The organism is Streptomyces sp. NPDC017993, assembly GCF_044328065.1.
Classification (GTDB): domain Bacteria; phylum Actinomycetota; class Actinomycetes; order Streptomycetales; family Streptomycetaceae; genus Streptomyces.
Genome location: NZ_JBIRGO010000012.1, coordinates 227,910 through 275,785 on the forward strand (window position 1 = coordinate 227,910; position 47,876 = coordinate 275,785).

Genomic DNA, 47,876 nt, shown 5'->3' on the forward strand with positions numbered 1-47,876 from the left:
AAGTCCGGCATCAGCCGCGGGTGCGGGTAGCTGGACAGGCCGTTCGGAGCCTTCGACTTCTCCTGGCGGAAGGCGTCCAGCTGCGGCTCGGAGAGCCGGTCCAGAAGGAACGCGCGGGCGTACACACCGGGCGAGGCGTGGCCCTGGAAGAAGATCTGGTCGCCGCCGTCGCCCTCGTCCTTGCCCCGGAAGAAGTGGTTGAAGCCCACGTCGTACAGCGAGGCGGAGGAGGCGAACGTGGCGATGTGACCGCCGACGCCGATGCCGGGGCGCTGGGCCCGGGAGACCATGACGGCGGCGTTCCACCGGGTCGCGTTCAGGACCTTGCGCTCGATCTCCTCGTTGCCGGGGAAGAACGGCTCGTCCTTGGTCGCGATGGTGTTGACGTAGTCCGTGCTGCGCATCTCGGGCACGGCCACGCGCTTCTCGCGGGCGCGCTCGATCAGGCGGAGCATGAGGTAGCGGGCACGTTCCCGGCCTCGCTCATCGACGGCTGCGTCGAGCGAGTCGAGCCATTCCTGGGTCTCTTCGGGATCGAAGTCCGGGACCTGGCTGGGAAGGCCGCCAATGATGATCGGGTTTCGATCGGATCCGGAAGCCACGCTGTTCCTTCGTGTTCGGGTCGTGTCGTGCTCTGCACCCGATTGATGCTGCGCACGCGGACGATTGCTGTCTCTACCTTGGTGTCGCGCCGTCTTCCATCGTGTACCGAGTCACTGGGATACGTCACCTCTACCGATGGGTAACCACCCTCTGAGAGATGGGCGCGGAAAAGGCCGATTTCTCAGGTCGGCCAAATCGCAACCATACGCCCATGTCGAATGTGCTTCGCGTACGGCAGTGCGGCTCCCGAACGCGGGTCCGGTCGGCCTCCGGCACCCCCCGAAGGGCCCAGTCGCGCGCGACTACCCCACAAACCCGGCAGAACGCTGTGGTGTGAATCACTTCAGGCTGTCCCGGTGGGGTCGTGGTTGCGGCGAGACGCGTCCAATCGTCACCGTTTCGACGGTCTCGACCGTCGGGTACTTGCGCGATCCGCCCGGCCCGTGTGGACTACGCCCAATGCTCCGCGCACGCGCGGGGTTCAAAAGCATTTTCCGAAACATGACAGGAGGCAATCCGTGAGCGCGACCGCGGACCACGCGGAGGAGCGGACCAACCCTGCCGCCAGGCTGGGGTTCGAGCCCGGACAGGTGGTCCAGGAGATCGGCTACGACGATGACGTCGAGCAGGAACTCCGAGAAGGCATTGAGGCCGTGATTGGCCAGGAAATCGTCGATGAGGACTACGACGACGTCGCTGACGTCGTCCTGCTGTGGTTCCGTGACGAAGACGGCGACCTCACGGACGCGCTGGTGGACGCCATCGGGCTGATCGAGGAAGGCGGCATGATCTGGCTGCTGACCCCGAAGACCGGCCGCGAGGGCTACGTCGAGCCGAGCGACATCAATGAGGCCGCGCAGACCGCGGGTCTGTCCCAGACCAAGAGCATCAACGCGGGCAAGGACTGGACCGGCAGCCGACTGGTCACGCCCAAGGGGGCGAAGTCCGGCAAGCGCTGATCCGTACCACCTCGACGTTCCACACCGAGCCCCCTCCGGCCTGTTCCGGAGGGGGCTCGGCCCCGTTCCGGAGGGGTTTTCCGGCCTGTCAGGCCCTGCGCGTAGGGTTGGGCGAGTCCTGTTGCGAGTGAGCGGAAGGGAAGCACCCCATGGCGATCGAGGTCGGCACGAAGGCTCCGGATTTCGAGCTGAAGAACCAGCACGGCGAGCTGGTCAAGCTCTCCGACTTCCGCGGCGAGAAGGCCGTCGTCCTCCTCTTCTACCCCTTCGCCTTCACCGGTGTGTGCACCGGTGAGCTGTGCGCGCTGCGCGACGAGCTGCCGCGGTTCGCCAACGACGACGTCCAGCTGCTTGCCGTCTCCAACGACTCCCCCTTCTCGCTGCGCGTCTTCGCCGAGCAGGAGGGCCTGGAGTACCCGCTGCTGTCGGACTTCTGGCCGCACGGCGAGACCTCGCGGGCGTACGGCGTCTTCGACGAGGACAAGGGTTGCGCGGTGCGCGGCACCTTCATCATCGACAAGGAGGGCGTGGTGCGCTGGACGGTTGTCAACGGCCTGCCCGACGCCCGCGACATCAAGGACTACATCACCGCGCTCGACGCCCTCTGAGCCGGCGCGGCGGCGGCCTGCGCCCCCTCGGACCGGCATCCGTGTGCAACCGCGTGCGATATCTGCAATCGGTGGGAACCGGTCACTAGGATCAATTCGTTGATCTGATGCCATGCACGATGGGGGCGCAAATCTTTACGTACCCCTCGAATCTATGGGAGGACTCGTGGGAGTCAGCCTCAGCAAGGGCGGCAACGTCTCGCTGACGAAGGAAGCCCCCAATCTGACCGCCGTCCTCGTCGGTCTGGGCTGGGACGCGCGTACGACCACCGGTACCGACTTCGACCTGGACGCCAGTGCCCTGCTGGCGAACGATCAGGGCAAGGTCGGCAGCGACCAGAACTTCGTCTTCTTCAACAACCTGAAGAGCCCCGACGGTTCGGTCGAGCACACCGGCGACAACACCACCGGTGAGGGCGAGGGCGACGACGAGGCCATCAAGGTGAACCTCGCCGGGGTGCCGGCCGATGTCCACAAGATCGTGTTCCCGGTGTCGATCTACGACGCCGAGAACCGCCAGCAGAGCTTCGGCCAGGTGCGCAACGCCTACATCCGCGTGCTCAACCAGGCCGACGGCAACGAGCTGGCGCGCTACGACCTCAGCGAGGACGCCTCCACCGAGACCGCCATGGTCTTCGGCGAGCTGTACCGCAACGGCGCGGAGTGGGTCGGTCAGGGCTACGCCTCGGGCCTGCGCGGTATCGCGCAGGACTTCGGCGTCAACGTCTGATCGAGCACCACTGACGCGTCCGGCGCCGTACGCCCCACCAGGGGAGTGCGGCGCCGCACGCGCTTGCAAGGGACGCGGGCCGTGCGTGGGCACGGCCCGCACCGACACCGGGGAGGAACGAAAGTATGGGCGTCACACTTGCCAAGGGGGGCAATGTCTCCCTGTCCAAGGCCGCTCCGAATCTCACGCAGATCATGGTCGGCCTCGGCTGGGACGCGCGCTCCACGACGGGCGCGCCCTTCGATCTCGACGCCAGCGCGCTGCTGTGCGGATCGGGTCGGGTGCTGGGGGACGAGTACTTCGTCTTCTACAACAACCTCAAGAGCCCCGAAGGCTCCGTCGAGCACACCGGTGACAACCTCACCGGTGAAGGGGAGGGCGACGACGAGTCGATCCTCGTGGACCTTCCCCAGGTTCCCGAGGCGGTCGACAAGATCGTCTTTCCGGTCTCGATCCACGACGCCGAATTGCGCGGACAGAGCTTCGGGCAGGTCAGCAACGCTTTCATCCGCGTCGTCAACCAGGCCGACGGCAGCGAACTCGCGCGGTACGACCTCAGCGAGGACGCCTCCAGCGAAACGGCAATGATCTTCGGCGAGCTGTACCGCTACAGCGGCGAGTGGAAGTTCAGGGCGGTGGGCCAGGGGTACGCGTCGGGACTGCGAGGCATCGCTCTAGACTTCGGGGTCAACGTTTCGTAAAGTCGCCGCGCGCTGCGCGCGGGGGACCCCAAACAGCGAAGGATTGGGTAGGCAGTGCTCCTGAAAACCTTTGGCTGGTCGTTCGCCGTCACGGTGCTCGGCCTGGCTCTGGCCGGCGTGCTCTGGGGGTGGCGGGGGCTCGCGATTGTCGGGATCCTCTCCATCCTGGAGATCTCGCTCTCGTTCGACAACGCCGTCATCAACGCCGGCATCCTGCGCAAGATGAATGCCTTCTGGCAGAAGATCTTCCTGACCATCGGCATCCTCATCGCGGTGTTCGGCATGCGACTGGTCTTCCCGGTCGTCATCGTCGCGATCACCGCGAAACTGGGGCCGATCGAGGCGGTCAATCTCGCCATCAACGACAAGGCGCACTACGAGGAGCTGGTCACCAGCGCCCACCCGGCCATCGCGGCCTTCGGCGGTATCTTCCTGCTGATGATCTTCCTCGACTTCATCTTCGAGGAGCGCGACTACAAGTGGCTGGCGTGGCTGGAGAAGCCGCTGGGCAAGCTGGGCAAGCTCGACACGCTGTCCGTCATCATCGCCCTGGTCGCCCTGCTGGTGAGCGCCATGACGTTTGCCACCGACGTCCCGCACGGCGGCGGTGACAAGAGCGCCACGGTCCTGCTGTCCGGTGTCGCCGGCCTCATCACCTACCTCGTCGTCGGCGGTATCTCCGGCTTCTTCGAGGACAAGCTGGAGGAGGAAGAGGAAGCCGAGGAGGCGGCAGCGGCCAAGAAGGGTGGGACCGGTGCAGCGGTCGGCCTGGCCGGCAAGGCCGCGTTCTTCATGTTCCTCTACCTCGAGGTCATCGACGCGTCCTTCTCCTTCGACGGTGTCATCGGCGCGTTCGCCATCACCAACGACATCTTCGAGATGGCGCTGGGTCTGGGCATCGGCGCGATGTACATCCGTTCGTTGACGGTCTACCTCGTCCGCCAGGGGACCCTGGATGACTACGTCTACCTGGAGCACGGCGCGCACTACGCGATCGGTGCGCTGGCCGTCATCCTCCTCGTCACGATCAGGTACGAGATCAACGAGGTCATCACCGGCCTGGTCGGCCTGGTGCTGATCGGCGCGTCCTTCTGGTCCTCGGTGGTGCGCAACAAGCGCGAGGGCAAACCGGGGGACACACCGGGGGAGAAGACGGAAGTCACCTCCGGAGTGTGATTACGCGGCGCTGATTGAGGAACGCTCTCTGCGGGGCGGTCACCGGGGTGCAGACCTCGGGGCCGCCCCGCGGCAGTAGGGGCCGAGCTATGGGGTGGGGCAAGGTGTCGTTCCTGGAGAACTGGTGGCGCGGTGGCGCGCCGAAGTACGACAACGGCGGAGCGTCGTATGTCGTCGAGCTGACGAAACGCAATCCGGTCGTCTCCCTGACCAAACAGGGGGCGGCCAGCGGGCATCTGCGGGTCAATCTGCACTGGCAGATGCGGACATCGGACCTCGGCGAGCGCAGCGGGGGACGCGCGGGCGGCTTATGGCGGAATCCGGGCAAGTTGTTCAAGCCCGAGATCGTGCAGGCCCAGGGCCCGGCCGTGGTCAAGATCGACCTGGATCTGGCCTGCCTGTACGAACTCAAGGACGGCACCAAGGGTGTGGTGCAGCCGTTGGGCAACTTCCTCGGCGATCTCAACGCGGCGCCCTATGTGCAGCTCAGCGGCGACGACCGGTTCGGCTCCCCGTCCGGCGAGACGCTGTACATCAACATGGACCACCGCGACGAGATCAAACGGCTGCTGATCTTCGTCTACATCTATGACGGAACGCCCGCGTTCGACCGTACGCATGCCGTCGTGACGCTCTACCCGAGCACCGGGCCCCGGATGGAGATCAGGCTCGACGAGCGGGCCCCGCAGGCCCGTTCCTGCGCCATCTTCATGCTGGAGAACAACAAGGGCGAGCTGACCGTGCGGCGCGAGGTCAAGTACGTCTACGGCTTCCAGGCGGAGTTGGACCGGCTGTACGGCTGGGGGCTCCAGTGGGGCCGGGGTTACAAGTCGAAGGTCTGAGGACGTGTGCCCCGAAGCGCTCCTCCGGGGCTTCCCTCGGGGTGGTGCGCGACGTGCCCCCGGCGGCGCCGGCAAGCCGGCCGGTGGGCCCGGACAAAGCGCCGCCCCGGGGGCTCGTGGCCGGCCCGGGACGACTGTTGCACGGGTACCCCCGCTAGCGGCGTTGGAACTGCGGCCCCTGGGGAGGCAGGACGAACGACGGGTCCGGCACGAAGGGCTGCGGCGCCGGATGGCCGTAGGTCGCTCCACCCGGGTACGGCTGCTGCGGCGGAGGCGGGGGCTGCTGCGGATAGCCGTACGCGGACTGCTGCGGCTGGTACTGCGGCTGCGCGGGCGGCGACCCCGGATAGCCGTACCCGGACTGGGCGGGGGGTTGGGCCGGTGGCGGCGGGAAGTTCTGCGGGTAGCCGTAGCCGCCGGTGGGCTGCGGCGGAGAGACCTGCGCCGCGGTGGCGGGCGGAGCGGCGGAGACCGGATCCGCCGCCGGGTCGGCCATGTGTTGGGTGACCGCGTCCGGACCAGGCGCCGGATACGACTGCGCGTCCGCCGCGACGGGCGGGCTGACGGCCTCCTCGGGCCAGGCGCTCGGCGGCGGCGACGAGGGGCCGGTGGGAGCGCCCTGGGAGGGGATGCCGGCCGGGCCGTCGGATCCGCCGCGCGCGGGTCCGTGAGCGGCCGGCTGCTCGGTGCCAGCGGCGGGGTCCTGGCCGGGAGCCACCGCGACCGTCGCGTCCGGGTCCGCCTCCGCCGTCACCGGGCCCGTACGTCCGGAGGCGGGGTCGCCCTCCACCGAGATCCCGAACTCGGTCGCCAGACCGACCAGTCCGGTCTCGTAGCCCTGGCCCAGTGCGCGGAACTTCCAGCTGTCCGCGCGCCGGTAGAGCTCCCCGCAGATCAGCGCCGTCTCATCGCCCGTCTCGGGCACCACGTCGAACACCGCGAGCGGCTCCCCGTCAGTTGCTGCGGCGTCATACAGCAGCACCCGGAGATCCGGCACCAGCGAGAACGCGCCACCGTCCGACGAGGCGGTGAGCACCACCCGGTCCACTGCCGCGTCGAGGGTGGCCAGATCCGCCTCGATGGTGTCCGTCAGGCTATCGGCGAGACGGGTCTTGGGCAGATGCCGGACCAGTCCGCTCGGATGCCGCGGCTGGTTGTAGAAGATGAAGTCCTCGTCGGAGCGCACGCTTCCCTCGGGCCCCACCAAGAGGGCCGAGGCATCGACATCCGGGACGCCGGCGCCGGGTGTCCAGCGCAGGACGGCCCGTACGGCCGTGGCGTCGAGGGGTACGTTCGACCCTTTCAACATCGCGTGCGTCATGCCGCAATCCTGCCTTCCCGGAGGTCGCAGGGACAACGCGGGGGCCTGACCGGCGCGCCAGGGCCGCGCGCACCGGCCCCCTGGCGCCTCGCGGTTGCCGGGGTCGTGGACATCTGGGCGACTTGGGCGGGTTACGAGATTTTCACGCACGGGGGAACTAATGGCACCCCGGCACACGTACGATTACCGGCTGGATCCAGACAGCGAGACGCAGTGGGCGTGACCGGGTCCCGCCTGTATACGGGGAGTTGTATGCGTCATTTCGGGCATCTTGCGCCGGACACCCGCAAGACACTGTTCCACCAGGAGCCTGTGGAGTTCACTCCTGACTCCCCGGCCCGCACTCTCGCGGCCGCCCTTGGCGCGACGCTCTACAGCCCTGCCACCCGGCCGCGTCTGGCTGCCGACGTCCTCAAGCAGGCCGGGCACGGTGTGCGGTCCATGGTCCTGTGCCTGGAGGACTCCATAGGGGACGGCGATGTGCAGGCCGGCGAGGCCAATCTCGTCCGGCAGTTCGCCGCGCTCGACGAGGAGGCGGCCTCAGGCGCCGACCTCCCGCTGCTGTTCATACGGGTCCGCACGCCCGGTCAGATACCGGATCTGGTGCGCCGGATGGGCCCGGCCGTGCGGTGGTTGTCCGGGTTCGTTCTGCCGAAGTTCACCGAAGAGCGCGGCGTGCCGTTCCTGGAGGCGCTGGCCGCGGCCGAGTCGGCGTGCGGCCGGCGGCTGTTCGCGATGCCGGTCCTCGAATCCCCGCAGCTGCTGCATCTGGAGACCCGCGCGCAGACCCTGCAAGGCATTGCCAGGACCGTCGGCGCCCACCGCGACCGGGTCCTGGCCCTGCGGCTCGGTGTCACGGACTTCTGCTCCGCCTACGGCCTGCGCAGGGCGCCGGACATGACCGCGTACGACGTCCACATCGTCGCCTCGGTGATCTCCGACGTGGTGAATGTGCTCGGGCGGGCGGACGGCACGGGCTTCACCATCACCGGCCCGGTGTGGGAGTACTTCCGCCTGCACGAGCGCATGTTCAAGCCACAATTGCGCCGCAGTCCGTTCCTCGGCCGGGCCGAGGAATTGCGTACGGCGCTGATCGAGCACGACATGGACGGCCTGCTGCGCGAGATCGAGCTGGACCGCGCCAACGGGCTGCAGGGCAAGACCTGCATCCACCCCTCGCACGTCGCGCCGGTCCACGCCCTCTCGGTCGTCAGCCACGAGGAGTTCAGCGACGCCGGGGACATCCTGCGGCCCGAGCGGTGCGACGGCGGAGTCCTGCGCTCCGCCTACACGAACAAGATGAACGAGGTGAAGCCGCACCGCGCCTGGGCGGAGCGGACCCTGCTGCGGGCGGAGGCCTTCGGCGTGGCGCGGGAGGGCGTCGGCTTCGTGGAGCTGCTGACCGCAAGCCTCCCCTAGGACGTGGCCGGCATGGCGGGGAACAGGCCGCGGAAGGCGGCGAGCGACATGATGGAGGAGACGAAGCGCGTGGTGTGGACAGGAGAGTGGGTCGCTGAGCGGCTCGGAGTCTCGCTGAACGGCGGGGACGAGCTGCCGGAGCTGCTGGGGCTCGCCTTGCGGCGCAATCCCAAGCGGGCCCATCTGCTCGTGTCGAACGTACTGGGCAAACACGTCCCGCAGCGTCCGGGGGCCGTCCACGGCGCCGGCTTCGGGCTGGGGCGCCGGGTGCGCGAGTTGCTGGGCGAGGAGGCCGCCGCCCGCTCCGTCGTCCTGGGGTACGCCGAGACCGCCACCGGGCTGGGGCACTCCGTCGCCGATGGTCTGGCCCTCGCGCCGTATCTGCACTCCACCCGCCGGCCGGTGGCGGGCGTCGAGCCGGTGGGCGGCTTCGAGGAGGAGCACAGCCACGCGACGTCCCACCTGCTGCTTCCGGAGGACCCGGCTCTCCTCGCCGGGGACGGCCCGCTGGTCCTCGTCGACGACGAGTTCTCGACCGGCAGGACGGTGCTGAACACCATCAAGTCGCTGCACGCGCGCTTCCCGCGCGAGCGGTATGTCGTGGTCGCCCTCGTCGACATGCGCTCCGACGAGGACCGCAGCCGGCTGGAGAAGTTCGCGGCGGAACTGGGCGCCCGCGTCGACCTCGTGGCCCTGGCCGCGGGCGGCGTGCGGCTTCCGGTGGACGTCCTGGAGCGCGGGCAGGAACTCGTGGCCGCCCATGAGGCCGGCGCGGCACAGGGGGCGGGGGCCTCGGGTGCGGCAACCGCGAACGGATCCGCCTCCGCGCCCGGTGAGAGGGCGGCAGCGGACGTCGCTGCGGCCCTCGGCCGTCGGGCTCCCGCTTCACGCGCCGTACGGGTCGACCTCGCCTGGCCCGCCGGGCTGCCGGACGGCGGCAGGCACGGCTTCACCCCGGCACACCGCGAGCGGCTGGAGGCCGCGCTGCCGGCCATGGGCGCCCGGCTCGCGGCGGAGCTGGATGGCGCCCGGCGCATTCTCGTCCTCGGCAACGAGGAGCTGATGTACGCGCCGCTGCGGATCGCCGAGGCACTGGACGCGCGGGTCGGCGGTGACGCGGCCGGAGTACGGCCCCGGGCCGGGGCCGACGGGACCGCCGAGGTCGCCGAGACGCCGTCCGGCGGCGCGTCGGTCTTCTTCTCGACCACCACCCGCTCCCCGGTGCTCGCCGTCGACGATCCCGGCTACGCGATACGCACCCGCCTGTCCTTCCCCGCCCATGACCGGCCCGCCGACGGCCCGGGGGAGCGGTACGCGTACAACGTGGCGGCCGGCGCCGACCAGGACCGCGGCTTCGACGCCATCGTGGCCGTCGTGGACTCCTGCGGCGACGGCCCCGAACTGCACACCACTGGCGGCCTGCTGGACCGCCTCGCCGAGCACACCGACCGACTGCTCCTCGCCGTCATCCCCTCGTACGCCCCGCGGACCACGTCTCCGTCGGGGCCGCTCCGCGGGACGGTCGGCGCGGCAGACCCGGCTGACCCGGCCGACCCGACAGAAACGCCCGCCACCTCGGGTTCAGCCGAAACGGCGGCACGCGAGACCTCCGCACCCCACCCGACCTCCGCACCCCGCCCTCCGCGACGACAGGCTCCTTCCATGCCGCTGCCCGAGCCGCTGCGCGGCCCCGCCTTCTCCTCGTACGCCCCCGAGGAGGTCGGCTGGCTGCTCCAGGACCTCTCCGACGTCACGCTGGAAGCGCCCACGGAGGAGCGCGAGGAGGCCATCCAGCGCGGCGGCGCCCACTACGCCGAGTCGCTGCCCGTCGAATACCAGCCGAGCGAGCAGTACCAGGCCCTCTTCCACAGCGCCCTGGGGACCTCCGCCCGTCGGATCGCGCGGGCGGTCGGCGCCGTCACCGACACGGTGCTCGCCGAGCGGCAGCGCCCCGAGGCCCCCCGGGCGCGGCCGGTACTCGTCTCGCTGGCACGCGCCGGAACCCCCGTCGGGGTGCTGATGCGCCGCTGGGCGCAGCACGCGCACGGCCTGGACCTGCCGCACTACGCCGTATCGATCGTGCGCGGCAGGGGCATCGACACCACCGCACTGCGCTGGCTGGCCGCGCACCACGACCCGGCGGACATCGTCTTCGTGGACGGCTGGACCGGCAAGGGCGCCATCACCCGCGAACTCGCCCAGGCGCTGGAGGACTTCCCGGGCTTCGACCCGCGGATCGCCGTCCTCGCCGACCCGGGCGGCTGCGTCGAGACCTACGGCACCCGCGACGACTTCCTCATCCCGTCGGCCTGCCTCAACTCCACCGTCTCCGGACTCATATCGCGCACCGTGCTGCGCGACGACCTGGTCGGCCCGGACGACTTCCACGGCGCCAAGTTCTACCGGGAGCTGGCCGGCACCGACGTGTCGCGCGACTTCCTGGACGCGATCGGCGCGCACTTCGACGACGTCGCCGAGGAAGTCGCCGCGGACGTACGGGAGCTGGCCGCCGCCGACCGGGCACCCACCTGGGCCGGCTGGGCCGCCGTCGAACGGATCAGCGCCGCCCACGGCATCAACGACGTCAACCTCGTCAAGCCCGGCGTCGGCGAGACCACACGCGTGCTGCTGCGCCGGGTCCCCTGGAAGATCCTCGCCAAGCGGGGCGCCGGCGCCGACCTCGACCATGTGCGCCTGCTGGCCGAGCAGCGCGGCGTGCCCGTCGAAGAGGTCGACGAACTCCCGTACAGCTGCGTGGGGTTGATCCATCCACGGTTCACCCGCGGGGCGACAGGCGCCGACGGCAAGGCGGTGGCCTCCTCATGAGCGTGATCGTCGCGAGCGACCTCGACCGCACCCTGATCTATTCGGCTGCCGCGCTGGCCCTGGACATGCCCGACGCCCAGGCCCCACGGCTGCTGTGCGTCGAGGTCTACGAGAACAAGCCACTGTCCTTCATGACGGAGACGGCGGCGGCACTGCTCGCCGAACTGGCCGGCAGCACCACCTTCGTGCCGACCACCACCCGCACCCGCGAACAGTACGGCCGTATCCATCTCCCCGGCCCGCCACCGGAGTTCGCCATCTGCGCCAACGGCGGGCACCTGCTCGTGCGGGGCGAGTCGGACCAGGACTGGCGGCGGACCGTCGCGGAGCGGCTCGCATCGCACTGCGCACCCCTCGACGAGGTCCGTGCCCACCTCGTCCGCACCGCGGAACCGGCCTGGCTGCTCAAGGAACGCGTGGCGGAAGACCTCTTCGCCTACCTCGTCGTGGAGCGGTCCCTGCTCCCGGAGACATGGGTCAAGGACCTCACCGGCTGGGCCGAGGAGCGCGGTTGGACGGTCTCCCTGCAGGGCCGCAAGATCTACGCCGTGCCGAAGCCGCTGACCAAGAGCGCCGCCGTGGCGGAGGTGGCGCGCCGCACGGGGGCGTCCGAGGTCCTCGGGGCCGGCGACTCCCTGCTCGACGCCGATCTGCTGCTCGCCGCGGACCGCGGCTGGCGGCCCGGCCACGGCGAGTTGGCGGACTCCGGCTGGCAGGCGCCACACGTCACCGCACTCCAGGAGCGCGGGGCCGCGGCGGGCGAGGAGATCGTACGGGCATTCCTCCGCGGCGCGGCGGGGGTGGAGGGCGGCGCCTGACGCGGGCATGCGACGCGACGGCGGGTTGGGCAGGGGCTGCCCCCCCCGGGCCGGAGAGTCGGCCTACCGACTCGTGGCGACGGAGGAGTTGGCCCGATGACGCGTCGCGGCGGAGAGGCGCAGCGGGGCTCGGCTACGCTCGCCGAGGCGGTTGGCTGAGCCGTCCGGGAGCCGGCCGACCCCGTTGTCCGGCATCGAAGGAGAGTCAGTGACCGAGTCCAAGAGCACGCCGATCACCGCGCAGATGTATGACTACGTCCTCGCCCACAACCCGCCGCTTGACCCCGATCAGCGGGCACTCGTGGAGACCACCCACCGGGAGTTCCCCGAGTCGGCGGGCATGCAGTCGGCGGAGGAGCAGGGGCCGCTGCTCGCGTTCCTGGTGCGGCTGATCGGGGCCCGGCGGGTCGTCGAGGTCGGGACGTTCACCGGGTTCTCCGCCCTGTCCATGGCCCGGGCGCTGCCCGCGGACGGCACGTTGATCGCTTGCGATGTGTCCGAGGAGTGGACGGCATACGGCCGCGAGGCATGGGCCAAGGCCGGCGTCGCCGACCGCATCGACCTGCGGATCGCGCCCGCGCTGGAGACTCTCAAGGCCCTGCCGGCGGAGCCGCACATCGATCTCGCCTACCTCGACGCGGACAAGGGCGGCTATATCGCGTACTGGGAGGAACTGGTGCCGCGGCTGCGGCCCGGCGGCCTGATCGTCGCGGACAACGTCCTCTTCCACGGCGGCGTCGTCGACCCCGAGGCGACCGGTTCGGCCCGGGCCATCAAGGAGTTCAACGACCATGTCGTGGCCGACGAGCGGATGGAGGCGGTCATGCTCACCGTCGCGGACGGCGTGACGCTGGCGCGCAAGCGCTGAGCGTCGGCTGCCGGCCCTCGCGCCCCGGGGCGGCCGCCTTGGCATGACTGCCCCGGGACGGACGCCCCGGGGACGTTGCCCGGGGAGCGCGACTAGCCGCAGCAGCCGCCTCCGCAGCAGCCGCCGCCCCCGCCACCACCGCTCGGGGCGGGAGCGGACGCGGAGCCGCCGACGGCGACCGCTGAGAGGAGCTTGACGGTGTCCTCGTGGCCGTCGGGGCAGACGGCCGGGGCGGAGGACTCTGCCATGGGACGGTTCAGCTCGAAGGTGGACCCGCAGGGGCGGCACCGGTACTCGTAACGAGGCATGGCCACAGATTAGCCGCGGCGTCGCTCAGCGCACGACGGTGCCCGGCGGCGCGCCCAGCATGCTCAGCTCCGCCCGGGTGGGCGCGCCCTCCCAGTCACCGGGGGAGGCCACCGCGAACGCGCCGGTGGTCACGGCTCGCTCCAGGCGCCCGGTCGGCGCCTCGCCGTCGAGCAGCGCCGAGAGGTAGCCGGCGACGAAGGCATCGCCCGCCCCGACGGAGTCGACGGCACGTACGGATTTCGCGGGCCGGTCCAGGCTGCCGTCCGGGGTGAAGGCTCTCGCTCCGTCCGCGCCGAGTTTGACGACGACCTCATCGACGCCGAGGTCCAGCAGCTGTCGCGCCTGAGCGGCGACAGGATCGGTAGCGGGGTCGGTAAGGGGACCTGTCCCGGTTCCGGTCCCGGTCCTGGCGCTCGTCCCCCCGGCCTCCGTTCCCGCCGCATCGGTGGCCGGCGGCAGGCACAGGGGAAGCTCGTCGTCGGAGGCGATCAGGACGTCCACGTACGGGATCCAGGTGCGCAGGACACGGGACGCCTCGTCCGCGGTCCACAGGCGGGCGCGGTAGTTGACGTCGAGGCAGACCAGGGTGCCCGACCGCTGCGCGGACCGGAGGGCGAGGAGGGCCGCTGAGCGGGCGGTGGCGCTCAGCGCCGGAGTGATCCCGGTCAGGTGCAGGACCCGGGGCGGTGCGGCGGAGAAGGCGCGTTCCACAGCGCCTTCCGTCAGCCGTGAGCCTGCCGACCCCGCCCGGTAGTAGTGCACCCGGGTGACCTCGGGAAGCCGCGGCTCGAAGAGGATCAGCCCGGTCGGCGCGTCCGGATCCGTCGAGGCGCCGGAGACATCGACGCCCTCCGCCCGCAGCGTACGGAGGACGAGTTGGCCCGCCTCGTCCTCGCCGACCGCTCCGCTCCAACGGACGGCGTGCCCGAGCCTGGCCAGTCCGATGGCGACGTTGCTCTCCGCACCGGCCACGGAGACCTGCATCGTGCCGCCCAGCTTCAGCGGGCCGCTGCCGCGCAGGGCGACCATCGTCTCGCCGAAGGTGAGGACCTCCGGCCCGTCCTGATCTCCGTCCCGTGGCGACGGCCCCGGGACTTCCGCCCGCGGGGGCCGGCCAGAGCCTCCGGTCATCGGGCGCACACCGCCTTGAACTCCGCTGCGCGCCTTCGCAGCGCGGCAAGATCGCCGCCGTCGGCCGCGTCTCCGATCAGCGGCGACCCGACGCCGACCGCCACCGCCCCGGCGGCGAAGTACGCGCGCGCAGCCGCCGCGTCCACCCCGCCGACCGGCACGAACGGCAGGTCCGGGAAGGGCGCACGAAGCGCCTGGAGATAGCTGGGCCCGCCCACCGACGCCGGGAACAGCTTCAGGGCGGACGCGCCCAGCGCGTCGGCCGCGATCACCTCGGACGGCGTCATCACACCGGCGAGAGTCGGCAGCTCACGGCGTACGGACTCCTCCAGGCCGGCGCCCAGGCCGGGGGTGACCATGAGATTCGCCCCGGCGTCGGCGGCGCGACGGGCGTCGTCGGCGGTCAGGACGGTGCCCGCGCCGAGCCAAGCAGCCTCCCCGAGAGCGGCACGCGCCCGCTCGATGACGGTGAGGGCATCTCTTCCGCTGAGCGAGATCTCGACCAGCGGAACGCCCTCCTCCGCCAGCGTCAAGACCGTACGGAACGACGCCTCCGCGTCCTTGCCCCGAATGATGGCGACCAGCCGCTCGGCTCGTAGCGCGGTACCGAAGCCCGCGGTAGTGAAGTCCATGGCCTTTCCTGTTTTCCGGTGTCGGCGTGGTGGTGTCATCTGTGGTGGTGTCCCCACCCACGGGTATACAGGGCCGGATACGTGTGCCTACCACGGGGTCCCGCCCAGCGCCTCGGCGATCTCTGCGACTGCCGGTCGGGCCATGTGCTCATGGGGGGGCGAGACGGTCGAGGGCGGATGCCTACGGGTGATCGCGGGCGGACTTGTCGAGCAGTTCGAGCATCGCCATATAGGCACCGTCGACATCGCGGTCCCGCACGGCCTCGACGACCGCGGCGTGTGCGGGGTGCTCGGACGCGCCCTCGGCGTGCGCGGCCCGGTCCCGCTGGATGATCACGGGCACGATCACCCGGTACATCTGGGCGTAGAAGCGATTGTTCGACGCGATCAACATCGCGGTGTGAAAGGAGGCGTCGGCGCGTACGAGCAGCTCGGCGTCACCGCCGGTCGCCGCCATCGCGCTCAACGCGGCGTTGAGCGCCGCGAGGTCGTCGTCGGTACGGCGCTCCGCCGCGAGCGCGGCCGCGGCGGGCTCGATGGAACGGCGGAGTTCGAGCACATCGGCGAAGAAATCGGACGAGGGGCCGGCCGCCAGCTTCCAGCGCAGCACGTCGGCGTCCAGGAGATTCCACTCGTCCCGGGGGCGGACGACCGTGCCGTGCTCCTGGCGGGTGCCGAGAAGCCCCTTGGTGACCAGCACCTTGATCGCCTCGCGCAGGAGGGTCTGGCTGAGGTCCAGCTCCTCCATCAGCTCCGGCGACGAGAGCGTCTCCCCCTCTCCGTAGGTGCCGTCGACGATCCGCTGCGCGAGCGCTTCCACCGCCGCGCCCTGAACTCCGCGGCCTGTGGTGGAGGCTGCGTCTCCCAACTGCCTCATGCTGCTCCCCTGGTCTTCCTGTTCTCACCGGCGTCCCCGGACACGCCGCCTTCACGAGTGGGATCCTGCCGCGCCACACGGGCGCGGACGCGGCGTACGCCCGCAGATCGGCCTCGGCGAGCGAGCGTGCGGTCGGTAGGTCGGTAGGTCGGTGGGTCGGTCGGCCGATCGGCCTCGGCGAGCGAGGGTGGTCAACGCACCTGGCGAGCGAGGTTGGTTGGCGTTGGCGCGTCTTGCCCGCCACGCGCCGCGCCGGCTGACGAATGTGGCTGACCAGTGCGCCAGGGCACGGCCCACGGGCGGGCGGGCCCGCGAGCCACCGCCTCCCTGTCACCCGGCCCCTTCAGTCCTCGCCCCTGGCCTCTCACCGCATCGGTCAGCTGCCGGGGGAGCTTCCGGAACCGGGGCTGCCGCCGGGGGTTTCCGGGGGTGTGCCAGGCGTTCCCGAGCCGCCGGAGCTGCCCGCCCGCCCGATCGCACCACCGCGCGCGGGGGGACCGTGAGCGGCCGTACCCGCTCCTTCCCGCACCCGCATGAGCGCGGCCCGCTTGGCCGCTGCCACCCCGCCCTCGGGCTGCAACCGCGCCCTGGCCAGTCGTTCCGCTTCTTCGGGATGCCTGGTGCGCCAGTACGGGTTGTCGTTCGGCAAGCCGCCGCTGACCCGTCCGTACATGCCGAACACCAGCAGCATCAGCCCCACCAAGAAGCTGAACACCACGTTCTGGATCTCGAACGCGAGGAAGTTCGCATCCGTTTCCAGGAGCGCCAGATTCACGAATCCGCTCAGCAGGAAGAGGAGTCCGAAGACGATGTTCAGGGTGGAGGCGAAGTTTCCGCCGATCACCATGCCGGCGAAGAGCAAGCCGCCGGCGACGATCGAGATCACGCTCAGCGCGCCGTTGGTGTTCAGCCCGGCCACGGTGTCGCCGCCGGTATCGAAGAACCCGATCTTGTCGATCAGACCGAGAATGCCGAACACGACCAGCACCACGCCCATGAGCCCGGCGCCGACGCGATATACGCGGCTCAGCCGGTGGTCCACCGGCAGATGTTCATCGAGGCGTGTGTGGCGCGGTTTGCCGTGGAACGGCTTGGAGGGCCTGTGCAGGCCCGTAGCCCCAGTCACCATGTCCGGCCGCCTCCTTCGCGCAGGATTGCCGCCTGGGCCGTAATGCCTTCCAGGATCCGCCACAGCGCCGCATCACGCCATCGCGCCGCCCCACGGACCGGTCACGCCCGCCCCTGTCACAAGCCCCGGCGTCCCCCGCCCGCTCAGTTGCCCCCGCTGGGGCATCCCCGCTCCGTCATCCGCCGACGCCACCCCGAGCGTCGCGAATTTCCTGCACCACCCGGGCCGCCGTGTGCCGAATCGCCTCGGTTTCGGTCAGGAAGTGCCACCAGTCCGGGTGCCGCCCCTCGAGCCCCGCGACCGCGCGGTCCAGCCGCGCCACGGCGTCGTCCAAGGGACCGGCATGGCGTGCGTCAGGGGTGCTGCGTCCGGCCATCGCCAGCCGCTGGGCGTCCCGGATCGCGAACCGGGTCTTCTCGACCTCGTTCTGCCGGTCGAAGGACACCGAATCGAGCCGCTGCAGACGGTCACCGGCAGCCGAGACCGCCTCGTCCGTGGTGTTCAGCAGCGCCCGCACGGTCGCCAGCCGGCTCGTGGCGTCCGCCCAGCGCTGCTCGTCCCGCGCCTGCTGCGCCTCCCGCAACTTGATCTCGGCCTGCTGGACGGAGTGCGCGGCCTGCTCCGGTACGTGCTGCAGGTCCTGCCAGCACGCCGCGCTGTAGCGCCGTCGCAGCTCACTGAGCACCGGATCGACCTTCCCGGCGCGCGTCGTGATCGCCTGTGCACGGGTCCGCAACGACACCAGCCGCTTGTCGATCTCCGCCGCCGTCTCCGGCAGCCGCTCGGCCTCGGTCCGTACGTCCTCGGCCTTGCGCAGCACCTCGTCGGCGCGCCGGATCGTCTCCTGCACGCCGTGCTGCCCGGCGCCCTGATTGAGCTTGGTCAGCTCCGGCGCGAGCGCCGCCAGCCGGGCCGCCAGCTCGTCCGCCTTCAGCCCCTGCGCCCGGACCGTGTCGAGCGCGTTGCTCGCCGCGAGCAGCGCCTGCCGCGCCCGCTCCACAGCGGGGGCGAGCCGCGCCAGCTGCGTCTCGGCGGTCTGCAGCAGCGGCCCCAGCCCCTGCGCGAACCGGTCCAGCTCCAGCTTGACGCGGTCCAGCTCCTCCTTGGCCCGCGTCAGATCGGCCCGCGCCCGCGCCACCGCGGCGCCGTCCAGGTCGTCACGGTCCAGGTCGTGGGTGTCGACCGCGGTGATGTAGCCCTGACTCACCTCGTCGATCCGCCGCCCGAAAGCCGCGTAGTCCTCGGCGGCCTTGCGTGCCCGCGGCGAACTGTCCACCGCGGTGATCGTCTCTATCGAGATCCGCAGATCCCGCTGCGCGGTGTCCAGCTCGTAGAACGCCGCCGCCGCGGCATCCTTCGCGGCCTGCGCATCCGCCCGCTGACTCTCCCCGCGCCCGAACCAGCGACGGGTACCCCCACCGGCGAACGAGGCCGGCGCCATCGCCACCACCAGGGGCAACGGCAGCAACATCAGCGCCACCACATCCCGGACTCGGCCCCCGCGGGATCTACGGCGTGCTCGCTGCTCGTGCGGCTGCGCGTGTGTCGCCGTCACATCCCTCTCCCGATCGGATCGCCCCAGAACCGACTCACATTCTCCCACTCAACGGAAACGAACACACCGGCCGGTAAGTTCACACTTCGCGCACTGGTTTGCAGTTCAGCCCTGGTGGCAAGGTAGTCTGTCGGCTCGGCCAGGGCGCATAGCTCAGCGGTAGAGCGCTGCTCTTACAAAGCAGATGTCACAGGTTCAAATCCTGTTGTGCCCACTCCTTGTGTTGAACGACAAAGGCCCAGGTCATCCGGTGTGGATTCGGATGCCTGGGCCTTGATCTTTTTTCCGGGCGCGCCGCGCCCGTCATGGGTGCGTGCCGATTGCGCGCCGTGTGGCCCGTCCGAGTCGCTGTGGTCTCCCTCGCGCTGCCTTGCACTGATGTGGCAGGGCGGGAAGTGGGCGACCGGTGAGGTCTGGGGGAGGGGCGATCTGGGTCGCCGTGACTGTCGGCTTGCGGCCCGGCGGCGGGGGTTCGGTGCCCGTACGCTGAGGAATGTGACCCGCTTGTTCGTGGCTGCAGGAGGAGGCGGCGACGCCGTCGCCGCCGCGATGCTGGATGCGACTCTGTACGGCGGCGAGAACCCGGCCACGATCTTCACCTACGCGTGGGACCGCCTGCTGCCCGATCCCGTCCCGGGCCCCGGAGGGCCGGGTGACTTCACGGGCCTGCGGCCCCTCACCCCGAGCGTGTGGGCCGTTCCCGCCGAAGCGAAACCGGTCGCTCCGGCCGGTTCGACGCTTCCCGGCCTGGCCGCGGAACTCCCGCACACCTTCGCGCTCATCGACCCGCACCACGGCGCCGAGGGCATCATCCGTCAACTCGAAGAGCTTGTCCGGCACTTGGACCCCGACTCCGTCGATCTCCTGGACGTGGGCGGCGACATCCTCGCCCAGGGCGGCGAGCCCACACTCCGTAGTCCGCTCGCCGACGCCCTCACCCTCGCGGCGTGCTGCGAACTGAACTTCCCCGTACGGCTCCTGGTCGCCGGCCCCGGCCTCGACGGCGAGCTTCCCGCCGAGGCCCTGCGCGACCGGCTCGGTCCCATTGCCATGACGCTCACCGCCGAGCACGTTCAGCCGGTCAGTTCGGTGCTGGAATGGCACCCTTCCGAGGCGGCGGCGTTGCTGGCCGCGACGGCACGAGGCGCTCGCGGTCTGTGTGAGGTCAGGGGTAACGGGCTGCCGATCCCGCTCACGGACGAAGGCCCTGCCGCGTACGAGGCGGACCTCGAGGAAGCCCTGGACCGCAACGAGCTCGCCCGAGCCATCCTCGCCACGGAGGACCTGCGCGAGGTCGAGCGGTACAGCCGCGAGATCTGCGGCTTCTCCGAAATCGACCATGAGCGCAGCACTGCCGGTCAGCCCGTCAGCCGGTCCGTCACAGAGCTCGCCCCGGAGGCCGTACTCCGTCAGCTGGACGCCTTCGAGTCCGATGCCCGGGCCCGCGGAATCACCCACACCACGTTCGGCCGGCTCGCCGAGGGTTTCGGCCTCGGCGGCAACCAGCGACAAGAGCTCAGGGAACTGCTGCTCGACAGTCGCCCGGAGCAGAATCAGGCCCCGCTCTGGCACATACCGCCCGGAGGGTGAGCTACGAATCTCCGGAGGTTGGCCACCACCTCTCCGGGGCTTGAGTATCACCTCTCAGGAGTGGCGCGCCCGCTCCACGTTTCAGCCGCTCGGCAATTGAATGGTCCAATAACTCTGGGCGGGGCCCGGGTTGCGCGTCCCTCATGGGAGGCCCCTACTTGAAGGAGAGGGATTTGCTGCTGGAGGCCCCATGCGGAATGCCGCCACGAACCCGTTGGATGAAGACCACGATGTGGCCGGGAACGCGAGAGCCCCGTGGTGCCAACGGGCGGCCGCGCATATCGCAGAGCTTCAGGGGCAGCTGAACAGAATCCGGAAAATCGGGCTGGATCCCTGCGATGAAGAAGTGGCCAAAAAGGCGGACACGCACCTGCGGGCCGCGCGGCATGCCACGGGGAGCAAGGCCAGTGCGTGGTCGAAGTTCACCGGTGCGGCCGTGGACCGGGCATCCGCAAATATTCACAGAGCCGAGGTGAAACTCCTTCACCTGGCGAGCGAGGACGATCTGACGTGGCGTGGAGCCGTGGTTCTGGCGCAAGCACGGCAGCACCTGGGGCGCTCCGATCCAAGGCTGCAACTCCTGGAGGAGCGGCTGCAGAACACCGGACACGAGCTCAAGCCCCCGTTGCGTGAACTCGCGGTGAGCACGCTGCTCGCGGCGCACGACGCGGAGGAGACGGAGCGGGCCAAGGTCCGTAGCTTCCGTAACATCCTGCTGTCCTCGGTTGTGGCCACGGGCGTCATCGCCGGAATCTTTGTGATGTGGGGTTTTCTCGATCCCTCGGTGATTCCGCCAAATCTCTGCTTCGAGGGCGGAGCGTGCCCGGTGGGTGGAAAACCTGGTGGCACCGATGTGCTGCTTGTGGAGGTGGCTGGTCTGGGTGCCGCGGCGTTGGCGGGTGCTGTCTCCATTCGTTTTATTCAGGGCACCGCCATGCCGTATTCCGTGCCCATGATGCTGGTGCTCTTGAGACTCCCGATCGGCGCCTTGGCGGCGCTCCTGGGGATTCTTCTGATTCACGGCGAATTCATTCCCGGTCTGACCAATCTGGACAACGGGCCGCAGATTATCGCCTGGGCGATCGCCTTCGGTATTTTGCAGGAATCGGTGACCCGCATGGTCGACCGGCAGGGGAAGGCTGTTCTCAACAATGTGCGGGGCTCCGAGCGGGGATTTGAGAAACCTGCGCGGGGTCCCGAGGCGCAGCCGTAGGGGGCGGGTGGCCAGGGGAGATGAGGGGCAGCCTTGGGTAGGGGTGAGAGCGGGCGCGGTGGTGTCGATGTGACGGGCGCGCGGGCGGGTATGAGGTGTTCACCTCGTGCCCGCCTCGTTGGCTGCCGCGGGGCCTTCGGCGGTCGCGGCGGTCCGCAGCCGTGGTTGTCCGGGGTTGGGGCGCTGTGTATCGTCGGGCGGGTGACTTGAACTTTCAAGTAACTGTCCGCGGCCGGTCGGCCGCACTCCCCACGGGAAAGAGCGCTCCCCATGACGTCCCCCCTCGGCACTCTGCGAACCCTCAACATCGGTCCGGAGTCGCGGCTCGCCCCGTCCACGCACGGCTACGACGTGGGGCTGCTGCTCCTCCGGCTCGCGCTCGGCCTGACCATGGCCCTGCACGGGGCCCAGAAGCTCTTCGGCTGGTTCGGCGGGCCGGGCCTGGACGGCACCGGGCAGTTCTTCACGATGAGTGGATTTCCGGCGGGGCGGACGATGGCCGTCGTGGCCGGGCTGAGCGAGACGCTCGGCGGGCTGGGGCTCGTGATCGGCCTGCTCACACCGCTTGCGGGCGCGGCAATCGTGGGCACGATGATCAATGCGCTGGCCGTTAAGTGGGGTGGCGGCTTCTTCGCGCCCAAGGGTGTGGAGTACGAGCTGCTGCTGACCGCGGGGGCGGCCGCTCTCGCGCTCACCGGCCCCGGCCGTTACGCCGCCGATCGGCTGCTGCCCGCCCTGCGCGCGCACCGGCTCGTGCACGGCGTCGCCGCTCTGGTCCTCGGCGTGGTGGTCGCCGGCGGTGTGCTGCTCGTCCGGAAGTAGGTGCGCTGGGCCGCGGACGGCTTGTGTGCCGACGTGCGGCGCGATGCGTCAGGAGATCGGAGAGCCTTATGTCCGTACGACGTCTTAATCACGCGGTGCTCTATGTCCGCGACGTGGCGCAATCCGTTGCCTTCTACTCCGACGCCCTCGGGCTCACGCCGGCCACCGAGATCCCCGGGCGGGCCGCGTTCCTGCGTGCGCCGGGCTCGCTCAACGACCACGATTTGGGGTTGTTCGCGGTAGGGCCTGACGCGTCGGGGCCGGAAGCGGGCCGGGTCGGTTTGTATCACCTGGCGTGGGAGGTCGGCACACTCGGTGAACTCGCCGCGACCGAGACGCGGCTCACCGCCCACGGGGCGCTGGTCGGCGCCACCGATCATCTCGTCTCCAAGTCCCTGTACGCGAAGGACCCGGACGGCAATGAATTCGAGGTGATGTGGCGGGTCCCGCGGGAGGACTGGCCGGGGCCGGATGAGCCGGACCGGTTGCGTCCGCTCGACCTGGCCGTGGCATTGGAGCGCTGGGGCCCCGACCTCGCGACGGGCGCCGCGGCAGGGGACGCCACCTGAGGCGAGGCCGCCGACGATGCGCTGGTCGCGATGAGCCCACCGCCGCCCCGGTCCGGGGCTGAAGGCATGCCCGTCACCGGCTTCCCGCGCACCACTGCCCCGCTGCCGCCCTCGGGTCGGGTCCATGGCCCTGCCGGGCGACTCGGTCAGTAGGGCAAGGACGACAGGAAGGCGTGCAGTTCCTGGTCGAACAGGGCGGTGTTCTCCAAATTCACCATGTGGGCCGCGCCCGGTATACGCACTCTGCGGGCACCGGGGACGGCCAGCGTGATCGCGTGGGCGTTGGCGGAGATATCGGTGCTGTCGAGGTCGCCGTCGAGCACGACGGTGGGCACCCGGATCTCGCCGAGTCGCGTGGCCGCACCGACCTCGACGGGTCTGCCGGCGCCCAGCCCGTCGGCGTGTACTTCGACGTTGGCCTCGGCCGAGGCGCGCAGGCGCTCGCGCAATCCGGGGTGTACGGCGGACGGTTCACGGTGCGGCCCGTCCACCCACATCCGCAGGAAGTGCTCGACGTACCGCTCGACGCCGTCCGGTGTGCCGATCGCCGCCACCTGTTCCTTGATGTGCGCCAGGAGGAACGGGTCGGTGAAGGGGCGGCCGCTGACCCCCGGTGAGGCGAGCGCCAGCGCCGCCACCCGCGCCGGGTGGGCGAGCGCGGTGTCGAGCGCGACCCGGGCGCCGTGCGACAGCCCGACGAGGACGGCGCGGGGAACGTCGAGCGCGTCGAGGAGGGCCACCAGGTCGTCGTGGTTGGCGTAGTCCCCGGTGACGGTGGAGGAGAGACCGTGGCCCCTGGAGTCGTAACGGATGACGCGCAGACCGGAGTTCACGAGCCAGGCGAACTGTTCGTCCCACATGTGCTGGTCGAGCATGCCGCCGTGCAGCAGGACCACGGCGGGGCCCGAACCGGCCGTCTCGTAGAACAGCTCGCCGTCCTCGATCGGCACGATGCCGTTGTCGATCTCGGACCAGGCACTGATTCCGTTGGTCATTCCGTGAGCCGTCCTTCGTGTGGCACCTGCGGTGGGACTGGTGAAGCCGAAGCCGCGTGCGGCTTTTGATGGCTGCCCGAGTTGTCGGGACTGCCGCTTTCCTTCGGTGGAACGCGCGAGTCGGCCGCCAGGTGCCGGAATTTCTCCCCGATCCGGTCGAGTACCCGCAGGGCAGTGGCGATGTCCTCCGCGGAGAGGTCCGCCAGTCCGCGCCGAAGCTCGGCACTCTCGGATGCCTGTATCCCGCGCATCACCTCGGTGCCCTCGGTGGTGAGCCGGATCAGGGATGACCGGCGGTGGGCGGGGTTGGGGGCGGTGACCACCAGGCCCAGCTCCGCCGCGTGGTTCACCCAGCGTTGCACCGGCTGCCGGTCGAGCCCGAGGGTGCGGGCCAACTGCGGGACGGTGCGGGGGCCTTCGGTGCGCAGTGCGTCCAGGAGGGCGTGTTCACCTGCGGTTATGCCCGTGCCCACCAGCTCGCGTTCCACCGAGCGGACCGCCGCGCGGTGGAGGGGGCGCAGGCGTCGGACGACGCCGTGCAGAAGGTCTTCGGTGGCGGCCGGGCCGCGCTCGTCATCCGCCTCAACGACACTCATGGTGTCATGATGACATCGACGGTGTCGTTTGGGAAGGGGGTGGATGCGGGCAGGGTTGGGTCGGGGCGGAGTTGAGGAGCGAGTTGAGGGATGGGGCGAGGGGTGGGATGGAGGGATGGGATGGAGGGTGGGTGGCTTGAAGGGGTGTCACGAGGAGTGGGGGTAGGCGCGGGTGTCAGGTCCGGTGCGGGACGGGTTGGGTTTGGGTCGGGCGTCGGTGAGGGGTGGGGTTGGTGGGGATTGGGAGCAGTGCAGGGGGTTTGGGTTCCTGTGAGGTAGACGCGGTTACATGGCTGAAGGTTGGCTTTGTTGCTGGTTGAGTGTGGATGCATTGATATGCGGATGTCTGGCTGTGGTGGCCTCGGTGGAAGGTGGACGGCGGATGAAGGTCGGCTTCTTGAGGGCGGTCGGGGCGGCGACGGCGGTCTACGGAATCGCGGTGACTGCGCTGCCCGACCTGCTGGCCAGGCCCTCGGGGCTGGTCAACGACGAGGGGAAGAGCGAGCCGGCGACCCGGATTTCGCTGCGTCCGCTCGGTTGGCGCGATGCGGCCAGTGGGCTCGCGATGGTCCTGGCGCCCGCCGGCCCGGCGCTGCGTACGGCCGTATGTGTGCGCCTCGCCGCCGACTTCGGGGACGCCGTCCTCCTCGGCGCGACGCTGCCGGACCGTGGACGGAAGCAGAAAGCGGTCGCGGTGTCCGTCGGATGGGGAGCGCTGTCTCTCGTCGGACTGCTGGCGAAGGGGCGGAGGCAAGGGGAGTGAGATCCGGCGGCCCAGGGAGTGAGGCCGACGGCCATGGAGCAGGCGGGAGGACGTGACAGGAGCGTGGTGAGGAGGCGCTATTCGGCCGGCGGGGGCGGTGCCGTTCCGGGGGTGAAGGTGACGATGAGGTCGGCGTGGTCCCGAGTCGCCGCCACCACACGGGCGTTGGCCTCGTCCGAGGCGTGAACGAATCGCTCGGCCTCCGCATGCGGCCGGCCGAATCGCTGGTGGCGATCGACCAGCCGGCGGACCCGTTCCGGCGTCGCCAGCTCCACGTACCAGACCTCGTCGAGCAGCGCGCGGACCCGGGCCCACGGCGCGGAGTCCAGCAGGAGGTAATTGCCTTCGGTGACGACGAGCGGCAGGTCGGGCGCCACGGGGATGCTTCCGGCGACGGGCTCCTCGATGCGACGGTCGAAGGCCGGCGCGTAGACGGTGACCTCGGGCTCCGGGGAGCGCAGGCGCGCCAGCAGAGCCGCGTATCCGGCGGGGTCGAAGGTGTCGGGCGCGCCCTTGCGGTCGCGGCGGCCCAGCCGCTGCAACTCCGCCTCCGCGAGATGGAAGCCGTCCATCGGGACGAGCGCAGCCTGCCCGGCCAGCTCCGCCACGAGATGCGCGGCGAGCGTGGACTTGCCCGCGCCGGGCGGCCCGGTGATGCCGAGCAGGCGACGGCGGTCGGCGGTCGCGGTGGCAGCGAGCCGGCGGGCGCGGGAGAGAAGCTGCTGGGCATCCATGGTGGTCCATCGTGCACGATCGGCGGCGGTTCCCTGCCCCGGAGCGGGAGCGGGAGCGGGAGCGGGAGCGGGAGCGGGAGCGGGAGCGGGGGGGCAGCGGGAGCGCGATCCGGAGCCGGAGTGAGTGCTGGGGGCGGCCATGGGGACGGGGCGTGGGCCAACTCCTCCGCTGCCGGAGGAAGAAGGTCGCCGCCGAGGCGCTTACCGAAGCGGGTGTTGGCCTTTGTTCCGGTCCCGGTCCCGTCCTGGTCCCGGTGCTGGTGCGGGTTTGGCGACGGTGCGGTGCCTGGGGCCGCGAGTTGGGGGGAAGGGGTGCGGTTGGCCAGCCGAGGGGTCTGTCACGGACAGGTCCCGCGTCCCCATAGGGGGAGCCGTCCCTGGACGGGGCGGCTGGTGGCGACGCAGGGCGAAGGAGTCGAAGGAGGGCGACGGACGTTGCGAGGCGCCGACCGGTCGGAGAGGAGAAGCGGGCGCCGTGCACGGGACGCCGGAGGCCAGGCGCGAGACGGCGGGCACCAGGCGCGATAAGCCCAGCGTGCGCGCCAGAAGCCAGAAGCCAATCGCCAGACGCCAAGCGTCCGAAGCCCCCCCCGGAGCTCGTTCCGGGCCGGGCGGCCCGGCGTCTCCGGACGGTGGTTCAGGTCGTCGCGCCCAGCCTCCACAGGGAGGTGACCTCGGCGGCGCGGGCCACGTGCAGGGGGTCGGAGGTGTCACGGGCGCGCGGGTGGCGGGGCAGGATGTCGTGGCGGTCCAGAACGGTCAGGCCTGCCTTGGCGAAGGCGTCGAGGAGTTCGGCGTGCGGCCGCAGTCCGAGGTGCTCGGCGAAATCGGACAGGATCAGCCAGCCTTCGCCGCCCGGTGTCAGATGGTCCGCGAGGCCGTTGAGGAAGCCGTGCAGCATCCTGTTGCCCGGGTCGTACACGGCGTGCTCCACCGGGGAGGTCGGTTTCGCCGGCACCCAGGGCGGGTTGCAGACGATCAGCGGGGCCCGGCCGGCCGGGAACAGGTCGGCCTCGACGACCTCCACCTGCCCGGCGACACCCAGCTGTTCGGTGTTCTCGCGGGCGCACGCCAGCGCCCGCGGGTCCTGGTCGGTGGCGACGATGCGCCGCACCCCGCGCCGGGCGAGCACCGCGGCCAGCACGCCGGTGCCGGTGCCGATGTCGAAGGCAAGCTCCTCGGTGGGCAGCGGCGCCTCGGCCACCAGGTCGACGTATTCGCCGCGGGCCGGTGAGAACACGCCGTAGTGGGGGTGGATCCGGTCGCCTCCCAGCGCCGGGATCTCCACGCCCTTCTTGCGCCACTCGCTCGCACCGATCAGACCGAGCAGCTCACGCAGCGAGACGACGAACGCCACCTCGGGGGTGGCGGGGGCGGACGCCGTGCCCCCTGCGGGCTCGGCCGGCTGCGGTGCCACCGGCTGCTCCGGCGTCGGCTGCTGCGGGGGCGGGCCGTATGCCTGCGCGCAGGCCTCCCGGACGTCGGGGGCGCGGTGCAACGGGACGGCGTAGGTCGCGTCGAGCGGGATCAGCAGCATGCCCAGGATGCGGGCGCGTTGGTTCTGTGCGGCCCGGTGCAGGTGGAAGGCCTGGGTGACGTCCGAGGGCGGCGCCTTGCGCGGGCGGCGGTCGATGCGGCGGGCCAGCGCCGTCAGCAGCTGGCGCGCGTTGTGGAAGTCGCCGCGCCACAGCAGCGCGGTGCCCTCGCAGGCGAGCTTGTACGCGTCGTCGGCCTTCGTGCGGTCGTCCGCGATGACGAGGCGGCGGGGTGGCGGCGCGCCGTTCTCGGAACGCCAAAGGGCGGAGCGGGCCTCGTCGGCCTCGGTCCATTCGACGACCGGTGGAGCGTTCACCGAAATGTGCCTCGCGTTAGTGGTTCGAACCCCCTCCGACGTCCGCCGTGGCGGCGGGTGCCGCGCGGCCCGGGGTGAGCGCGGCGAGGGCGCCCGTACGGGCAGTGGGTGGGGTGGTGACGGTCGACTCTACTCCGTGCGGGACGTGGCTCTTTCGCTCGCTGTCCTCGCCGCCCGGGCGGAGCAGGATGGAGACAGCCATTCCCCACGCACACCGCACGTCGCAGGAGGCGTCCATGGACACCCGTCCGATCATCGTCGGGGTGGACGGCACCGTGGACAGCGAGCGTGCGCTGCACTGGGCGGTGGAGGCGGCCCGGCTGCGGTCGGCGCCCCTTCAGGTGGTGCACATCCGGCCGTACGCCACCTCCTCGCGCGCCGCGGCGGCCGAGGAGGGCACCGGGGATCCGGTGCTGGACGCCCTGCGGGCGGATCCGGCGGCGCAGAGCCTGGCGGAGGTCGAATTCCGTGGGCTCAGCGGGCTGACCGAGGCGCTGCTGCCCGCGCTCGGCGACGAGGGACAGCTGCTCGTGCTGGGCTCGCGCGGCCGCGGTGGCTTCGCCGGCCTGCTGCTCGGCTCCAACGGACTCGCATGCGCGGCCCGGGCAGCCTGTCCGGTCGTGGTCGTGCCACGCCCTGACCGCGGCGGCGGCAGGGTGGGAGCGGACCGGGATGGGCGGCAGGTGACGCTCGGGGTGGAGGTGTCCGCCGAGGAGCCCGGCGCGATCGGTTTCGCGTTCGCCGAGGCAAGCCGCCGGGGCGCGCGGCTGAAGGTCGTCTCCGGCTACACCTGGCCGATGCTGCTGCCGGATTCCTTCGAATACGTCGCGGCCCACGAGACCACGCAGCAGGAGCACGAGGACGCGCTGGGCATCCAGCTGGTGGACGCCCTGGCGCCGCACCGGGCGCGTCATCCCGCGGTCGATGTCGAGGTACAGCTGCGCAACGCGGACGCCGCCGGACAGTTGGTCGAGGCGTCCCACGCCAGCGATCTTGTTGTGGTGGCACGGCACGCCCGTCGGCGCCCGGTCGGCCGGCGCCTCGGCTCGGTGGCGCACGCGGTCCTGCTGCACGCCCTCTGCCCGGTCGCGGTCGTGCCGGACATCGCGCGGACGGACGGGGGCCAGGGACCACCGATCGTGTAACGCCTCTCCGACTCCCGCTGCCCGTTGGCCGAGCGCTCGCTGCCTGCTGCCCGCCGGCCGAGTACTCGCCCCGCCGGACACCATGCCAAGCCGCCCCGACCCGCCCCCAGCCTCGCCCCGGCGACAAGGCCCCCCCACCCCTACCGCACGTACCGCACGACACGCCCCTCGCGACGTCAGCTGATACCGAAGGCCGTCGCGTAGCGCACCGTGCCGCGTGGCGGTGTCGAGCCGTCCAGGGAGAGCGCCAGGAACGCCTCGTCCGGCCAGGGTTGCGGAGGCAGGATCCCGAACCGGGTGGCGGCCGGGACGAAGCCGAAGCGCGGGTAGTAGGGCGGGTGGCCGAGGACGATCGCGGTCCGTTCGCCGGCCGCGCGCGCCGCCTCCAGCAGCGCCCGGATCACCGCGCCGCCGGCCCCCGACCGCTGGTACGGCGGAAGCACCCCGCACGGCGCCAGGGCTACGGCGGGGGCGTCGTCGACATGGCAGCGGGTCAGCAGCGCGTGGGCGACGGGGGTGCCGTCCGGGGCGGCGGCGACGAACGACAGGCCGGGGAGCCAGGCCGCGCGATCGTGGCGCAACGCGTCCACGAGATCGGCCTCCTCCGCACCCTCGAAGGCCGCGAGGTGGATCCGGCGGACGGCCGGTACGTCCTCGGAGGTCTCGGGACGCGGACGCCATGTGAGGGCGCCGGGGGACGGATCCGTCGACCGCTGCGGGATGACCGGGCCGTCCGAGCCCTCGGCGTCGTCCGCGCAGTGAGTGCCACTTCCGTCGCGCGAGTCGTCCGCTCCGCCCGTACCGCTCATACCGCTCGCGCCGCTCATGCCGTTCAGCTTCGCACCGGGGACCGGCGACCGGCCACGGGATTTCCCGGCTGTGCCACCGTCAGCCCCGCCGGGCGCGGCCCAGGACCCAGGCCCGGACCCCGCCCCGGGCCCGGCCCCCGTCAGTGGGCGGCGCGGCGCTCCGGGCGGCGCATCAGGAAGACCGCGGCCGATCCGGCGGCGAAGAGGGCGAAGACGGACAGGGCGGTGCTGATCCAGGAGGTGCCGAGCCACTGGCCGCCGAAGTAGCCCAGGCTCACGCTGTACGCGGCCCAGGCGAAGCCGGCCAGTGCCGACCAGGGGAGGAATTCGCGCACCGTGCGGTGCGCGACGCCGGCGCCGAGGCTGACCACCGACCGTCCCGCGGGGGCGAAGCGGGCCAGGACGACGATGCCGCCGCCACCTCGGGTCAGTGCCGCGCCGAGTCGTTTCTGCGCCGCGGCCAGGCGGCGCGAGCGGCCGATGGCCCGGTCGAAGCGGTCGCCGCCGCGCCACGCCAGCCGGTAGGCGACCATGTCGCCGAGCACCGAGGCGGTGGCGGCGCACAGCACCAGCGTGAACATCTCCGCCAGGTGGGCGCCGCTGTGTACGGACGCGGTGACATCGACGGCCCCGACCGCGTCAGCGGCGGACCCGGCGCCGGCAGCGGTGGTGGCCGCGGCGATCACCAGGACACCGCTCGGCAGGATCGGGACGAAGACGTCGAGAACGACCGAGAGGCTGACGATCACATACACCCACGGGGTGCCACTGAGGGACCCCAGGTTTTCCCACAACGTCTTGACTCCCGGTCCGAACCCCGCCGCGACGTCGCGCGGGGCGGCAGGGGCGGCTCTACAGCCATACAGCGTACGCCTGGCGGTGACCGGTGGGCGGCGTGGGGCGGTATGTGTAGTACGTGTCACGGCCCGGGAGGGTGCGGGGTCACACGCATCCGGCCGTCGCAAGTTGTCGTAAACGCCGGCGCGCGCGCCCGCCGGCGTCGGTGGCGAGGCCGATTTTCACCCGTTTCCCCGCGCGGTCACCCGGCTGCGCGGCGCGCCTGGGCGGACTGTCGAGAACGGTGTGAGCTGTACGAGTCAAAGGCGCGTGCGGCGGGTTCAGTTCTGTGGACCGCGCTCCGCGCGCCGTGTGCGGATGCGCCATGTGCTGGGCACGGCGCGGATCGGAGCGGAGGGACGGACCATGGTGGCAGCGCGAGGATTGCGGGTCATGGGGGCGGCGGCTGCCACGGCATGGGCCGTGGCTTCGGCGACGGTGATGACGGCGGCCTCTCCCGCGGCGGCGGCGGAGAGTGGCGTACGACCGGTCTGGCTGCATACGCACGGACGCTTCGCGCCGCCCAAGGCCCTCATTCCGTCCGACGCCCTGACCTACAACCAGCAGATGGTCCCGGCCGGCGCGGGGATCTCGGTCCGTGAGTTCGCCGCGCGCCGGTCCACGCTGGTCTCGCTGCGGGTGGACGGGCTGCGACCGGGCCACTCCTACGGCGCGCACGTGCACAGCAAGCCGTGCGGGGCCGTGCCGGAGGACTCCGGGCCGAATTACCAGGACCGCGCGGACCCCCGGCAGCCGTCCACCGACCCCCTCTATGCCAACGCGCGCAACGAAGTTTGGCTGGACCTCACCACCAACGGCAAGGGGAACGGCGCCGCGCTCTCCCGGCACACCTGGCGGTTCCGGCCCGGGGAGGCGCGGTCGGTCGTGATCCACGAGCGCCGCACCGCGACGGGGATTGGGGAGGCGGGGGACGCGGGCGAGCGGCTGGCCTGCTTCACCGTGATGTTCGAGCGGCCGGGGTGGTATCGGGCGGGCGGCGCGCGCTGACGCCGGGCGCCGGGCACCGTCCGGGCAGCCGCCAAGCCGTAGCGTCCCTCGCCCCGCCGTTCGTCCCCCCCGCCGTCGGCCCGCCCCGCCCCAAAACACCGCACGGCCCGTACGGCAGGGACGCCGTACGGGCCGTGCGCGGCCGGAGCGAGCGGGCTCCGGCCTTGAGTGCTTCAGGCGGCGGTGGGCTCGCGGTGCGGGGCCGCCACCTGCTCCTCGGGCTGCCGGGCGCCGAAGAAGAGCCGGTCGAGGGACCAGGCGCCGGGGCCGATGAACATGATCAGCAGGAACGCCCAGCAGAACATCGCGGAGGGCTCTCCGCCGTTCTGTATCGGCCACAGCGCCGAACCCTGGTGGCCGACGAAGTATGCGTACGCCATCGAGCCGGAGCTGATGAAGGCCGCGCCGCGGGTGCCCAGGCCGAGCATCACCAGGGCGCCGCCGACGAGTTGGATGACCGCGGCGTACCAGCCGGGCCAGGAGGCGGCCGGGACGGTGGAGCCGTTGCCCATCGCGCCACCGAGGACGCCGAAGAGCGAGGCGGCGCCATGGCAGGCGAAGAGCAGTCCGAAGACGATGCGGAAGAGCGCGAGCGCGTGCGGTGTGGCTCTCTGCGTGAAGGAACTCAGGGGAGCGGACATGTGGGGGACTCCTACGGTTTCTGGGGAGGACGGCAACCGATTGGAGCATAGGTTAGGGACGCCTAATCATTACTTGCAACTTCAAACGTTGGCCAGATGGAGACTCTGCACCGGTAGATCCCGTTGGCCCGAAAGGTTCAGGCGCCGACCGGTCAGCCGTCGGTGGGGGGCGAACCCGCCAGGCCATCGCTTTCCTCGGCGGCGCGCGCACCGGCCAGCGAATCGCTCCATACCGTTACGAGACGGACGCCGCCGTCCTTCTCCCGGCGGGTCTGGTCCAGCCGCAGCCGCGCCGCGCGGCCGTGCACCGTCAGCGTCATCAGCTGATTGCCGAACCACGGGCCGCCGGTACGCCGCCACTTGACCGGTGGCGGGCCGAGCCGCCCGTGCCGGGCGAGCACCTTGCCCAGCCATCGGCCGGCCCGGCTCCAGCCGAAGCGGAAACCGGCCTGTATCGAGGCGGGGATGCTGTTGTGGACGGGGGAGCAGGTCAGTTGCAGCACCCGGCTGGTGGGCCGGCCGCCGTGCGGCGTACGGACCCCCTCGGGGCCGTCCGGGGCTCCCTTGCCCGGGAGGCCCGGACGGCGGCCGGTGGTTCGGGTGCGCCAGCGCGGCTCCGCGACGTAGGCGTGATGGACGTCGCCGGACAGCACGCAGACCGTGGCGGGGGCGCCGTCCCCGGACCCGGCCTCGGCGATCAGGTCACCGAGGGCGGCGAACGACTCCGGGAACGCCGACCAGTGCTCCAGGTCGGCCCGCTGCCGCAGGGACTCGCTGTGGCGGGCCCAGCGAGGGCCGCGTTCCCCGGCGCACAGGGCGGCGTTCCAGCCCTCCGCGGCGTGGATGAGATGGGGCAGCAGCCACGGCAGCGAGCTGCCGATCAGCAGGTGGTCGTAGGAGCCGCGCCCGTCCATCACCTGCTGGCGCAGCCAGTCGGCCTCGCCCTTGCCGAGCATCGCGCGGCTGCCCTCCTCCAGGACGCGATTGGCGCGGGTGTCGACCATGACGAGGCGTACCCGGCCGAGGTCGCGGCGGTAGCTCCAGCGCGCGGTGGTCGGATCGGCGTCCGCGGCGACGGCGAACTCCCGTACCGCGTCCGTCCCGTCGGGCACCGCCCGGACCCGGCCGTACAGCGCGTCGGCCGCCAGCTCGGCGGGCGAGAGATTGCCCAGGTGCTGGTGGACCCAGTACGACATCAGGCCGCCCTGTATCCGTTCGCGCCACCACGAGGTCGCCCGGATCTCGGTGCGCCAGGCCGCGGAGGTGTTCCAGTCGTCGATCACGTCGTGGTCGTCGAAGATCATGCAGCTGGGGACCGTGGACAGCAGCCAGCGGACCTCGGGGTCGAGCCAGGACTCGTAATAGAGGTGGGTGTACTCCTCGTAGTCGGCGACCTGCTTCCACGGCGGCTCGGTGACGTCCCGGTGCCGGGCCAGCAGGCGGGCGGTCGCCGCCGACGTCTGGTCGGCGTAGACCTGGTCGCCCAACAGCAGCAGCACATCGGGTCGTTCGCCCTCGGGGTCGGCGCCCAGCGTGGCGGCGAGGGTGTCCAGCGCGTCCGGGCCGACCGGGTCGTGCGCGGCCCGGGAGGGCGTCGCCGACCAGCGGCAGGAGCCGAAGGCGATGCGCAGTCCGCCGTCGGAGAGGGAGTCGGCGGGGGAGTCGGCAGGGGTGCCCGCCGGGGAGCCGGAGGGGGTGGCTGCCGCGCCGTCCGTGCTCCCGGGTGCCGCCTGGCCGTCCGTCCGGGCGGGGAGGGCGCGGATCGTGCTGACGGGGAAGTGGCTGCCGGGCAGCGGCCAGACCCGCTGGTCGTCCAGCAGGACCTCGTAGGGCGTCTCACTGCCGGGTGTCAGGCCGGTCACCGGGACGAGCGCGTAGTGGTGCCCGGCCACCTGCCAGGTGCGGTCCAGGCCGCCCGCCCCGCTGTCGCAGCGGACGCGGACCTCGCACGGCCGGTCCGTCTCCACCCACACCGTCGCGCTCTCGGCGTCGACGTACCGCAGCAGCGGCCCCAAGCGCAGTCCGGCCATCGGTGCCCTCCCTCGTGCGGGCGCGGCGCCCGCACCTCGCGATCAGAGCCGCCGTGGTCAGCCACGGCGTGGTCAGAGGATAGGAGGAGACGGCGCGCGGTGGGGGCGCGGGCGGCCCCGCGCCCGCCGGCCGGGGTCCGGCCGACGGACGCGCGGCCCGCGTCACCCGTGGGGAGACGGTGCGCGGTGCCCGCTCAGCAGGCGTCGAGGATCTTCTTCAGGGTGGCCTTCTCCGGGGCGTCCGCGGTCATGCCGTAGACGTGCTTCACCCACACCCACATCCGGGCGTACTCGCAGTGGTACGAGGTCTTCGGCGGCAGCCACTCGGCCGGGTCCTGGTCACCCTTCCCCTGGTTGACGTTGTCGGTGACGGCGATCAGCTGGGAGTGCGTCAGGTCGTTGGCGAGCTCCTGGCGGCGCTCGGTGGTCCACTGCGCGGCGCCCGACTTCCACGCCTCGGACAGCGGTATGACGTGGTCGATGTCCAGGTCGGACGCCTGGGTCCAGGTCGCGTCGTCGTAGGCGGAGACCCACTTGCCGCTCACCGCCGCGCAGCTGCCGTCCTGCTGTACGTCGGTGCCGTCGCGCTTGAGCACCACTTCGCGGGTGTTGCAGCTGTTCCCCTGGTCGATCCAGTGCGGGAACTTGTCGCGGCTGTAGCCGTCCTGCGGGCCCTCGGCCTGCTCCTTGATCTCGGCGAGATACGTCCGGGCGGTGGCCGCGCTCGGCGGGCTGGGCGGTGCCGCCTGGGCGGACTGCCCGCTGAGCATCAGCGTGCAGACCAGCGCGGTGGCGGCGCCCGCGGCGACGGACACGCGACGCGCGTAGACCTTTGACATCGGAACTCCCTTGAAGTGGGGGGAAGTTGACGTGCGGTGCGGGCCCATGGTGGCGAGGTGGGGTTTCCACGCGATGGGCACCAGGTAACAGAGTGGCGACATGCTCACGTCAGTACAAGAGTCTGACGCCCCGCCATGTGCGTGTCAGGGCATTTCGGTTGGGATGCTCCCGCGTGCGCGCCCCTACAGTGAGCGCGTGCTGCTGCCGGTGAATGTCACGCTCGGGGTCGTCCTCGCGGTCCTGCTGGTCGTCGCCGTGGCCGTCGTCGCGCTGGCGCGTCTGGGTCACGCACGCGCCGTCGCTGTCGCCGGGCTGCGTGCCGCCGTCCAGCTGACCGCCGTCTCCTACCTCATCGGCTGGGTCGTCAGCGCGGTGTCGTGGCTGCTGTGTTTCCTCCTGCTGATGTTCACCGTGGCGACGCGGACCGCGGGCCGCCGCATCACCAAGAACCGCACCTGGTGGTGGGCGGCGGTGCCGATCGCCGCGGGAGTGGTTCCGGTCGTCGGGCTCCTGCTGCTGACCGGCCTGGTGCCGCCGCGCGGTCTGGCCCTGATTCCCGTCGCCGGCATCCTCATCGGCGGCGCGCTGACCGCCACCGTGCTAGGGGGGCGGCGCGCACTGGACGAGCTGGAGACCCGGCGCGGCGAGGTGGAGGCGGGGCTCGCGCTCGGCCTGCCGGCGCGGGACGCCCGGATGGAGGTCGCCCGCCCCGCGGCCTCGGACGCGCTGCTGCCGGGGCTCGACCAGACCCGCACTGTGGGGCTGGTCACGCTTCCCGGCGCGTTCGTCGGGATGCTGCTGGGCGGCGCCTCGCCCGTACAGGCCGGTGCGGTGCAGCTGTTCGTGCTGGTCGCCCTGCTGGCGGTGCAGGCGGCGGCCTGCGCGGTGGTGCTGGAGCTGGTGGCGTGCGGACGGATGCACCGCGTACCCTTGACGCCAGCAGAAGGGGAGTAGCTCTTCGCCGGACCGTCGACATACTGCCCTCCCTCGTGGAGGGCCGGCGCCCGGAGGCCCGTCAGCACCGCGGATCGCGGCGGCGGGCCAGCGAGACCTTCGGCCGCAGTGTTTGACGCTGCCGTGCCGAAGCGATCCCTTTTCCCGGGTTTCTCGGTGCGGCCCGACCGATCGAGGTATTCAGCCCCGTGTTCAGCTTCACCGTCGCAGCCGTCGTCTTCGGCGTCGTCTTTCTCGCCGAGCTGCCCGACAAGACCGCCCTCGCCGGGCTGATGCTCGGCACCCGCTACCGCGCCTCCTACGTCTTCGTCGGGGTGGCCGCCGCGTTCCTGGTCCATGTCGCGCTCGCCATCGCCGCGGGCAGCGTGCTCACGCTGCTCCCGCACCGCTTGGTGCAGGCGGTCGTGGGTGTGCTCTTCCTGGCGGGTGCGGCCGTCCTGCTGTTCAAGAAGGACGACGAGGAAGAAGAGGTCAAGAAGCCCGCCGACCAGAGCTTCTGGAAGGTCTCCGGGGCGGGATTCATGATGATCCTGGTGGCCGAGTTCGGTGACCTGACGCAGATCATGACGGCCAACCTCGCCGCCCGCTACGACGACCCGGTCTCGGTCGGTGTCGGCGCGGTGCTGGCCCTGTGGGCCGTGGCGGGTCTCGGCATCCTTGGCGGCCGCACGCTGATGAAGTACGTCCCGCTCAAGCTCATCACCAAGATCGCGGCGGGCGTGATGATCCTGCTGGCGGGGTTCAGTCTGTACGAGGCCATCGCGGGCTGACGGGTCCGGGCGCGGGGCCGGTCCCGCCCCCCCGGCGGGACCGACCGGGCGCCGCACGCCCCCCGTACCGGACGTCGGATGCGAACGGCCCGGCCGCCGTGGAAGGCGGTCCGGGCCGTTGTCGCGTGCCAGGGGCGCCGGGATCCTCGCGCCGGGCGTTCTGTGCCCGGCCCGTGCCGGTCCGGCTCAGGACGCCAGGTGCAGGGCGATGGTGCCGTCGGGCAGTGCCTCGACGCGGATCCGGGTCAGATCGTGGACGTGCGCGGTGGGGGCGAACGCGGCGGCGCGGTCGCCGACGCCTATGACACGCATGCCCGCCGCCCGGCCGGCCTCGATGCCCGCCTCGGAGTCCTCGAAGACGAGGCACTCCTCGGGGGCGTACCCCAGCTCGGCCGCACCCTTGAGGAAGCCCTCCGGGTCGGGCTTGCTGGCGCTCACACTCTCCGCGGTGATCCGTACGGACGGCATGGCGAGCCCGGCCGCGCCCATCCGGGCGTCCGAGAGGGCGATGTCGGCGGAGGTCACCAGGGCGTGCGGGAGGCCGGCGATCGCGTCCATGAAGGCGGGTGCGCCCGGGACCGGCACGACGCCCTCGGTGTCGGCGGTCTCCTGCTCCAGCATCCGGCGGTTGTCCGCCATGTTGAGCTCCATCGGGCGGTCCGGGAGCAGTGCCGCCATGGTGGCCCAGCCCTGCCGGCCGTGCACGACCTTGAGGACGTCCTCCACCGGCAGTTCCCGCTCGGCCGCCCAGCGCCGCCAGCAGCGCTCGACGACGGCCTCGGAGTTCACGATCGTGCTGTCCATGTCCAGCAGCAGTGCGCGGGCGGTGAGCGTGGTGGTGGCCGTCATCGGCGGGCTCCTGTGCGCTACGGGCGGGTGCTGATCGGACAGCGGCGTGCCAAGAACACAAGCGGTCCCGCCCGCCGGTCAGGGAAAACGAGCGGAACCACTTTGTTTCTACACGATACAAAACGGTGGGGGGTGCCGACAACCGGCCCTGGTCAGAGGCGGGCGGGAGGCGGCGGAGGCCCTGCCGGGCGGGGGTCCCGTCGGGACTCCTGACCGGCCCGTCGCGGTAGGTCCTTCCAGCTCGTGGCAGGTTCACGGCAGCCTGCCCAGGTCCGGTGGATACGTTGGCCCGTGCCGGCGGCTACGGCTCGCGGGTCCGCGACTCCAGGGACGCGCGGGTGGCCGCGCCGTACACGCCGTCCGGGTCGCCCTGGAGGCCGTGGACCCGTTGGTACCGGGAGACCGCGGCGCGGACATCCGCGTCGTACCGTCCGTCGTCCTCGCCCACGTACAGGGCCAGTTGCCCCAACCGGTCCTGCAACTCCTCGACCTCGGGGCCGCTGGATCCCTCGCGCAGCACGATCGGCCCGGTGGGCGGGGCGCTCGGCCCGTGGCTTCCGGGGGCCGCGGTGACGCTTCCGGACGCCCGGGTCGGTACGGGAGGAGACGGCGTGGAGGTCCGGTACAGGTCCAGCGTGGCGTCGGGAGCCGCGCGTGTGCTGATCTCCCGCGCCGGCGGAGGTGACGAGGTGGGGGAGGGGCTGCCCGTCGGGGGGTGCGCGTCGCCGTTCGTCGGGAAGGCGGCGGTGGGGGCGACCGTGCCCTGATCGGGCAGCGCGGCCCCATGGCGATCCCCGCCGGACAGCGCGTCAGTGGCGATGAGCACGACGGCGGCGGCCATGGCCGCTCCGGCGACCGCCAGCACGGCCGGGAGGGTGCGGCGGCTGCGGGGACCGGGCGGCGGGGTGCCGACGGCGGCCATCGGCTCCGCCACGGCCGAGGTGAACGTCCTGGAGGTCGGCCCGACGCGGCGCCGCAGGGCGGGGGCATGAGCGGTGGCGGACGGAGCGTCGACGGGCGACGCGTCGGCAGGCGGTGCGGGGGCGAGCGGTAAGGGGGTGAGCGGTAAGGGGGCGAGCGGAGCGTCGGCGGGTGGGGTGGGGGCGGACGCTGCTGTCCCGTACGCCCCGTCCCCCGTGTCCGTGCGGGCCGTGTCAGTGCGGCCCGGGTCCCCGTCCGCCTCGCGCAGCGACACGTATGGCCGTATGTGCAGCGGATCGAAGTCCTCGGCGCCGACTGCCGCGCACAGGCAGGTCGGCAGGCCGTCCCCCCGTACGGGTGCGAAGCAGTGCGGGCAGGTCTCTGCCGTCACGAGCGGTCCCCTCCCTGGCGGTCCTCGAACCGGCAGCGATTATCCAGAGGCGGCCGGGGTCCGCACAGGCACTCCGCAACATCCGTCAGGTGTCCGCCGCGTGACGACCGGGCAGCCGGGATCGCCGGACCGTCTCTCGGCGGGCCGTATCGGGCGATTGCCACCAGGATGGACAGCAGCTCCGAAGGGCGGTCGCGACGGGAGAGGACGGCCCGGAACAGAGGGAGACGTACATGGCGCAGGAGGCCGGCGCACCTGCCGTTCCTGGCGAGGGCCAGTCCACCAGGACGGTCCTCGTCGCGATCGGCGCGCTGTTGCTCGGGATGCTCATCGCGGCCCTGGACCAGACGATCGTGGCCACCGCACTGCCCACGATCGTCAGCGAGCTGGGCGGCCTGGACCATCTCTCCTGGGTGGTCACCGCCTACCTCCTGGCGTCGACGGCGGCGACCCCCTTGTGGGGCAAGCTCGGTGACCAGTACGGCCGCAAGAAGCTGTTCCAGACCGCCATCGTGATCTTCCTGTTGGGCTCGGTGCTCTGCGGCGTCGCGCAGAACATGCCGCAACTCATCGGCTTCCGGGCGCTCCAGGGCCTGGGCGGCGGCGGCCTGATCGTGCTGTCCATGGCCATCGTCGGTGACATCGTGCCGCCCCGCGAGCGCGGCAAGTACCAGGGCCTCTTCGGCGCCGTCTTCGGTGGTACGAGCGTCCTGGGGCCGCTCCTGGGCGGGGTGTTCGTCGACCATCTCAGCTGGCGCTGGGTCTTCTACATCAACCTCCCCATCGGCGTCGTCGCCCTCGCCGTCATCGCCACCGTGCTGCACATCCCGGTCCGCCGCACCCCGCACCGGATCGATTACCTCGGTACCGCCCTGATCGCCGGCGTCGCCGCGTCCCTGGTGCTGATGACCTCGCTCGGTGGGGTCAGCTACCCGTGGGGCTCCTGGCAGATCATCGGGCTCGGCGTCCTCGGCGTCGTGCTGCTCGTCGCGTTCGTCGCCGTCGAACGCCGCGCCGCCGAACCGGTTCTGCCGCTGCGCCTGTTCACGCTCCGCACCTTCACCCTCACCTCGATCATCGGCTTCGTCATCGGCTTCGCGATGTTCGGATCGATGACGTATCTGCCGACGTTCCTCCAGGTCGTCCAGGGGGTCTCGCCGACACTGTCCGGGGTGCACATGCTGCCCATGGTGCTCGGCATGCTGATCGCGTCCACCGGCTCCGGGCAGATCGTCAGCCGCACCGGGCGCTACAAGGTCTTCCCGATCGCCGGCACCGCCGTGGTGGCCGTCGGCCTGCTGTTGCTGCACCAGCTCGACCCGGCCAGCAGCGTGGCCGCCATGAGCATCTACTTCTTCGTCTTCGGGTTCGGACTCGGCCTGGTCATGCAGGTGCTGGTGCTCATCGTGCAGAACGCCGTCCCGTACCAGGACCTGGGTGTGGCCACCTCCGGGGCGACGTTCTTCCGCTCCATCGGCGCCTCCTTCGGCGTCTCCATCTTCGGCACGATCTTCGCCAACAAGCTCGCGCCACGGATCTCCGGAGCCCTCGCCGGGCAGCAACTGCCGCCCGGCATCGACCCGTCGGGTCTCGCGGAGGACCCGCGGACCGTGGCGCGCCTGCCCGCAGGCCAGGCGGCCGGTGTGCTCAACGCCTACTCCGTCTCGATCACGGATGTCTTCCTCTACGCGGTGCCGGTCGTCCTTGTCGCGTTCGTGCTGGCCTGGTTCCTCAAGGAAGAGCCGCTGCGCAGCAGCGTCACCGCGCCGGACACCAGCGAGGTGGTCTCCTCCAACCCCGTCGAGCGCTCCTCACGCGACGAATGCGCCCGCATGCTGTCCAAACTCGGCAGTCTGGAGGGCCGCAAGCACATCTACGAGAAGATCACCACACGGGCGGGTCTGGACCTCAGACCGGCGGCGAGCTGGCTGGTGCTGCGGATGTACCGCTACGGCTCGGTGGAGCCGGGGCTGCTCGCCGAGCGCAGCACCGTACCGCACGGGGTGCTCTCCGAGGCGGTCCGCCAGGTCGAGGTGCGCGGACTGGCCGCACGAGAGGGGCTGTTGCTGCTGCTCACCGACCGCGGTCGCGAGACGGCGAGCCGGTTGTCGGCGGCGCGGCAGGAGTCGCTCGCGGAGATGCTGGGGGACTGGTGGACCCGGGACCGGCCGACCGATCTCACCGAACTCGTCGAGGAGTTGACGAAGGAGCTGTGCGGTTCCGACGCGGAGGAACCGCACCACGAAGACGCCCGCCGAGCGGTGCCGCGCACGCCGCCTTCGCCGCGTCCCCCGGACCTCGCGAAGTGAGTGGCCCGGTCCAGGCGGGAGCTCGACGAGATCCCCTGGAACCTAGAGGACCGGCAATCGCTTCTCGAAGAAGATCTCGGCGTAGTCGTCGTGGTGGTACGGCGCGATCTCGACGAAGCCGTGCCGACGGTAGAGCGCGATGGCCTCCACCAGGTCCCGGCGGGTATCCAGCCGGATCCGGTCGGCCCCCAGGCCGACGGCGGCCCGTTCGGCGGCCGTGAGCAGTCCGACGGCGCCGCCCGCGCCCCGCCGGTCGGCCCGCAGGAACATCTGCTTGAGCTCCGCGGTCCGCGGGTCCAGCAGCCGCACCCCGGCGCACCCGGCGGGGGCGCCACCGTACCGTGCGACCAGCAACAGACCGTTCGGCGGCGCCAGGTGGTCGTCGGGATACGCCGCAAGCCCCTGCTCGATCTCCTCCGGAGTCGAGCGGCGTCCCTGGTGCAGCGTGAAGTACCGGTCGGCGACCTCGGTGTAGTACTCCCGCAACAGGGCCCTGGCGTCGGGCGAGTGGAACGGCTCGACGGAAACGGCCCATGGGAGGGGCAGCGGGGCGGCGTCCTTCATGCCGCCATTGTGGCGGCGGGCGCGAAGCGTTCCGAACACGGCCCGCTGCCGGCTCCCGCCGACCGGTGGGGCGGGCGGGCCACCACGCCCGCCCCCAGGGGGTCAGCCCTGCTTGGGGCCCGTCTGCTGCACGACCTCGAAGGACCACAGCGTGGAGCCGGACGCGGCGGGCTTGGGGCGCTCGCCGCCTTCGGCGCCGCCGCCCTGGTGGGCGGCCTTCATCGGGCCCTCCATCCACGCCTGGAAGGACTCCTCGTCGCGCCAGCGCGTGTAGACGAGGTACTGGTCGGTGCCCTCGACGGGGCGCAGCAGCTCGAACCACTCGAAGCCGTCCGAGCTGTCGACCGTTCCGGCCCGGGCGGCGAAGCGCTTCTCCAGGACCTCACGCTGCTCGGCCGGCACGGTCAGTGCGTTGATCTTCACGATGCTCATGGGGACCATCGTGCCGCATGGTGCATAACGGATGCCGCCCAGGTCCTTCAGCAGGCCGCGGGGAGTCGGCGTCACACCGGTGGATGGGGAAGCTGTCCCGGTGGCGGCGGCGCGGTCCGGCGGCGGCGCAGCAACACGAACAGTACGACCGTCGGTGGCAGCGCCGACACGGCGCCCACCACGAGGACCCACGCGGGCAGGGGGCCCACCTTCAGCAGGACGTCCTCGTACTGCACCCGCTGGAACGGTGTGTCCGCGGCCGCGCGCCGCAGCTCGTGGTCGCCGCTGATCCGCCGCGGCTTTGGGAAGTGCTGGTCGAGGGCGGTGAGGTAGGCGCTGCCAGGGCCGGTCAGGCCGCGTATCGCCTTCGTGGGCCGGATCCGGCCGGCGAAGAAGACCTCGGGTGCCGAACCTCCGATGGCGCTGCGCGGCTCCATCCGGTGCGACGCCAGCACATACAGGCCCAGTGACTGCGGTGTGGTGGCGAGACGGGAGAGCCGCATGGGGTAGACGAGGCGCTCGCTGGCGAAGGACAGCCGGAGCGGTTCGAGGGTGCCCGACAAGGTGCGGGTCCGCTCGGCGGGGGCCAGCCGCACCGCGACGTACTCCCAGCGCCGGGCCACGTACGGGCGCAGTTCGGTCGCCAGGGCCGTGGGGAGACGGAAGCCCTGGGAGGTCAGCCAGTCGCGCAGCGCGTCGGGGTCGGAGGCGGTCAGCCGTGCGACGTCGAAGGGGCCCAGGCGTTCCCGGCCGACCACACCGACACCCGGGCCCTCCGCGCCGGGCGCCGGGGCGGCGGCGCCGTCCATGTCCCCGCCGAACGGCCAGTCGCGGCTGCGGGGCCAGAAGTAGTGGCGCTGTTCGATGGCGGGAGAGGTCTCCGCGGCCAGTTGCCGGAAGAGGGCGGGGTCACCCAGTTCCACGTCGGCGCGGTGCGGCACGGGCATGATCCAGGCGGCGTCCGGAGCGGTGCCGTTCACCGTCAGGCTCATGACGATCTGCTCGGTCCTGCCGTCCCACTGCACCACGGACGTCTCGCGGTCCACCGCCAGCTCGGTCTTCGGGTCGTGCACCATCGCCCCGCACCCACAGGCGTACGCCGGCCTGGCCAGTGACACCAGTTGCGCCGCCAGCAGGAACAGCACCACCCACAGGGCCCGTTGCCGCCCCCTCGTGCGCGCCGTCGCCACGCCCATGTCCGTCCCCCGTCCGTGACCTGCCGATCGAGGTGATCGGCAGGGTCACAGACGGGAGCGACGGTGTCGCCGGTTCCGGCCGCCGCGGTCGGACCGCGGGCGGAGGGGGACCAAGGGGGGCGCTTCCGGGCGCGTGGTGCCGGGGAGCCGTCAGGCCGCGGCGCGGTCGGAGGCGCCGGCGAGTTCGCGGGCCTCCGCCTCGGTCTCGACGGCGGGCGGCGAGCCGGGCAGCGGCTTGCGGGCGCTCTCGGGCATCAGCAGGACGGCGATGCCGCCGATGACGGCCGCCGCCATCATGTAGTAGGCGGGCATCATCCGGTCGCCGGTCGCGCCGATGAGGGCGGTGACCACCAGCGGTGTGGTGCCGCCGAAGAGCGAGACGGAGATGTTGAAGCCGATCGACAGGGAGCCGTAGCGCACCCTCGTCGGGAACAGCGCGGGCAGCGTGGACGGCATCGCCGAGGTGAAGCAGACCAGCAGCAGGCCCAGCGCGGCCATGCCCAGCGCGATGGCGGCCAGCGATCCCTGACGGATCAGCAGCAGCGCGGGCACGGACAGCACCAGGAATCCGGCGCAGCCCGCCGCGATGACGGGGCGGCGGCCGAACCGGTCGGTGAGGCGCCCGGCGAACGGCTGGACGCACATCATCACCACCATCACGGCGAGGACGACCAGCAGTCCGTGCGTCTCGTCGTACTTCAGCTCCGAGGTCAGATAGCTCGGCATGTACGACAGCAGCATGTAGTCGGTGACGTTGAAGACCAGGACGAGGCCGACGCACAGCAGCATCGCCCGCCACTGGCCGAAGACCATCTCGCGGATGCCGATGCGCTTCTCGGCCTCCCGGCGCGCCTTCTCCTTCGTCCGCGCCTCCTTCTCCAGCCGGGCGAAGGCCGGGGTCTCCTCCAGCCGCATCCGCAGGTAGAGGCCGATGATGCCCATCGGGCCGGCGATAAGGAACGGGATGCGCCAGCCCCAGGAGTGGAGGTCGCCGGTGGACAGCAGCGCCGTCATCAGGGTGACCAGTCCGGCGCCGCCGACATAGCCGGCCAGGGTGCCGAACTCCAGCCAGCTGCCGAGGAATCCGCGCTTCTTGTCCGGTGCGTACTCGGCGATGAAGGTGGCGGCGCCGCCGTACTCACCGCCGGTGGAGAAGCCCTGCACGAGGCGAGCGACGAGCAGCAGGATGGGCGCCCCCACGCCGATGGAGGCGTACGAGGGGATCAGGCCGATGGCGAAGGTGCCCGCCGCCATCATGATCATGGTGATCGCGAGGACCTTCTGCCGGCCGATCCGGTCCCCGAGCGGACCGAAGACCATGCCGCCCAGGGGACGCACCAGGAACGCCGCCGCGAACGCTCCGAACGTCGACAGCAACTGCGCGGTCGGGTTCCCGGACGGGAAGAAGACGTGTCCGAGGGTGACCGCGATGTAGCTGTAGACGCCGAAGTCGAACCACTCCATCGCATTGCCGAGGGCGGCGGCCGACACCGCGCGCTTGACCATCGCGGGATCGACGACGGTGGCCTCGCCCGCCGTCCGCTTCTCCAGGTCGGGTGCGGCCTTGTTGCGGCCGCCACCGTGGGTACCGGGCCCGGGTGCGACGGGGGACTGCGTCGGCACGTGCTCGCTCGCCTGCGCTCTCTTGGAAGACGTCATGACAGCGCCCGCCACACGGTGGCGGGGCAAAGGTCGACCATAGGTGCAGACCGGACCATCACGGACGGTGCACGGATGACCCCGCAGTGGGCCGCACACCGCCCCTCGCAAGGGAATCGCCGATTCCGAGGGCCGTCGGGCGGGGCGGCGGTTGTGATCCTTCTCGCGGTGACCGGCCGCAACCGGGCGGCCCTGTGACCTGCGGCACGGCTCAGGGCCGCGGTGCGGGCCCCACGCGTGCGAACGGCGCGACGGTGCTTGTGCACCGCCGCGCCGATGGATCGTCGCGTCCCTCAAGGATCCGGCATACGGGCGTGCTCCGCCACTCGGAGCCGGAGCCGGAGCTGGAGCCGGGGTCTGGGCCGGAGTGTGCGTGGGCGCGCGACGCGCCCTGCGCACCGGCGCCTCAGCTCATCCACGCCTCGTACGACAGCACCTCCCCCGACGTGATCTTGAAGTCGGGGAGGTCCTTGGTGAAGGTGATCTCGCTGCCCAGCAGCCGCCCGGACCCGGGGTCGAGGATCACCATCTGCCGGGTGGCGTCCAGGGCACCGTCCGGCCCGTCGTAGACGTACGCCTGACCGTGGCGGCCCAGACGGTCGGTGACCGGGCCGGCCGGGCGCAGACCGCCGGTGTCGGCCAGCAGGCGGACGACGCCCGCGGTCTCGCGCGGCCCCGGGGTCCACTCCTGCAGGAACGAGGAGAGCGCCGAGAGGAGTTGCGGCGTCCGCGGGCCGGTGCCGCCGTAGTGCGCAGCGAGGTGCTCGCGGAGGGCCGCGGGCCCGGTCGGGGGCCGCGTGCCCGCGTTGTCCCCCGCGCGGGAACCGGCCGGATACGTCGTGCGCCGCAGCACCTTGGCGTCATTGACGGTGCGCCAGCTGCCGTCCGAGTCGTCGATGACCGTCCGGCCGGGGTGCCGCGGGTCGGTGGCCGCCACCAGCTCCGCGCCGCTGCCGTCGGGCCGCCAGCGGGTGATGCGTTCCTGCGGGACGGTGTCCGGGGGCGCGGCGTCCGGCCCCGTCTCCATGCTCAGGTACCAGGTCTGCAGGTGGCTGCCCCGGTGCGGCCCGGCGTCCTTGCCCGCCGCCCGCGCCACCTCCGCCGCCCGACGGGCGAGTGTCTCCAGTGACACGGATCCGGTGACGCCGCGCGGGACGATCGGCGACGGAGCGGCGGCGGCGGGAGCGGCCCCGGCGCCGGAGAAGGTGTAGGCGAGCACGGCGACGAGGACGAGCACCGCGGCCTCGGCCCGCAGGACCAGGCGCCGCCGGGCCTGCCGCGCGCGCTTGCCGGTCAGCAGGCGGTGCAGCGCGATCTCGGCACGGGCGTCCAGCGGGCGGTCCCGCCAGGGGCCCTCGTCGGCCCGTACCGGATCGGCCGCACGCAGCACATCGAGTTCGTCAGTCATCGCGGTCGCCCCCTGTGCGTACGCTCACGGTCATCTGCATGTGGTCGATCTCCGTGCGGAGGCGGCGCCTGGCGCGGTGCAGGCGCATGGCCGCCGCGCCGCTGCTGCAGTCCAGCGCCACGGCCAGCTCCTCCAGGGTGAGTTCCTCCCAGGCGGTCAGCCGCAGGGCCTCCTGGTCGGCTGCCGAGAGTCGGGCGAGTGCCTCGTGCACCCAGGAGCCGGGCCGTTCCGAGTCAGGACTGTCGACGGTCTGCCGGCGGTGCGCCGCCTCGTGATTGCCGAGCCGGTGCAGCAGCCGCCGGTAACGGCCCATGCCCCGCACCGTGTTGGCAAGGCAGTTGCGGGCCACGCCGTACAGCCAGGGCAGCGGCGCGTCGGGGAGTTCTGTGCGGCGTCTCCAGGCTATGGAGAAGACCTCCGCCACCACTTCCTCGACCTCGTGTGCCTGCCCGTCCAACCGCCGTGCCACGAAGCGGCTGACCGCCCAGTAGTGCGCTCGGTAGGCATCGGCGAAGGCTTCGTCCGTGCTCATGAACCGTTGATGTCCGGCATGGCTCCGATCTTCACACCCCTTGTGGTGAGACTTGCCACGCGGCCCAGGGGCCGTTCGTCGCGCCGTGCCGTGAAGTGCGCGACGGGTGCGGACACCTACCGGGCATGAGGCTTCCCGTCCAGTGGCTCACGACCACCGACCACAAGACCATCGGCACGCTCTACCTGGTCACGTCGTTCGCGTTCTTCTGCGTCGGCGGTCTGCTGGCGTTGCTGATGCGCGCCGAACTGGCCCGGCCGGGCCATCAGATCGTGTCGAACGAGCAGTTCAATCAGGCGTTCACGATGCACGGCACGATCATGCTGCTGATGTTCGCGACGCCGCTGTTCGCCGGTTTCGCGAACTGGATCATGCCGCTGCAGATCGGCGCGCCCGACGTGGCGTTCCCGCGGCTGAACATGTTCGCCTACTGGCTCTACCTCTTCGGCTCGCTGATCGCGGTGGCCGGCTTCCTCACCCCGCAGGGTGCCGCGGACTTCGGCTGGTTCGCCTACGCACCGCTCTCCGACTCCGTGCGGTCGCCCGGCATCGGAGCCGACATGTGGATCATGGGTCTGGCCTTCTCGGGCTTCGGCACGATCCTCGGTTCGGTCAACTTCATCACGACGATCATCTGCATGCGGGCGCCTGGCATGACGATGTTCCGGATGCCGATCTTCACGTGGAACGTGCTGCTGACCGGTGTGCTGGTTCTGCTGGCGTTCCCGGTGCTGGCGGCGGCGCTGTTCGCGCTGGAGGCGGACCGTAAATTCGGTGCGCATGTCTTTGACGCGGCCAATGGTGGCGCTCTGTTGTGGCAGCACCTGTTCTGGTTCTTCGGGCATCCAGAGGTGTACATCATCGCGCTGCCGTTCTTCGGCATCGTTTCCGAGGTCATTCCGGTGTTCTCGCGGAAGCCGATGTTCGGTTACATCGGTCTGAT

The 47,876-nt window shown here is 71.4% G+C and carries 47 protein-coding genes and 1 tRNA gene (1 of these 48 only partly in view); 22 read left to right on the forward strand and 26 right to left on the reverse strand.

Going from position 1 to position 47,876, the window contains the following annotated elements:
• Positions 1–602: the 5' end (the start) of a pyruvate dehydrogenase (acetyl-transferring), homodimeric type gene (gene aceE / locus ACH4FH_RS23330; protein ID WP_398557799.1), read on the reverse strand. It extends 2,131 nt beyond the left edge of the window; only the first 602 of its 2,733 coding nucleotides appear in the window; the start codon lies at positions 600–602; its stop codon lies beyond the left edge, outside the window.
• A gap of 519 nt (positions 603–1,121) precedes the next feature.
• On the opposite strand from aceE, the gene ACH4FH_RS23335 reads away from it, so the two are divergent.
• From ACH4FH_RS23335 to ACH4FH_RS23360, 6 genes are all read left to right on the forward strand, one after another.
• Positions 1,122–1,562, forward strand: a complete 441-nt coding sequence (locus tag ACH4FH_RS23335; RefSeq protein WP_398557800.1) for a DUF3052 domain-containing protein — start codon at positions 1,122–1,124, stop codon at positions 1,560–1,562.
• Positions 1,563–1,711: 149 nt separating this feature from the next.
• Entirely contained in the window at positions 1,712–2,170 is a 459-nt protein-coding gene (locus ACH4FH_RS23340) for a peroxiredoxin (protein ID WP_398557801.1), read from the forward strand.
• A 166-nt stretch (positions 2,171–2,336) separates the two neighbouring features.
• Entirely contained in the window at positions 2,337–2,900 is a 564-nt protein-coding gene (locus tag ACH4FH_RS23345) for a TerD family protein (protein WP_398557802.1), read from the forward strand.
• Between the two features lie 125 nt (positions 2,901–3,025).
• Positions 3,026–3,601 (forward strand): TerD family protein, encoded by a 576-nt coding sequence (locus ACH4FH_RS23350; protein ID WP_398557803.1) that lies wholly within the window; start codon positions 3,026–3,028, stop codon positions 3,599–3,601.
• A 54-nt stretch (positions 3,602–3,655) separates the two neighbouring features.
• Complete coding sequence (locus tag ACH4FH_RS23355) at positions 3,656–4,777, forward strand: DUF475 domain-containing protein (protein WP_398557804.1); 1,122 nt, start codon at positions 3,656–3,658, stop codon at positions 4,775–4,777.
• Between the two features lie 89 nt (positions 4,778–4,866).
• On the forward strand, positions 4,867–5,619 hold the full coding sequence (locus ACH4FH_RS23360; RefSeq protein ID WP_398557805.1) for a Tellurium resistance: 753 nt from the start codon (positions 4,867–4,869) through the stop codon (positions 5,617–5,619).
• Positions 5,620–5,773: 154 nt separating this feature from the next.
• Here ACH4FH_RS23360 and ACH4FH_RS23365 read toward each other — a convergent pair whose 3' ends face one another.
• Complete coding sequence (locus ACH4FH_RS23365) at positions 5,774–6,940, reverse strand: TerD family protein (protein ID WP_398557806.1); 1,167 nt, start codon at positions 6,938–6,940, stop codon at positions 5,774–5,776.
• A 252-nt stretch (positions 6,941–7,192) separates the two neighbouring features.
• Between ACH4FH_RS23365 and ACH4FH_RS23370 the strand changes: the two genes are divergently transcribed.
• The 4 genes from ACH4FH_RS23370 to ACH4FH_RS23385 all read left to right on the forward strand — a co-directional run bounded on the left by ACH4FH_RS23370 (position 7,193) and on the right by ACH4FH_RS23385 (position 12,871).
• A complete protein-coding gene (locus ACH4FH_RS23370; RefSeq protein ID WP_398557807.1) occupies positions 7,193–8,359 on the forward strand; it encodes an HpcH/HpaI aldolase/citrate lyase family protein in 1,167 nt (388 codons plus the stop codon).
• A 48-nt stretch (positions 8,360–8,407) separates the two neighbouring features.
• Positions 8,408–11,185, forward strand: coding sequence for a phosphoribosyltransferase (locus ACH4FH_RS23375; protein WP_398557808.1), 2,778 nt, complete (start codon positions 8,408–8,410; stop codon positions 11,183–11,185).
• Positions 11,182–12,003, forward strand: coding sequence for an HAD family hydrolase (locus ACH4FH_RS23380; protein ID WP_398557809.1), 822 nt, complete (start codon positions 11,182–11,184; stop codon positions 12,001–12,003). Before ACH4FH_RS23375 ends, ACH4FH_RS23380 begins: the two co-directional genes overlap by 4 nt.
• Before the next feature lie 244 nt (positions 12,004–12,247).
• Positions 12,248–12,871 carry an O-methyltransferase gene (locus ACH4FH_RS23385; protein WP_398557855.1) on the forward strand — a complete coding sequence of 208 codons (624 nt, stop codon included), beginning with the start codon at positions 12,248–12,250 and terminating at the stop codon, positions 12,869–12,871.
• Between the two features lie 92 nt (positions 12,872–12,963).
• Here ACH4FH_RS23385 and ACH4FH_RS23390 read toward each other — a convergent pair whose 3' ends face one another.
• The 6 genes from ACH4FH_RS23390 to ACH4FH_RS23415 all read right to left on the reverse strand — a co-directional run bounded on the left by ACH4FH_RS23390 (position 12,964) and on the right by ACH4FH_RS23415 (position 18,504).
• Complete coding sequence (locus tag ACH4FH_RS23390) at positions 12,964–13,179, reverse strand: zinc ribbon domain-containing protein (protein WP_398557810.1); 216 nt, start codon at positions 13,177–13,179, stop codon at positions 12,964–12,966.
• 25 nt (positions 13,180–13,204) lie between these two features.
• Positions 13,205–14,311: a sugar kinase gene (locus ACH4FH_RS23395; protein WP_398557811.1), complete on the reverse strand. Its 1,107-nt coding sequence runs from the start codon at positions 14,309–14,311 to the stop codon at positions 13,205–13,207.
• Positions 14,308–14,943, reverse strand: a complete 636-nt coding sequence (locus ACH4FH_RS23400; protein ID WP_398557812.1) for a bifunctional 4-hydroxy-2-oxoglutarate aldolase/2-dehydro-3-deoxy-phosphogluconate aldolase — start codon at positions 14,941–14,943, stop codon at positions 14,308–14,310. Before ACH4FH_RS23400 ends, ACH4FH_RS23395 begins: the two co-directional genes overlap by 4 nt.
• A gap of 181 nt (positions 14,944–15,124) precedes the next feature.
• Positions 15,125–15,820, reverse strand: a complete 696-nt coding sequence (locus ACH4FH_RS23405) for a FadR/GntR family transcriptional regulator (RefSeq protein WP_398557813.1) — start codon at positions 15,818–15,820, stop codon at positions 15,125–15,127.
• 376 nt (positions 15,821–16,196) lie between these two features.
• A complete protein-coding gene (locus tag ACH4FH_RS23410; protein ID WP_398557814.1) occupies positions 16,197–16,817 on the reverse strand; it encodes a DUF4383 domain-containing protein in 621 nt (206 codons plus the stop codon).
• Positions 16,818–17,124: 307 nt separating this feature from the next.
• Positions 17,125–18,504, reverse strand: coding sequence for a hypothetical protein (locus ACH4FH_RS23415; RefSeq protein WP_398557815.1), 1,380 nt, complete (start codon positions 18,502–18,504; stop codon positions 17,125–17,127).
• Positions 18,505–18,646: 142 nt separating this feature from the next.
• Here ACH4FH_RS23415 and ACH4FH_RS23420 point away from each other — a divergent pair.
• The 5 genes from ACH4FH_RS23420 to ACH4FH_RS23440 all read left to right on the forward strand — a co-directional run bounded on the left by ACH4FH_RS23420 (position 18,647) and on the right by ACH4FH_RS23440 (position 22,698).
• Positions 18,647–18,718: transfer RNA gene (locus ACH4FH_RS23420), tRNA-Val, on the forward strand.
• 335 nt (positions 18,719–19,053) lie between these two features.
• Positions 19,054–20,094, forward strand: a complete 1,041-nt coding sequence (locus tag ACH4FH_RS23425) for a DUF1152 domain-containing protein (protein WP_398557856.1) — start codon at positions 19,054–19,056, stop codon at positions 20,092–20,094.
• A gap of 190 nt (positions 20,095–20,284) precedes the next feature.
• Positions 20,285–21,307, forward strand: coding sequence for a hypothetical protein (locus tag ACH4FH_RS23430; protein WP_398557816.1), 1,023 nt, complete (start codon positions 20,285–20,287; stop codon positions 21,305–21,307).
• Positions 21,308–21,577: 270 nt separating this feature from the next.
• Entirely contained in the window at positions 21,578–22,129 is a 552-nt protein-coding gene (locus ACH4FH_RS23435; protein WP_398557817.1) for a DoxX family protein, read from the forward strand.
• Positions 22,130–22,197: 68 nt separating this feature from the next.
• The gene (locus tag ACH4FH_RS23440; RefSeq protein ID WP_398557818.1) at positions 22,198–22,698 is read left to right on the forward strand and encodes a VOC family protein; all 501 of its coding nucleotides are present in this window, start codon (positions 22,198–22,200) and stop codon (positions 22,696–22,698) included.
• Positions 22,699–22,844: 146 nt separating this feature from the next.
• On the opposite strand, the gene ACH4FH_RS23445 is transcribed toward ACH4FH_RS23440, so the two are convergent.
• Entirely contained in the window at positions 22,845–23,693 is an 849-nt protein-coding gene (locus ACH4FH_RS23445; protein ID WP_398557819.1) for an alpha/beta fold hydrolase, read from the reverse strand.
• On the reverse strand, positions 23,690–24,289 hold the full coding sequence (locus ACH4FH_RS23450) for a MarR family winged helix-turn-helix transcriptional regulator (protein WP_398557820.1): 600 nt from the start codon (positions 24,287–24,289) through the stop codon (positions 23,690–23,692). Before ACH4FH_RS23450 ends, ACH4FH_RS23445 begins: the two co-directional genes overlap by 4 nt.
• Before the next feature lie 382 nt (positions 24,290–24,671).
• Here ACH4FH_RS23450 and ACH4FH_RS23455 point away from each other — a divergent pair, with 382 nt between their 5' ends.
• On the forward strand, positions 24,672–25,052 hold the full coding sequence (locus ACH4FH_RS23455; protein WP_398557821.1) for a hypothetical protein: 381 nt from the start codon (positions 24,672–24,674) through the stop codon (positions 25,050–25,052).
• Positions 25,053–25,129: 77 nt separating this feature from the next.
• On the opposite strand, the gene ACH4FH_RS23460 is transcribed toward ACH4FH_RS23455, so the two are convergent.
• From ACH4FH_RS23460 to ACH4FH_RS23470, 3 genes are all read right to left on the reverse strand, one after another.
• Entirely contained in the window at positions 25,130–25,786 is a 657-nt protein-coding gene (locus ACH4FH_RS23460; protein WP_398557822.1) for a nucleoside/nucleotide kinase family protein, read from the reverse strand.
• 637 nt (positions 25,787–26,423) lie between these two features.
• Positions 26,424–27,638, reverse strand: a complete 1,215-nt coding sequence (locus ACH4FH_RS23465) for a methyltransferase (protein WP_398557823.1) — start codon at positions 27,636–27,638, stop codon at positions 26,424–26,426.
• A gap of 16 nt (positions 27,639–27,654) precedes the next feature.
• Positions 27,655–27,840 (reverse strand): hypothetical protein, encoded by a 186-nt coding sequence (locus ACH4FH_RS23470; protein ID WP_398557824.1) that lies wholly within the window; start codon positions 27,838–27,840, stop codon positions 27,655–27,657.
• A gap of 34 nt (positions 27,841–27,874) precedes the next feature.
• Between ACH4FH_RS23470 and ACH4FH_RS23475 the strand changes: the two genes are divergently transcribed.
• Positions 27,875–28,783, forward strand: a complete 909-nt coding sequence (locus ACH4FH_RS23475; RefSeq protein WP_398557825.1) for a universal stress protein — start codon at positions 27,875–27,877, stop codon at positions 28,781–28,783.
• Between the two features lie 176 nt (positions 28,784–28,959).
• On the opposite strand, the gene ACH4FH_RS23480 is transcribed toward ACH4FH_RS23475, so the two are convergent.
• Together ACH4FH_RS23480 and ACH4FH_RS23485 are read right to left on the reverse strand one after the other, a co-directional pair.
• Entirely contained in the window at positions 28,960–29,610 is a 651-nt protein-coding gene (locus ACH4FH_RS23480) for a GNAT family N-acetyltransferase (RefSeq protein ID WP_398557826.1), read from the reverse strand.
• 122 nt (positions 29,611–29,732) lie between these two features.
• The gene (locus ACH4FH_RS23485; RefSeq protein WP_398557857.1) at positions 29,733–30,347 is read right to left on the reverse strand and encodes a DedA family protein; all 615 of its coding nucleotides are present in this window, start codon (positions 30,345–30,347) and stop codon (positions 29,733–29,735) included.
• Positions 30,348–30,795: 448 nt separating this feature from the next.
• On the opposite strand from ACH4FH_RS23485, the gene ACH4FH_RS23490 reads away from it, so the two are divergent.
• Positions 30,796–31,437 carry a superoxide dismutase family protein gene (locus ACH4FH_RS23490; protein ID WP_398557827.1) on the forward strand — a complete coding sequence of 214 codons (642 nt, stop codon included), beginning with the start codon at positions 30,796–30,798 and terminating at the stop codon, positions 31,435–31,437.
• A gap of 173 nt (positions 31,438–31,610) precedes the next feature.
• Here the strand turns inward: ACH4FH_RS23490 and ACH4FH_RS23495 are convergent, their stop codons facing one another.
• From ACH4FH_RS23495 to ACH4FH_RS23505, 3 genes are all read right to left on the reverse strand, one after another.
• Positions 31,611–32,078, reverse strand: a complete 468-nt coding sequence (locus tag ACH4FH_RS23495; protein WP_398557828.1) for a DoxX family protein — start codon at positions 32,076–32,078, stop codon at positions 31,611–31,613.
• Between the two features lie 152 nt (positions 32,079–32,230).
• Positions 32,231–34,108 (reverse strand): alkaline phosphatase D family protein, encoded by a 1,878-nt coding sequence (locus tag ACH4FH_RS23500; protein ID WP_398557829.1) that lies wholly within the window; start codon positions 34,106–34,108, stop codon positions 32,231–32,233.
• 194 nt (positions 34,109–34,302) lie between these two features.
• Positions 34,303–34,947 carry an HNH endonuclease family protein gene (locus ACH4FH_RS23505; protein WP_398557830.1) on the reverse strand — a complete coding sequence of 215 codons (645 nt, stop codon included), beginning with the start codon at positions 34,945–34,947 and terminating at the stop codon, positions 34,303–34,305.
• Positions 34,948–35,143: 196 nt separating this feature from the next.
• On the opposite strand from ACH4FH_RS23505, the gene ACH4FH_RS23510 reads away from it, so the two are divergent.
• Entirely contained in the window at positions 35,144–35,902 is a 759-nt protein-coding gene (locus tag ACH4FH_RS23510) for an ABC transporter permease (protein WP_398557831.1), read from the forward strand.
• Between the two features lie 188 nt (positions 35,903–36,090).
• Entirely contained in the window at positions 36,091–36,672 is a 582-nt protein-coding gene (locus tag ACH4FH_RS23515; RefSeq protein ID WP_398557832.1) for a TMEM165/GDT1 family protein, read from the forward strand.
• A 186-nt stretch (positions 36,673–36,858) separates the two neighbouring features.
• Here ACH4FH_RS23515 and ACH4FH_RS23520 read toward each other — a convergent pair whose 3' ends face one another.
• Entirely contained in the window at positions 36,859–37,521 is a 663-nt protein-coding gene (locus tag ACH4FH_RS23520) for an HAD-IA family hydrolase (RefSeq protein ID WP_398557833.1), read from the reverse strand.
• 301 nt (positions 37,522–37,822) lie between these two features.
• A complete protein-coding gene (locus tag ACH4FH_RS23525) occupies positions 37,823–38,833 on the reverse strand; it encodes a peptidoglycan-binding protein (RefSeq protein ID WP_398557834.1) in 1,011 nt (336 codons plus the stop codon).
• 233 nt (positions 38,834–39,066) lie between these two features.
• Between ACH4FH_RS23525 and ACH4FH_RS23530 the strand changes: the two genes are divergently transcribed.
• A complete protein-coding gene (locus ACH4FH_RS23530) occupies positions 39,067–41,142 on the forward strand; it encodes a DHA2 family efflux MFS transporter permease subunit (RefSeq protein ID WP_398557835.1) in 2,076 nt (691 codons plus the stop codon).
• A gap of 42 nt (positions 41,143–41,184) precedes the next feature.
• On the opposite strand, the gene ACH4FH_RS23535 is transcribed toward ACH4FH_RS23530, so the two are convergent.
• From ACH4FH_RS23535 to ACH4FH_RS23560, 6 genes are all read right to left on the reverse strand, one after another.
• Positions 41,185–41,706 (reverse strand): GNAT family N-acetyltransferase, encoded by a 522-nt coding sequence (locus tag ACH4FH_RS23535; protein WP_398557836.1) that lies wholly within the window; start codon positions 41,704–41,706, stop codon positions 41,185–41,187.
• Between the two features lie 102 nt (positions 41,707–41,808).
• Entirely contained in the window at positions 41,809–42,138 is a 330-nt protein-coding gene (locus tag ACH4FH_RS23540; protein ID WP_398557837.1) for an antibiotic biosynthesis monooxygenase family protein, read from the reverse strand.
• A 71-nt stretch (positions 42,139–42,209) separates the two neighbouring features.
• Positions 42,210–43,334 carry a DUF2330 domain-containing protein gene (locus ACH4FH_RS23545; protein ID WP_398557838.1) on the reverse strand — a complete coding sequence of 375 codons (1,125 nt, stop codon included), beginning with the start codon at positions 43,332–43,334 and terminating at the stop codon, positions 42,210–42,212.
• Positions 43,335–43,484: 150 nt separating this feature from the next.
• Positions 43,485–44,840, reverse strand: a complete 1,356-nt coding sequence (gene proP, locus ACH4FH_RS23550; RefSeq protein WP_398557858.1) for a glycine betaine/L-proline transporter ProP — start codon at positions 44,838–44,840, stop codon at positions 43,485–43,487.
• Positions 44,841–45,399: 559 nt separating this feature from the next.
• Positions 45,400–46,401, reverse strand: a complete 1,002-nt coding sequence (locus tag ACH4FH_RS23555) for a CU044_5270 family protein (protein ID WP_398557839.1) — start codon at positions 46,399–46,401, stop codon at positions 45,400–45,402.
• Complete coding sequence (locus ACH4FH_RS23560) at positions 46,394–46,933, reverse strand: RNA polymerase sigma factor (RefSeq protein ID WP_398557840.1); 540 nt, start codon at positions 46,931–46,933, stop codon at positions 46,394–46,396. The genes ACH4FH_RS23555 and ACH4FH_RS23560 overlap by 8 nt, the downstream gene beginning before the upstream one ends.
• A 125-nt stretch (positions 46,934–47,058) precedes the next feature.
• On the opposite strand from ACH4FH_RS23560, the gene ACH4FH_RS23565 reads away from it, so the two are divergent.
• The coding region (locus ACH4FH_RS23565) for a cbb3-type cytochrome c oxidase subunit I (RefSeq protein WP_398557841.1) at positions 47,059–47,876 on the forward strand (818 nt) is incomplete at its 3' end.

Excerpts from the sequence above, each read along its gene's own strand:
- ACH4FH_RS23340 (WP_398557801.1), top strand. The coding sequence starts at position 1,712 with ATGGCGATCGAGGTCGGCACGAAGGCTCCGGATTTCGAGCTGAAGAAC.
- ACH4FH_RS23350 (WP_398557803.1), top strand. The coding sequence starts at position 3,026 with ATGGGCGTCACACTTGCCAAGGGGGGCAATGTCTCCCTGTCCAAGGCC.
- ACH4FH_RS23360 (WP_398557805.1), top strand. The coding sequence starts at position 4,867 with ATGGGGTGGGGCAAGGTGTCGTTCCTGGAGAACTGGTGGCGCGGTGGC.
- ACH4FH_RS23365 (WP_398557806.1), bottom strand. The coding sequence starts at position 6,940 with ATGACGCACGCGATGTTGAAAGGGTCGAACGTACCCCTCGACGCCACG.
- ACH4FH_RS23370 (WP_398557807.1), top strand. The coding sequence starts at position 7,193 with ATGCGTCATTTCGGGCATCTTGCGCCGGACACCCGCAAGACACTGTTC.
- ACH4FH_RS23375 (WP_398557808.1), top strand. The coding sequence starts at position 8,408 with ATGATGGAGGAGACGAAGCGCGTGGTGTGGACAGGAGAGTGGGTCGCT.
- ACH4FH_RS23380 (WP_398557809.1), top strand. The coding sequence starts at position 11,182 with ATGAGCGTGATCGTCGCGAGCGACCTCGACCGCACCCTGATCTATTCG.
- ACH4FH_RS23385 (WP_398557855.1), top strand. The coding sequence starts at position 12,248 with ATGTATGACTACGTCCTCGCCCACAACCCGCCGCTTGACCCCGATCAG.
- ACH4FH_RS23390 (WP_398557810.1), bottom strand. The coding sequence starts at position 13,179 with ATGCCTCGTTACGAGTACCGGTGCCGCCCCTGCGGGTCCACCTTCGAG.
- ACH4FH_RS23395 (WP_398557811.1), bottom strand. The coding sequence starts at position 14,311 with ATGACCGGAGGCTCTGGCCGGCCCCCGCGGGCGGAAGTCCCGGGGCCG.
- ACH4FH_RS23400 (WP_398557812.1), bottom strand. The coding sequence starts at position 14,943 with ATGGACTTCACTACCGCGGGCTTCGGTACCGCGCTACGAGCCGAGCGG.
- ACH4FH_RS23405 (WP_398557813.1), bottom strand. The coding sequence starts at position 15,820 with ATGAGGCAGTTGGGAGACGCAGCCTCCACCACAGGCCGCGGAGTTCAG.
- ACH4FH_RS23410 (WP_398557814.1), bottom strand. The coding sequence starts at position 16,817 with ATGGGCGTGGTGCTGGTCGTGTTCGGCATTCTCGGTCTGATCGACAAG.
- ACH4FH_RS23425 (WP_398557856.1), top strand. The coding sequence starts at position 19,054 with ATGCTGGATGCGACTCTGTACGGCGGCGAGAACCCGGCCACGATCTTC.
- ACH4FH_RS23430 (WP_398557816.1), top strand. The coding sequence starts at position 20,285 with ATGCGGAATGCCGCCACGAACCCGTTGGATGAAGACCACGATGTGGCC.
- ACH4FH_RS23435 (WP_398557817.1), top strand. The coding sequence starts at position 21,578 with ATGACGTCCCCCCTCGGCACTCTGCGAACCCTCAACATCGGTCCGGAG.
- ACH4FH_RS23440 (WP_398557818.1), top strand. The coding sequence starts at position 22,198 with ATGTCCGTACGACGTCTTAATCACGCGGTGCTCTATGTCCGCGACGTG.
- ACH4FH_RS23445 (WP_398557819.1), bottom strand. The coding sequence starts at position 23,693 with ATGACCAACGGAATCAGTGCCTGGTCCGAGATCGACAACGGCATCGTG.
- ACH4FH_RS23450 (WP_398557820.1), bottom strand. The coding sequence starts at position 24,289 with ATGAGTGTCGTTGAGGCGGATGACGAGCGCGGCCCGGCCGCCACCGAA.
- ACH4FH_RS23455 (WP_398557821.1), top strand. The coding sequence starts at position 24,672 with ATGAAGGTCGGCTTCTTGAGGGCGGTCGGGGCGGCGACGGCGGTCTAC.
- ACH4FH_RS23460 (WP_398557822.1), bottom strand. The coding sequence starts at position 25,786 with ATGGATGCCCAGCAGCTTCTCTCCCGCGCCCGCCGGCTCGCTGCCACC.
- ACH4FH_RS23470 (WP_398557824.1), bottom strand. The coding sequence starts at position 27,840 with ATGGCTGTCTCCATCCTGCTCCGCCCGGGCGGCGAGGACAGCGAGCGA.
- ACH4FH_RS23475 (WP_398557825.1), top strand. The coding sequence starts at position 27,875 with ATGGACACCCGTCCGATCATCGTCGGGGTGGACGGCACCGTGGACAGC.
- ACH4FH_RS23480 (WP_398557826.1), bottom strand. The coding sequence starts at position 29,610 with ATGAGCGGCGCGAGCGGTATGAGCGGTACGGGCGGAGCGGACGACTCG.
- ACH4FH_RS23490 (WP_398557827.1), top strand. The coding sequence starts at position 30,796 with ATGGTGGCAGCGCGAGGATTGCGGGTCATGGGGGCGGCGGCTGCCACG.
- ACH4FH_RS23495 (WP_398557828.1), bottom strand. The coding sequence starts at position 32,078 with ATGTCCGCTCCCCTGAGTTCCTTCACGCAGAGAGCCACACCGCACGCG.
- ACH4FH_RS23500 (WP_398557829.1), bottom strand. The coding sequence starts at position 34,108 with ATGGCCGGACTGCGCTTGGGGCCGCTGCTGCGGTACGTCGACGCCGAG.
- ACH4FH_RS23505 (WP_398557830.1), bottom strand. The coding sequence starts at position 34,947 with ATGTCAAAGGTCTACGCGCGTCGCGTGTCCGTCGCCGCGGGCGCCGCC.
- ACH4FH_RS23520 (WP_398557833.1), bottom strand. The coding sequence starts at position 37,521 with ATGACGGCCACCACCACGCTCACCGCCCGCGCACTGCTGCTGGACATG.
- ACH4FH_RS23530 (WP_398557835.1), top strand. The coding sequence starts at position 39,067 with ATGGCGCAGGAGGCCGGCGCACCTGCCGTTCCTGGCGAGGGCCAGTCC.
- ACH4FH_RS23535 (WP_398557836.1), bottom strand. The coding sequence starts at position 41,706 with ATGAAGGACGCCGCCCCGCTGCCCCTCCCATGGGCCGTTTCCGTCGAG.
- ACH4FH_RS23540 (WP_398557837.1), bottom strand. The coding sequence starts at position 42,138 with ATGAGCATCGTGAAGATCAACGCACTGACCGTGCCGGCCGAGCAGCGT.
- ACH4FH_RS23545 (WP_398557838.1), bottom strand. The coding sequence starts at position 43,334 with ATGGGCGTGGCGACGGCGCGCACGAGGGGGCGGCAACGGGCCCTGTGG.
- proP (WP_398557858.1), bottom strand. The coding sequence starts at position 44,840 with ATGGTCAAGCGCGCGGTGTCGGCCGCCGCCCTCGGCAATGCGATGGAG.
- ACH4FH_RS23555 (WP_398557839.1), bottom strand. The coding sequence starts at position 46,401 with ATGACTGACGAACTCGATGTGCTGCGTGCGGCCGATCCGGTACGGGCC.
- ACH4FH_RS23560 (WP_398557840.1), bottom strand. The coding sequence starts at position 46,933 with ATGAGCACGGACGAAGCCTTCGCCGATGCCTACCGAGCGCACTACTGG.